General features: G+C 72.8%; 50 protein-coding genes (1 of these 50 cut by a window edge). 32 read left to right on the top strand and 18 right to left on the bottom strand.

The window, feature by feature from the left end; genetic code table 11:
• On the top strand, nt 1-42 hold the final stretch of the coding sequence (locus IE95_RS20335) for a regulatory protein RecX (RefSeq protein ID WP_129429375.1). Its footprint begins 924 nt before the window's first position; the window shows 42 of its 966 coding nt (coding positions 925-966); its start codon lies beyond the left edge, outside the window; it ends in the stop codon at nt 40-42.
• 133 nt (nt 43-175) lie between these two features.
• On the opposite strand, the gene IE95_RS0105060 is transcribed toward IE95_RS20335, so the two are convergent.
• From IE95_RS0105060 to IE95_RS0105045, 4 genes are all read right to left on the bottom strand, one after another.
• A complete protein-coding gene (locus tag IE95_RS0105060) occupies nt 176-1,084 on the bottom strand; it encodes an amino acid ABC transporter permease (RefSeq protein WP_051702754.1) in 909 nt (302 codons plus the stop codon).
• Nucleotides 1,081-1,770 (bottom strand): amino acid ABC transporter permease, encoded by a 690-nt coding sequence (locus tag IE95_RS0105055; RefSeq protein WP_030150550.1) that lies wholly within the window; start codon nt 1,768-1,770, stop codon nt 1,081-1,083. The genes IE95_RS0105060 and IE95_RS0105055 overlap by 4 nt, the downstream gene beginning before the upstream one ends.
• 110 nt (nt 1,771-1,880) lie before the next feature.
• Nucleotides 1,881-2,741, bottom strand: coding sequence for a glutamate ABC transporter substrate-binding protein (locus IE95_RS0105050; RefSeq protein ID WP_030150549.1), 861 nt, complete (start codon nt 2,739-2,741; stop codon nt 1,881-1,883).
• Between the two features lie 240 nt (nt 2,742-2,981).
• On the bottom strand, nt 2,982-3,815 hold the full coding sequence (locus IE95_RS0105045; protein ID WP_030150548.1) for an amino acid ABC transporter ATP-binding protein: 834 nt from the start codon (nt 3,813-3,815) through the stop codon (nt 2,982-2,984).
• A 278-nt stretch (nt 3,816-4,093) separates the two neighbouring features.
• Between IE95_RS0105045 and miaB the strand changes: the two genes are divergently transcribed.
• Nucleotides 4,094-5,662: a tRNA (N6-isopentenyl adenosine(37)-C2)-methylthiotransferase MiaB gene (gene miaB / locus IE95_RS0105040; protein ID WP_240666241.1), complete on the top strand. Its 1,569-nt coding sequence runs from the start codon at nt 4,094-4,096 to the stop codon at nt 5,660-5,662.
• Between the two features lie 36 nt (nt 5,663-5,698).
• Here miaB and IE95_RS0105035 read toward each other — a convergent pair whose 3' ends face one another.
• Nucleotides 5,699-6,202 carry a type III secretion system chaperone family protein gene (locus IE95_RS0105035; RefSeq protein WP_030150546.1) on the bottom strand — a complete coding sequence of 168 codons (504 nt, stop codon included), beginning with the start codon at nt 6,200-6,202 and terminating at the stop codon, nt 5,699-5,701.
• Nucleotides 6,199-6,843 carry a type III secretion system chaperone family protein gene (locus IE95_RS0105030; protein WP_084689838.1) on the bottom strand — a complete coding sequence of 215 codons (645 nt, stop codon included), beginning with the start codon at nt 6,841-6,843 and terminating at the stop codon, nt 6,199-6,201. The genes IE95_RS0105035 and IE95_RS0105030 overlap by 4 nt, the downstream gene beginning before the upstream one ends.
• Before the next feature lie 59 nt (nt 6,844-6,902).
• Here IE95_RS0105030 and IE95_RS0105025 point away from each other — a divergent pair, with 59 nt between their 5' ends.
• Together IE95_RS0105025 and IE95_RS0105020 are read left to right on the top strand one after the other, a co-directional pair.
• Entirely contained in the window at nt 6,903-7,574 is a 672-nt protein-coding gene (locus IE95_RS0105025; RefSeq protein WP_129429374.1) for a hypothetical protein, read from the top strand.
• Nucleotides 7,571-8,281: a DJ-1/PfpI family protein gene (locus IE95_RS0105020; RefSeq protein WP_030150543.1), complete on the top strand. Its 711-nt coding sequence runs from the start codon at nt 7,571-7,573 to the stop codon at nt 8,279-8,281. Before IE95_RS0105025 ends, IE95_RS0105020 begins: the two co-directional genes overlap by 4 nt.
• 88 nt (nt 8,282-8,369) lie before the next feature.
• On the opposite strand, the gene IE95_RS0105015 is transcribed toward IE95_RS0105020, so the two are convergent.
• The 3 genes from IE95_RS0105015 to IE95_RS20330 are packed head-to-tail and all read right to left on the bottom strand — an operon-like array spanning nt 8,370 to nt 12,699.
• On the bottom strand, nt 8,370-10,292 hold the full coding sequence (locus tag IE95_RS0105015) for a hypothetical protein (RefSeq protein ID WP_030150542.1): 1,923 nt from the start codon (nt 10,290-10,292) through the stop codon (nt 8,370-8,372).
• Nucleotides 10,289-12,202, bottom strand: a complete 1,914-nt coding sequence (locus IE95_RS0105010; protein ID WP_030150541.1) for an HSP90 family protein — start codon at nt 12,200-12,202, stop codon at nt 10,289-10,291. The genes IE95_RS0105015 and IE95_RS0105010 overlap by 4 nt, the downstream gene beginning before the upstream one ends.
• Complete coding sequence (locus IE95_RS20330) at nt 12,199-12,699, bottom strand: type III secretion system chaperone family protein (protein ID WP_051702753.1); 501 nt, start codon at nt 12,697-12,699, stop codon at nt 12,199-12,201. Before IE95_RS20330 ends, IE95_RS0105010 begins: the two co-directional genes overlap by 4 nt.
• A gap of 167 nt (nt 12,700-12,866) precedes the next feature.
• On the opposite strand from IE95_RS20330, the gene miaA reads away from it, so the two are divergent.
• Nucleotides 12,867-13,820 (top strand): tRNA (adenosine(37)-N6)-dimethylallyltransferase MiaA, encoded by a 954-nt coding sequence (miaA, locus tag IE95_RS0105000; protein ID WP_030150539.1) that lies wholly within the window; start codon nt 12,867-12,869, stop codon nt 13,818-13,820.
• The gene (locus tag IE95_RS0104995; RefSeq protein WP_030150538.1) at nt 13,817-14,800 is read left to right on the top strand and encodes a diaminopimelate epimerase; all 984 of its coding nucleotides are present in this window, start codon (nt 13,817-13,819) and stop codon (nt 14,798-14,800) included. The genes miaA and IE95_RS0104995 overlap by 4 nt, the downstream gene beginning before the upstream one ends.
• Nucleotides 14,801-14,926: 126 nt before the next feature.
• Here IE95_RS0104995 and IE95_RS0104990 read toward each other — a convergent pair whose 3' ends face one another.
• The gene (locus tag IE95_RS0104990; protein ID WP_030150537.1) at nt 14,927-15,589 is read right to left on the bottom strand and encodes a class I SAM-dependent methyltransferase; all 663 of its coding nucleotides are present in this window, start codon (nt 15,587-15,589) and stop codon (nt 14,927-14,929) included.
• Between the two features lie 240 nt (nt 15,590-15,829).
• Here IE95_RS0104990 and hflX point away from each other — a divergent pair, with 240 nt between their 5' ends.
• The 3 genes from hflX to IE95_RS0104975 all read left to right on the top strand — a co-directional run bounded on the left by hflX (nt 15,830) and on the right by IE95_RS0104975 (nt 20,540).
• A complete protein-coding gene (gene hflX, locus IE95_RS0104985; protein WP_030150536.1) occupies nt 15,830-17,359 on the top strand; it encodes a GTPase HflX in 1,530 nt (509 codons plus the stop codon).
• A 91-nt stretch (nt 17,360-17,450) separates the two neighbouring features.
• Entirely contained in the window at nt 17,451-19,508 is a 2,058-nt protein-coding gene (locus IE95_RS0104980) for an ATP-dependent DNA helicase (protein ID WP_051702752.1), read from the top strand.
• Nucleotides 19,509-19,586: 78 nt separating this feature from the next.
• On the top strand, nt 19,587-20,540 hold the full coding sequence (locus IE95_RS0104975) for an L-lactate dehydrogenase (protein WP_030150534.1): 954 nt from the start codon (nt 19,587-19,589) through the stop codon (nt 20,538-20,540).
• Between the two features lie 109 nt (nt 20,541-20,649).
• Here the strand turns inward: IE95_RS0104975 and lexA are convergent, their stop codons facing one another.
• Complete coding sequence (gene lexA, locus IE95_RS0104970; RefSeq protein ID WP_030150533.1) at nt 20,650-21,399, bottom strand: transcriptional repressor LexA; 750 nt, start codon at nt 21,397-21,399, stop codon at nt 20,650-20,652.
• A 310-nt stretch (nt 21,400-21,709) separates the two neighbouring features.
• Here lexA and IE95_RS19470 point away from each other — a divergent pair, with 310 nt between their 5' ends.
• Nucleotides 21,710-22,111 carry a LysM peptidoglycan-binding domain-containing protein gene (locus IE95_RS19470; RefSeq protein ID WP_164984119.1) on the top strand — a complete coding sequence of 134 codons (402 nt, stop codon included), beginning with the start codon at nt 21,710-21,712 and terminating at the stop codon, nt 22,109-22,111.
• A gap of 339 nt (nt 22,112-22,450) precedes the next feature.
• On the top strand, nt 22,451-22,981 hold the full coding sequence (gene nrdR / locus IE95_RS0104960; protein ID WP_030150531.1) for a transcriptional regulator NrdR: 531 nt from the start codon (nt 22,451-22,453) through the stop codon (nt 22,979-22,981).
• A gap of 47 nt (nt 22,982-23,028) precedes the next feature.
• Here the strand turns inward: nrdR and IE95_RS0104955 are convergent, their stop codons facing one another.
• Nucleotides 23,029-24,105, bottom strand: a complete 1,077-nt coding sequence (locus tag IE95_RS0104955; protein ID WP_030150530.1) for an aldo/keto reductase — start codon at nt 24,103-24,105, stop codon at nt 23,029-23,031.
• A 112-nt stretch (nt 24,106-24,217) separates the two neighbouring features.
• Between IE95_RS0104955 and IE95_RS0104950 the strand changes: the two genes are divergently transcribed.
• Entirely contained in the window at nt 24,218-24,409 is a 192-nt protein-coding gene (locus IE95_RS0104950) for a DUF5302 domain-containing protein (RefSeq protein WP_030150529.1), read from the top strand.
• 101 nt (nt 24,410-24,510) lie between these two features.
• Here the strand turns inward: IE95_RS0104950 and serA are convergent, their stop codons facing one another.
• Both serA and IE95_RS0104940 read right to left on the bottom strand, forming a co-directional pair.
• Nucleotides 24,511-25,710 (bottom strand): phosphoglycerate dehydrogenase, encoded by a 1,200-nt coding sequence (gene serA / locus IE95_RS0104945; RefSeq protein WP_030150528.1) that lies wholly within the window; start codon nt 25,708-25,710, stop codon nt 24,511-24,513.
• Between the two features lie 72 nt (nt 25,711-25,782).
• Entirely contained in the window at nt 25,783-28,017 is a 2,235-nt protein-coding gene (locus tag IE95_RS0104940) for a HelD family protein (protein WP_030150527.1), read from the bottom strand.
• A 316-nt stretch (nt 28,018-28,333) separates the two neighbouring features.
• On the opposite strand from IE95_RS0104940, the gene IE95_RS0104935 reads away from it, so the two are divergent.
• The 5 genes from IE95_RS0104935 to IE95_RS0104915 all read left to right on the top strand — a co-directional run bounded on the left by IE95_RS0104935 (nt 28,334) and on the right by IE95_RS0104915 (nt 33,631).
• Nucleotides 28,334-29,650 (top strand): PP2C family protein-serine/threonine phosphatase, encoded by a 1,317-nt coding sequence (locus IE95_RS0104935; protein ID WP_338068412.1) that lies wholly within the window; start codon nt 28,334-28,336, stop codon nt 29,648-29,650.
• Nucleotides 29,638-31,314, top strand: coding sequence for a sensor histidine kinase (locus IE95_RS0104930; protein ID WP_240666229.1), 1,677 nt, complete (start codon nt 29,638-29,640; stop codon nt 31,312-31,314). The genes IE95_RS0104935 and IE95_RS0104930 overlap by 13 nt, the downstream gene beginning before the upstream one ends.
• 182 nt (nt 31,315-31,496) lie before the next feature.
• A complete protein-coding gene (locus IE95_RS0104925; protein ID WP_030150524.1) occupies nt 31,497-31,937 on the top strand; it encodes a response regulator in 441 nt (146 codons plus the stop codon).
• 229 nt (nt 31,938-32,166) lie between these two features.
• Entirely contained in the window at nt 32,167-33,114 is a 948-nt protein-coding gene (locus tag IE95_RS0104920; protein ID WP_030150523.1) for a proteasome assembly chaperone family protein, read from the top strand.
• Between the two features lie 313 nt (nt 33,115-33,427).
• Nucleotides 33,428-33,631 (top strand): cold-shock protein, encoded by a 204-nt coding sequence (locus IE95_RS0104915; protein WP_030150522.1) that lies wholly within the window; start codon nt 33,428-33,430, stop codon nt 33,629-33,631.
• A gap of 79 nt (nt 33,632-33,710) precedes the next feature.
• Here the strand turns inward: IE95_RS0104915 and IE95_RS0104910 are convergent, their stop codons facing one another.
• Entirely contained in the window at nt 33,711-34,814 is a 1,104-nt protein-coding gene (locus IE95_RS0104910; RefSeq protein WP_084689835.1) for a spermidine synthase, read from the bottom strand.
• A 124-nt stretch (nt 34,815-34,938) separates the two neighbouring features.
• Here IE95_RS0104910 and IE95_RS0104905 point away from each other — a divergent pair, with 124 nt between their 5' ends.
• Genes IE95_RS0104905 through IE95_RS0104895 form a run of 3 tightly spaced genes read left to right on the top strand, consistent with a single transcriptional unit; the run spans nt 34,939 to nt 37,116 of the window.
• On the top strand, nt 34,939-35,385 hold the full coding sequence (locus IE95_RS0104905; protein ID WP_030150520.1) for an SAV_6107 family HEPN domain-containing protein: 447 nt from the start codon (nt 34,939-34,941) through the stop codon (nt 35,383-35,385).
• A gap of 19 nt (nt 35,386-35,404) precedes the next feature.
• Nucleotides 35,405-36,664, top strand: coding sequence for a DNA polymerase IV (dinB, locus tag IE95_RS0104900; RefSeq protein ID WP_036571134.1), 1,260 nt, complete (start codon nt 35,405-35,407; stop codon nt 36,662-36,664).
• Nucleotides 36,665-36,702: 38 nt separating this feature from the next.
• Entirely contained in the window at nt 36,703-37,116 is a 414-nt protein-coding gene (locus IE95_RS0104895) for a DUF3040 domain-containing protein (RefSeq protein WP_030150518.1), read from the top strand.
• On the opposite strand, the gene IE95_RS0104890 is transcribed toward IE95_RS0104895, so the two are convergent.
• The 3 genes from IE95_RS0104890 to IE95_RS0104880 are packed head-to-tail and all read right to left on the bottom strand — an operon-like array spanning nt 37,064 to nt 41,737.
• Complete coding sequence (locus IE95_RS0104890; protein WP_030150517.1) at nt 37,064-39,406, bottom strand: transglutaminase TgpA family protein; 2,343 nt, start codon at nt 39,404-39,406, stop codon at nt 37,064-37,066. The two genes, IE95_RS0104895 and IE95_RS0104890, sit on opposite strands and share 53 nt — an antisense overlap.
• On the bottom strand, nt 39,403-40,698 hold the full coding sequence (locus IE95_RS0104885; RefSeq protein WP_129429373.1) for a DUF58 domain-containing protein: 1,296 nt from the start codon (nt 40,696-40,698) through the stop codon (nt 39,403-39,405). Before IE95_RS0104885 ends, IE95_RS0104890 begins: the two co-directional genes overlap by 4 nt.
• A gap of 34 nt (nt 40,699-40,732) precedes the next feature.
• Nucleotides 40,733-41,737 (bottom strand): AAA family ATPase, encoded by a 1,005-nt coding sequence (locus IE95_RS0104880; protein ID WP_051702749.1) that lies wholly within the window; start codon nt 41,735-41,737, stop codon nt 40,733-40,735.
• A 335-nt stretch (nt 41,738-42,072) separates the two neighbouring features.
• On the opposite strand from IE95_RS0104880, the gene mraZ reads away from it, so the two are divergent.
• The 12 genes from mraZ (at nt 42,073) to IE95_RS0104820 (ending at nt 57,541) form a co-directional block, all read left to right on the top strand.
• Nucleotides 42,073-42,507 carry a division/cell wall cluster transcriptional repressor MraZ gene (gene mraZ / locus IE95_RS0104875; protein ID WP_206053299.1) on the top strand — a complete coding sequence of 145 codons (435 nt, stop codon included), beginning with the start codon at nt 42,073-42,075 and terminating at the stop codon, nt 42,505-42,507.
• Between the two features lie 285 nt (nt 42,508-42,792).
• Nucleotides 42,793-43,815, top strand: coding sequence for a 16S rRNA (cytosine(1402)-N(4))-methyltransferase RsmH (gene rsmH, locus IE95_RS0104870; protein WP_030150513.1), 1,023 nt, complete (start codon nt 42,793-42,795; stop codon nt 43,813-43,815).
• 122 nt (nt 43,816-43,937) lie between these two features.
• Complete coding sequence (ftsL, locus tag IE95_RS0104865; protein WP_240666230.1) at nt 43,938-44,255, top strand: cell division protein FtsL; 318 nt, start codon at nt 43,938-43,940, stop codon at nt 44,253-44,255.
• Nucleotides 44,252-46,324, top strand: coding sequence for a peptidoglycan D,D-transpeptidase FtsI family protein (locus tag IE95_RS0104860; RefSeq protein ID WP_051702748.1), 2,073 nt, complete (start codon nt 44,252-44,254; stop codon nt 46,322-46,324). The genes ftsL and IE95_RS0104860 overlap by 4 nt, the downstream gene beginning before the upstream one ends.
• A 207-nt stretch (nt 46,325-46,531) precedes the next feature.
• A complete protein-coding gene (locus tag IE95_RS0104855) occupies nt 46,532-48,241 on the top strand; it encodes a UDP-N-acetylmuramoyl-L-alanyl-D-glutamate--2,6-diaminopimelate ligase (protein ID WP_030150510.1) in 1,710 nt (569 codons plus the stop codon).
• The gene (locus IE95_RS0104850) at nt 48,238-49,638 is read left to right on the top strand and encodes a UDP-N-acetylmuramoyl-tripeptide--D-alanyl-D-alanine ligase (RefSeq protein WP_030150509.1); all 1,401 of its coding nucleotides are present in this window, start codon (nt 48,238-48,240) and stop codon (nt 49,636-49,638) included. Before IE95_RS0104855 ends, IE95_RS0104850 begins: the two co-directional genes overlap by 4 nt.
• Nucleotides 49,635-50,735: a phospho-N-acetylmuramoyl-pentapeptide-transferase gene (mraY, locus tag IE95_RS0104845; RefSeq protein ID WP_030150508.1), complete on the top strand. Its 1,101-nt coding sequence runs from the start codon at nt 49,635-49,637 to the stop codon at nt 50,733-50,735. Before IE95_RS0104850 ends, mraY begins: the two co-directional genes overlap by 4 nt.
• Nucleotides 50,735-52,195, top strand: coding sequence for a UDP-N-acetylmuramoyl-L-alanine--D-glutamate ligase (murD, locus tag IE95_RS0104840; protein ID WP_051702747.1), 1,461 nt, complete (start codon nt 50,735-50,737; stop codon nt 52,193-52,195). Before mraY ends, murD begins: the two co-directional genes overlap by 1 nt.
• A 319-nt stretch (nt 52,196-52,514) precedes the next feature.
• The gene (locus IE95_RS0104835) at nt 52,515-53,726 is read left to right on the top strand and encodes an FtsW/RodA/SpoVE family cell cycle protein (protein WP_240666231.1); all 1,212 of its coding nucleotides are present in this window, start codon (nt 52,515-52,517) and stop codon (nt 53,724-53,726) included.
• Nucleotides 53,727-53,853: 127 nt separating this feature from the next.
• Entirely contained in the window at nt 53,854-54,978 is a 1,125-nt protein-coding gene (gene murG, locus IE95_RS0104830) for an undecaprenyldiphospho-muramoylpentapeptide beta-N-acetylglucosaminyltransferase (RefSeq protein ID WP_030150505.1), read from the top strand.
• Nucleotides 54,975-56,492 carry a UDP-N-acetylmuramate--L-alanine ligase gene (murC, locus tag IE95_RS0104825; protein ID WP_051702746.1) on the top strand — a complete coding sequence of 506 codons (1,518 nt, stop codon included), beginning with the start codon at nt 54,975-54,977 and terminating at the stop codon, nt 56,490-56,492. Before murG ends, murC begins: the two co-directional genes overlap by 4 nt.
• Before the next feature lie 257 nt (nt 56,493-56,749).
• On the top strand, nt 56,750-57,541 hold the full coding sequence (locus tag IE95_RS0104820) for a cell division protein FtsQ/DivIB (protein ID WP_240666232.1): 792 nt from the start codon (nt 56,750-56,752) through the stop codon (nt 57,539-57,541).
• Nucleotides 57,542-57,671 lie beyond the last annotated feature (130 nt).

The raw sequence follows: 57,671 nt of genomic DNA, 5'->3' as shown, positions 1-57,671 counted from the left end.
CCGGACGACGACGAGCCCTTCGGCGGGTTCGACGACCTCTGAGGGCGAGCGACGCCGTCGGGCCGCTCAGCGCAGGCGGGACCCTCGGTGCCGGCGAGACCCTCGGTGCACCCGGCGGTCCCGGTCCATGGCGGACCGGGACCACCGGGTGCCGTGCCCGCACCGTGGCGGGCGCCTACTTCGGCGCCGGCGGGACGACGGGAACCGTGCCCGCCGGGGCAGCACCGCGTGCCCCGACCGCGAGACCGGGCGTGGCCGCACGCACGGGCCCCGCCGTCCGGCCCTTGAGGCGACGCGCGAGGATCTCCGCGACCCTCGACAGGACGTAGTTGATCGCGATGAACAGGATCGCCGCGACCAGCAGCGACTGCAGGATGTTGCCGTACGCCGACCCCAGGCGGCGCGACTCCTGGAGCAGCTCGGTGTACGTGATGATGTAGCCCAGCGCGGTGTCCTTGAGGACCACCACGAGCTGGGAGACGAGCGCCGGGAGCATCGCGATGAGCGCCTGCGGCACCTCGACCGACCGGAGCGACTGGCCCCGCGTCAGACCGACCGCCAGAGCCGCCTCGCGCTGCCCCGTGGGCAGCCCGTACACACCCGAGCGGACCAGCTCCGCGACGACCGACCCGTTGTAGAGGATCAGAGCGATCACGACCGCCATGAACGGGGCGTCCGGCACCTTGAGCTGGGCCAGGAACAACCAGAAGAAGATCATCATGAGCAGCACCGGGACAGCCCGGAAGAACTCGACGACCAGCCCCGAGAGCCAACGGACCGGTCGGACCGAGGAGAGGCGCCCCACGCCGAACAGCAGGCCGAACACGATCGCTCCCACGATCGCCACGCCCGCGGCGCGCAGGGTGTCGACGAGACCCGGCAGGTAGAAGTTGTCCCACGCGTCGGCCGTGAAGATCGGCTGCCACTTCTCGGCGGACAGCTGACCCTCGCGACCCAGCAGCACCAGCGCGTAGGCGGCGATGCCCGCCACCACGACCACACCCACGACGTTGCCGACCACGATGGTCCGACGTCCCCGGGGACCCGGTGCGTCGAACAGGACCGTCTGCTGCGGCGCGCTCATCGCTTCACCGCCAGGCGGCGGGACAGCGCCGTCGTCGCGAGGCCCACCGGGATCACGAGGATCACGTAGCCGATCGCGAACGTCAGGAAGATCGCGATGATGACGTCGGAGTCGAACTCGATCATGGTCTTCATGAGGCTGGAGGTCTCCGTCGCGACACCGGCCGCGGCGGCCACGGTCGAGTTCTTGATGAGGGCGATGAGCACGTTGCCGAGCGGGGCGACCGACCCGCGGAACGCCTGCGGCAGGATGACGATCCGCGCGGCGGGCAGGAACGACAGACCGATCGCGCGAGCAGCCTCGGCCTGACCGATCGGCACGGTGTTGACCCCGGAACGGATCGCCTCGCACACGAACGCCGCGTGGTACACCGCGAGCCCGAGGACCGCGAACCGGAAGAAGTTCGACGGGAAGTCGTCGGCGAGCTGGATCTTGAGCTGACCCCAGACCCCCAGGGTCAGGAAGACCATGATGATCGTCAGCGGCGTGTTGCGGAACAGCGTCACGTAGGTGGCGCCGGCCCACTGCAGGCTCGGGATCGGGGAGATCCGCATGAGCGCGAGCACCGTGCCGATGACCAGCGCGAGGATCGCCGCCCAGAACGTGAGCTGGATGTTGACCCAGAACGCACCCAGGACGTCGTAGGACTCGAAGAGACGCAGGAACTGAGAGAGGTAGTCACCCACGACGGGTCACCCTTCGCGAGGTGCGGCGCGGACGCCGCACGAGACCGGACAGGGACGGGTGCCGGGCCGGGCCCACGCTGAGACGTGACCCCGGCCCGGCAGCGGACCTGTCAGGCGCAGGCGTCCGGCGTCGGCGGGTTCTCCGAGGCGTTCGGGGTGTACCCGGTGCCCTCGGTGTTGGCCGTGATGGCCTCCTCCCACGAGCCGTCGTCGATCATCTCGGTGATCGCGGCGTTGATGTCCTCGCACCTGTCGCTGCTCTGCGGGATCCCGACGCCGTAGCGCTCGGTCGAGAACGGCGCCCCGACGACCTTGACCTTGCCCTTGTTGGCGGGCTGCGCCGCGAGACCGGCCAGGATGATGTCGTCCGTGGTGACCGCGTCGACCTGACCCGAGAGCAGTGCGGTCACGCACTCGGCGTAGCCCGGCTGCTCGAGAAGGTTGACGCCCGCGGCGTACTCGTCCTTGATGCGCTGGGCCGACGTCGAGCCCGTGACCGAGCAGAGGTTCTTGCCCTCGAGGTCCCCGGGCCCCGTGATGTCGGTGTTGTCCTCCGCGACGAGCAGGTCCTGCCCGGCGACGAAGTACGGGCCGGCGAACGCGACGGTCTCCTTGCGCTTGTCGGTGATCGAGTACGTCGCGAAGATCATGTCGACCTGGTCGGTGCTCAGGAGCGTCTCACGCTGGGCGGACGGCGCCTCCTTCCACTCGATCTGGTCCTCGGAGTAGCCGAGCTTCTCGGCGACGTACCGGGCGACGTCGGTGTCGAACCCGGTGTACGTGTCGCCCTCCTTGAAGCCGAGACCGGGCTGGTCGAACTTGATGCCGATCGTGATCTTCTCTCCGCCGGACGTCGCGGTCGAGTCGTCGGCCGAGCCGCCGCCGTCGTCGCTGCCCCCGCACGCGCTCAGGGCGAGTGCGGCGGTCGCGGCGAGTGCGACGAGTCCTCCGGTACGGGTGCGTGTGCGCATGGTGTCTTCCCCTTCGTCGGTGCCGAGCCGTCACGGGAGTCCTGGTGGTCACCCGCTGCGCCCGGCGGTCGTTGCCGGTCGAGCTGTTCGGTTGCTACAGGTGGGCCGGGCTCGTCGGTGAGCCCGGGGACCGTGGGGCGTGCCTTGTGCTGGGGAGTGCTGGTCTGCTGGGGGAGTGCTGGTCGCGAGACCGGGTCGTAGGAGTGGTCGGGGCGGACGCGCCGGTGCGTCCGAGAGGGGTCAGTGGGTGAGGATCTTGGACAGGAAGTCCTGGGCGCGGTGGCTCTGGGGGTTCGTGAAGAACTCCTCGGGTGGGGCCTCCTCGACGATCTGGCCGTCGGCCATGAAGACCACGCGGTGGGCCGCCTTGCGGGCGAAGCCCATCTCGTGGGTCACGACGATCATGGTCATGCCTTCCTTGGCGAGGGCGACCATGACGTCCAGGACCTCGTTGATCATCTCGGGGTCCAGTGCAGAGGTCGGCTCGTCGAAGAGCATGACCTTGGGGTGCATGGCCAGGGCTCGGGCGATGGCCACGCGCTGCTGCTGGCCGCCCGAGAGCTGGGCCGGCATCTTGTCGGCCTGGTTCCCGATCCCGACACGGTCGAGCAGTGCCAGGGCCTCCTTCTTGGCCTCGGCGGACCTGGTCCGACGGACCTTGACGGGACCGAGCGTCACGTTGTCGAGGATCGTCTTGTGGGCGAAGAGGTTGAACGACTGGAACACCATGCCGACGTCGGCACGGAGCCTGGCGAGCTCCTTTCCCTCCTCCGGCAGGGGCTCGCCGTCGATCACGATCGTGCCCGTGTCGATGGTCTCGAGCCGGTTGATGGCGCGGCACAACGTGGACTTCCCCGAGCCCGAGGGGCCGATCACGACGAGCACCTCGCCGCGCCGGACCGTGAGGTCGATGTCCTGCAGGACGTGGAGGTCCCCGAAGTGCTTGTTGACCCCGTGGAGCTCGACGAGCGGAGGTCCGAGCTCGTCGTCACGCGACGGCGCGTCGGGTGACGACGAGGGGGTGGTGGGCGACGCGTCGGGAGCGTCGCTCGGGGTGGTCGGTTGCGCGTCCATTTTCTGAACCTAGGGGGGTTTTGTTGCGCACGCCACTGTTTCCGGCAACAGTTCGGCAACGGACGGGCAACAGATGCCCGGCTGGTCCTGTCAGGGCGTTTCGGTCCGGCGCCCGGCGCGCCGTACCCTTGACGGTGATGTTCTCCACCGCCCTGCGCCCCGAAGACAGCCCCGCCGCGGGTTCCGCCGACGTATCTGCGGCCGACCCGCCGGGGGCCCCCCAGCCCGTTTCCGCCGGTCACGCCGGAGCGGTGCCGGCAGCGGCGCAGCGCACCTACATGGTCCGCACGCTCGGGTGCCAGATGAACGTCCACGACTCCGAGCACATGGCGGGCATGCTCGAGCAGGCGGGGTACACCCGCGCGGAGGCGGCCGACGAGGCCGCGCACCGTGCCGACGTCGTCGTCATCAACACGTGCGCGGTCCGGGAGAACGCTGCCACCCGCCTGTACGGCAACCTCGGCCAGCTCGCGTCGATCAAGGCCAGGCGGCCGGGCATGCAGATCGCGGTCGGCGGATGCCTCGCGCAGAAGGACCGGTCGGGCATCGTCGACAAGGCCCCGTGGGTCGACGTCGTGTTCGGCACGCACAACCTCGACGCGCTGCCCGTGCTCCTGGAGCGTGCCCGGCACAACGAGGCCGCACAGGTCGAGATCGCCGAGTCGCTCCAGGTCTTCCCCTCGACCCTGCCGACCAAGCGCGAGTCCGTGTACGCGGGCTGGGTCTCGATCAGCGTCGGCTGCAACAACACGTGCACGTTCTGCATCGTGCCGCACCTGCGCGGCAAGGAGCGCGACCGGCGACCGGGCCAGGTCCTGGCCGAGGTCCAGGCGCTCGTCGACCAGGGTGCGATCGAGGTGACCCTGCTCGGGCAGAACGTCAACAGCTACGGCGTCGAGTTCGGCGACCGCGGAGCGTTCGCCAAGCTCCTGCGTGCGTGCGGCGAGATCGAGGGGCTCGAGCGCGTGCGCTTCACGTCCCCGCACCCGGCCGCCTTCACGGACGACGTGATCGCCGCCATGGCCGAGACGCCCAACGTCATGCCCCAGCTCCACATGCCGCTCCAGGCCGGGTCGGACCGCGTGCTGCGGGCCATGCGCCGCTCCTACCGGTCCGAGAAGTTCCTGGGGATCCTCGACCGGGTGCGGGCTGCCATGCCCGACGCGTCGATCACCACCGACCTCATCGTGGGCTTCCCCGGGGAGACCGAGGAGGACTTCGCCGAGACGTTGCGCGTCGTCGAGGCCTCACGCTTCTCCTCGGCGTTCACGTTCCAGTACTCGCAGCGCCCGGGGACCCCCGCGGCCACGCTCCCGGACCAGCTGCCCAAGGAGGTCGTGCAGGAGCGCTACGAACGCCTCCAGGCGCTCCAGGACCGGATCAGCGCCGAGGAGTCGGCCCGCCAGGTCGGTCGCACGGTCGAGGTCCTCGTGACCGAGGGGTCAGGGCGCAAGGACGGGGCGACGCACCGCCTGACGGGCCGGGCCGCGGACAACCGTCTGGTCCACCTCGCGGTGCCGGACGAGGTCGTCGCGCTGATGGCCGGACGCTCCGACGCGGACGTCACGGCCGACGACCCGCGCCTCGCCGACGCACCGGACCCGCGGCTGCCCCGCCCCGGCGACATGGTCACGGTCGAGGTCACGCGTTCCGCGCCGTACCACCTCGTCGCGGACTCGGTGCTCGACGGCGGCACCTACGCGGTGCGCCGCACGCGTTCGGGCGATGCCTGGGTCGCGCGCGAGAAGACGCGACTGGGTGGCGGTGACGACCACGGTCACTCGCACGGTGCACCGTCGGCGGGCGGTCCCGTGAGCCTCGGTCTGCCGAGCCTGCGCCGCCCCTGAGATCGTGGCGGGTGCACCAGGTGGCGCACCCAGGACTCAGGTGGGAGGGAGCTGGCCGCCGATCGTGCTGAAGAGCTGGACCGCGGTGCCCAGCCCGCACGAGACGATCTGGCCGAGCTGGTCGTCGGTCACCCCCTGCTCGAGGTCGACCGACACCTCGGCGTACACCGCGAGGCCCTGGCTCTCCTCGCGGACGTAGACCTTGGGCCAGATGCGCTCGCGGTTCCAGTCGTTGACGGTCTGCAGGAGCACGAGCCGGGCCGCCACGGGCACGGTCGTCGACCAGCGGCCGCGGACCTGGAGGATCTCCTCGTGGTCGCCCAGGAGCAGGAACCAGAACCGGTTCCCGTCCCACGTGCCCGTGACGTCGCCGTCGTCGTCGAGGCGGAAGTGGTAGCCGCGCCGCGTGAGGTGGTCGCCGATGCGGCGGGTCGACAGCGGCGAGGGCACCTCGACGTCGACGTGCACGTCCTCGACGGGCTTGGGCCGGTGGTTGCCGAACAGGCGCGCGAGCCAGCTCGTCCGGGGGGCGGGGCTCATGGTGCGGACCTCGCAGGGTCCGGGTAGAGCTCGTCGAGGGCGTCGAAGAACATCGAGCCCGTGGACAGGCCGCACTGCAGGAGCTGGTCGAGCTGGTCGTCGTTCACACCGTGCTCGAGGTCGACCGTGACCTCGGTGAACACGTGGACCATGCCGTTGTCCCGCACGCGCGTGTAGGCCTTGGGCCAGATGCGGTCCGCGTTCCACTCGTTGCAGAACTCGAGGATCTCCTCGAGGCGCTCGATCGTGATGTCCCGGTTCCACTGGCCGCGGACCTGCAGGATCTCGTGGTGGGAGCCGAACAGCAGGAAGTAGAACAGCCGCCCGTGCCACAACCCGCCCACGTCGCCCTCGGCGTCGAGGAAGTAGCTGTAGCCGGCGTCGGCGATCCACTCGAGGACCCGGGCGCGGTGCAGGGGGGTCGGGATCTTGTCGTGCTCGATGTCGGCGATCATGGTGCCACCGAGCTCGCGGAGCAGCAGGCTCTCGACCGAGGCGTGCAGCGCGGCGTCGTCGAGGTGCGTGCCGGGGGCCCCGCCGACCTCGTCCGTGGCGTGCTCGTCGGGAGCGTCCTTCCTGCCCTGGTCGCCCGAGTCGTCTCGTCCTGCCTGGTGTCCCCGTCTGCCGCCGAAGAACCTCATGCGCCCACCCTACCTGCGCCCGCTGGGGATCGTCCTGCTCGCGGGGTAGCGTGGCGCGCGTGATCGTTCGCGCCGTCGCCATGCCCGGTACCCCGTTGCTCGTCCCGGGCGTCGCAGGCAGGGCCGAGGTCCTCGCGGGGACTCGCGCCCAGGTCCTCGACGCGCTGGGAGAGCTGTCGCGGGACGCGCGGCGCGTCGTCGTCCTGGACTGCGGGGCTCGCCGGGCGGGGGAGCGGCGGGGCGCGATGCGTCCGGCCCTCGAGGCTGCCGGGGTGGATCGGCGCTGGTGGGGCTGGGCCCCGCGAGCGTCGGCCGACGGGCTGCCCGCCGCGGGCGTCGCCGCGTCGGTCGCTCTCCTCGCCCTGGACGCGGCAGGCTGGCAGGGCCCGGTCGAGGTCGTCGAGCTCGGGAGCGCGACCGTCCCGGCCGCCGCGGTCGGGCTCGTGCGGGAGGTCCTGGCGGAGCCCGGCACGGGACTGGTCGTCGTCACCGGTGCGCGCCCCCCGCTTCCCGACGGCGCCGCTCACCCCGCGAGCGCGGGTGCGGCGGGCGGCACGGCCGTGAGCCCGGAGGTGGGCCGCAGCCCGGCCGAGGACACGGTGCTCCGCGCGCTCGGCGAGGCGTGGGACAGCGCTGCCCTGCACGCGACCGGCGAGTACGAGGAACGTCTCTACGAGGTCGTGAGATACGGGGTCCCCGCGGACGAGCGCGCTGCTACCGTGCCCCGGTGACCGCACCGTTGCGCATCGTCGCCCTGCTCTTTCCCGGTTGCACCCAGCTCGACCTGACCGGTCCCGCCCAGGTCTTCGCGCGCTTTCCCGGCGCGCAGGTGGACCTGGCGTGGCGTGACACCGCGCCGGTCGCCACGGACTGCGGGTGGTCGATCGTCCCGACCACGACGCTCGCCGACGCGCCGCCGGCCGACGTGCTCTTCGTCCCGGGCGGGGACGGGACGTTCGAGCTGCTCGAGGACGAGGACGTGCTCGCGTTCCTGCGACGGCAGGCGGCCGGTGCCCGGTGGGTGACCTCGGTGTGCACCGGGTCGTTCCTGCTGGCTGCCGCGGGCCTGCTCGACGGTTACCGGGCCACGACCCACTGGGCGTCCTTGCCCCTGCTCGCCGAGCTCGGGGTCGAACCCGTCGCCGAGCGGGTCGTCGTCGACCGCAACCGGGTCACGGGCGCCGGGGTGACCTCCGGGATCGACTTCGCCTTCGTGCTCGCGGCCCGTGACCTCGGGGACGACGTCGCCCGTCGGCTGCAGCTCTTGCTCGAGTACGACCCCCGACCGCCGTTCGACGCGGGCTCGCCCGCGACGGCCGACGCTGCCGAGGTGGCGACGATCCGGTCCGCGGTGCGGGACGCACGGCTGGGACGTGTGCAGGCTGCCGCGGCTGCCGGAGCTCGTCGCGTCGCTGCGTCGCGCGCCGACGTGACGTGACTGCGGGGCGCGGGCCGGGAACGCACGGGACGCGCCGGTGCGCGACCGGCCCGGGAGGTCCGGGCCGGTCCCACACCGGCGCCGGTGATCAGCGGCGGCTGACCGACTCCGCGACCTGACCGGCGTCGTCGTCGCGGCCCAGGCGGCGCAGGACGGTGACGAGCTCGTTGCCCACGAGCGCCCGCGAGGCCTGGTCGTGCGCGAGCCGGAAACCGTCGAGAGCCGCCTCGAGCGCGAGGACCGCGCCCTCGTGGTCCCCCGCATCGGCGCGCGTGGTCCCGGCCAGCCAGAACGCGTGCGCGGCGCCGTCCAGGTCGCCTGCACGAGCGAACTCCTCGGCGGCGGCCTCGGCGGACGAGGACGCCCGCTCGTGCTCGCCGAGCGTCGCCAGGAGCCGGGCGCGCGTGTCGAGGAGCTCACGGCGCTCGCGCGCCGCCCGCTCGTCCTCGGCGCCGACGCTTCCCTCCGCCGGGGCGGACCCGGTCTCCGTCAGAGCCTTGTCGACCGCCGCGAGCCCCGCCGCCGCGGTTCCCGCTCGCGCGGTCAGCCGGGCGTAGGCGCGCACGACCGGGCCCCGGAACGCGGGGTCCACGCCGCCGGCCCGCAGGAGCGCCACAGCACGGGGGAAAGCCGCGAGGGCCCCCTCGACGTCCTGCTCGCCCGCCGCGAGCTGCGCGGCCTCGGCCAGGGCGAAGCCCGCCTGGTCCAGAGCACCTTCGGCCTCGAACAGCGCGGCCGCCCGCTGGTACGCGCCGGCGGCGCCTGCGGGATCGTCGGTGCTGAGCGTCTCGGCGTGGGCCACGAGTGCCGCGACACCGCCGACCTGAGCTCCGTCGGTCGCGGGCTCGGCCACGGGGTCCGGGACCACGACCGCGGTGTCCCGGACGAGGGCCGAGACGTCGGCGTCCGTCGCTCCGAGCACCCCCAGGCTCACGGGCAGGAGCGTCGGCGTGCCCGCCCACACCTTCTCGGTGCGTCGCGTCGTCGCGTCGGTGCCGTTGCGCGCGTCGAAGGCTGCGGCGATCTCGCGGGCCTGGGCGCGCACCCAGGTGTCGAGCTCGGCGACCGTGGACGCCGGGACCTCGCGCAGCGCGATCGGGCGCTCACCGTGCTCGGCCGCGAGCAGCGACGTCGCCGTCCCGACGCTGAGGAGGAACGCCCAGCGGTCGCGGGGGGAGTCTGCGGTCACGAGGTGGTCCTGGTGCTCGACGATCCGGGTCAGAGCACGCTCGACGTTGCCGGTCCGTGCGAGGAACTCGATGTGCCGGCCCTGCGGCCCCTCCATCGCGACCCCGTTGTCGAGGTGCCGCAGGCCCCGGCGGTGGGTGGCGGCCGCCTTGTCCGCGTCCCCGGTCTCGAGGTAGGCGAGCTGGAGCCGGGAGAGCATGTCGCCGGGCTCGGTCGCGCACTCGGGGGAGCCCGCGAGGACCTGCTCCAGGAGACGGATGCCCTCCTCCAGGCGCCCGGTGTCGAACAGGTAGGCGGCACGGTCGCCTGGTTCGCACGCCTCGCACTGCGAGAAGTCGTCCCGAGGTGTCGCGACCCAGGCCTCGTACGCCGCCGCAGTGTCCTGCGTCCCCCGGGCGCGGGCCCACTGGAAGCGGGACATCGTCACGGCGTTCATCCCGTTGCCCGCGACGGCGTACCGGCGCTCCATGTCGTCGAGCGTCCGCTCGATCTGCGCGGCCGGGACCGCAGGGAAGTCCATGAGGTTGCCGACCATCCACTTGAACGACCAGAACAGCGAGTGCGTGTCCTGCTCGTCGAAGTGCTCGGGGTGCTCGTCCCACCACCGCAGGAGCTGCGTGAACGGCAGGTAGGCCTTGGTGACCTCGTTGCCCCACACGTAGGACTCGACCAGCACGAACAGCGCGTACGCCCTGGCCTCGACGGGGCCGTCGGCCGTGATGCGTGCGAGCTCGGCCTCGGCCGCGGTGCTCCGGGCGACGCCGTAAGGCATCTCGCGGACGCGGAACAGCGCTTCGTTGGCCTCGTGGACCGTGCGGGTCATCGGTTCTCCTCCAGGGGGGTCGTGCCGGGGCGCAGCGCGCGGTCGAGCAGGACGCCGAGCGAGCCGTTCATGAGCGTGGCCTCCGAGGCCCGCAGGGGCCGGCCGGACAGCAGCAGGGCGGTGACGTACAGGGACTGGGCACCCGCCTCCAGCACCTGAGGGTCCGTCGTCGCGAGCAGCGACCGGACGGTCTCGTTCGTGTCGTTGAGGACGAGCCGTCGGGAACGGGCGGGACCGGAGAGCTCGGCGAGCACCTGGCCCCAGACGTCGTCCGCCGCGTCGGCCGTGGCCCGGGCCTCGCGCTGGTGGTCGCCGTCCCGGTCGTGCAGGAGCATCGCGGGCAGCGCCGCGGGCTCGAAGGCACGCACGACCGCCTCGCAGTCGTGCGGTGCGAGCGCGTCGTCGACGGCCTGGACGGCGTCCGCGACCTCGAGCTCGCGCAGCGGGTCGACCTCCAGGAGCGCCTGGGAGACGTCGTCCGACGTCACCGGTGCCAGCCGCCACTGCGGGAAGCGGCGGGAGATGCGTTCGAGCAGGTCCGCGTCGTAGACGTACCCGCCGTTGACGAGGCCGAGACCCTGGGCCGCCGCGACGGGCGCGACGCGCCGGAACTCCTCGACGCTCGGGGTCCACAGCATCCGGGACCCTTCCGGCAGGGTCGCGGCGAGGTCCGTGAGCGTGCCGGTCCCCTCGGTGGTCTCGAACGGCAGGACCCGGGCCGCGAGGTCGAGCATGTCGTCGTCCTGCAGGGCCAGGGCTCGCACGGCGAGGTGGTGCACGCGCAGGAACGCGCGGCTCGTGGGCGAGCTCTCGGCGAGGGTGGCGAGCGCCCACTCCCGGACCCGAGCCCCGAGGGCCTCGCGCGTCGCGAGCAGGACCTCGTCCTCGTAGAGGCCCTCGCGCGACGCGGTGGGGCGCAGCGCCGAGGCGTCCAGGACGCAGCGGACGAAGAACGCCCACGGCGGCAGGAGGTCGTCGACCCGGGTGCCCAGGAGCATGCGCTTGAGGTACACGCGGTGGCTCGACGGGGTCGTGGGCGAGACCGCCGCGGGCAGCACGTACGCGACGCCCGTCAGGCCTGCGAGCGGGAGGTCGAGGTCGATGCGGGCCAGCGGCGTGAAGCCGAGCGTCTGCTCGGCGTACCGCGTCAGGGCCGCGTCGCGGTCGGCAGGTGTCGCGTGCCGCTCCTTCCACGGGAGGTCCGTGCCGCTGAGCCGGCGCCAGACCGTGGGTGAGGCGCCGTCCGTTCCCGTGGCGACGTCGCCGTCGGTCAGGTCGAGCCGGACCTCGACCTGGAGGTCGACGGGGAGCAGCGACCCGAAGTCCTGCGCGAGCGCCGTGACGGTCTCCGGGGCGAGCCAGTGCTCCATGTCGCTACGCGGACGCAGGCGGACGACGCTGCCGGGCTCGGCCGGGACCGTCGGGTCCTCGTGCGGCACCTCGGTCAGCTCGTAGCTGCCGTCCGCGAACCCGCGCCAGCGCACCGGGGCGGGAGCCGCGCCGTCGGGCAGGGAGCGCGCCGAGCGGGACGTGAGCTCGATCTCGTCGGCGACCATGAACGCGGACAGCAGACCGATGCCGAACTGACCCAGGAACTCCTCGCGGCCCGTGCCGAGCTCGACGTCGCGCTTGGAGCTGCGACCGATCGTGGCGAGCAGCTCGGCCGCCTCCGCGAGCGTCAGGCCCACGCCCGTGTCGGCGACCTCGAGCGACCCGTCGGGCAAGGGGCGCAGCCGGATGGCCGCGGGCGCGACGTCGCCCGGCTGCGCGGCGGGCAGGTCCCGGCGCGCGGTGATGGCGTCCACGCCGTTCTGCAGGAGCTCGCGCAGGTACACGCGCGGGCTCGAGTACAGGTGGCGCGCGAGCAGGTCGACGACGCCGTGAAGGTCGACCTGGAACGTGCTCGTCAAAGCGGCCGGTCCTCGACGAAGGTGTTCGCGTCGGAGGAGTCCGCGTCGGAGGCGGGGAACTGCTCGTCGAGCTGCTCGAAGAACTGGAGCCCTGAGTACAGGCCGCACTCGACGAGCTGGCCGAGCTGGTCGTCCGCGACGCCGAACTCCAGGTCGGTCGCGACCTCGGTGTAGATCGCGACGCGCTCGCCCTCGACCCGGCAGAAGACCTTGGGCCACACCTTGCGCTGGTTGAAGTCGTTGGCGAGCATGACCAGGCCCACGTGCTCCTCGGCGGGCAGCGTGCGGTGCCAGCGCCCGCGGACCTGCAGGATCTCCTGCTTGGAGCCCTGGACGAAGAAGTAGAAGATGTTCCCGTCCCAGCCGCCGCCGAGGTCGCCGTCGTCGTCGATCCCGTAGTTCCAGCCCTTGCCCGCCAGGAAGGCCTCGACCCGGTCGCGCGACAGCGGTGCGTTGGGGGTCCGGTCCGTGTCGCCGGGCTTGGTGAAGTAGCTCATGTCTCGTTCCTCGTCGTCGGTTGCCGCTGCCGTGCGGCGAAGGCCGTGCGGGCGGGCGCCTGCCCCTGTCCACCCACCCTGAGGAGCCTACGCACGACCACCCACACCGGGACAGGGTGGATTTGTCCGACCAGGTCCTCGGCGCTGGGGCCGGGTACGGTTCTCGGATGCTCATCGTCGCCGTCGTCGGCCCCACCGCGACCGGGAAGTCCGACCTCGCCCTCGACCTCGCCCAGGCCCTGGCCCCCGCAGAGATCGTCAACGCCGACGCCTACCAGCTCTACCGGGGCATGGACGTGGGGACCGCGAAGGTGCCCGTCGACGAGCGGCGGGGGATCGCCCACCACCAGCTCGACGTGCTCGACCCCGCCGCCGACGCCTCGGTCGCCGACTACCAGGCCGCGGCGCGCGCCGACCTCGACGCGATCGCCGCGCGCGGCGCCCGCCCCGTCGTCGTCGGCGGCTCGGGGCTCTACGTGCGCGCGCTGCTCGACGAGATGAACTTCCCCGGCACGGACCCCGCGGTCCGTTCCCGCCTCGAGGAGCGCGCCGAGCGCGAGGGCACGCGGGCCCTGCACACCGAGCTGTCCCGGCTCGACCCCGCGGCGGCGATCTCGATCGGCCCCGCCAACACCCGACGGATCGTCCGGGCCCTGGAGGTCATCGAGATCACGGGCGAGCCCTTCACGGCGAACCTCCCGCGCCAGGAGTACGTCCGCCCCGCCGTGCAGATCGGGCTCGACTGCGACCGCGAGACGCTCGACGCGCGCGTCGCCGGCCGCGTCGAGCGGATGTGGGACCACGGGCTCCTCGACGAGGTCCGGGCGCTCGCCCCGAGCCTCGGACGCACCGCGGAACGAGCCGTCGGCTACGCCGAGGTCCTCGCGCACCTGCGCGGTGAGATCACGACCGACCAGGCACGCGAGCAGATCACCGCGAACACGCGCCGGCTCGCCCGCAAGCAGATGGGCTGGTTCGGCCGCGACCCCCGTGTGCACTGGCTCGACGCGCAGTCGCCCACGCTCCTCGCCGACGTGCTCGAGGTCGTCCGGGCGGCCGACGACGGCACCCTGGACGCACGCACGGACGACCGCCCGACGCGCCGTAGTCTGGGCTCATGAGCCCCACGCCGCCCCGTTCGACGACCCGCTTCGCCAAGGGCCACGGGACCCGCAACGACTTCGTCCTGATCGCCGACCTCGAGGGCAGCCGCGACCTCGACGCCGCCCAGGTCCGGGCGCTCGCGGACCGCCGCTCCGGGATCGGCGGCGACGGCGTGATCCGGCTCGTGCCCACCGCGTACATGCCCGAGTCGGCGCAGGTCCTCGCGGAGGACCCCGACGCGATCTGGTTCATGGACTACCGCAACGCCGACGGCTCGATCGCCGAGATGTGCGGCAACGGGGTGCGCGTCTTCGCGGCCTTCGCCGAGCGGCTCGGGCTCGTCGACCTCGGCACCACCGAGGACCGGTCCGGCGCCGACGACGCGCACGAGGCGCCCGCGGCTCCCCGGGGCCTGGCGGTCGGCACCCGCGCAGGCGTCAAGCACGTGCGCAAGGAGGCGAACGGCTGGTACGCCGTGGACATGGGCCCGTGGTTCCTGCCCGGCGGACGCGAGGCGCTCGACGAGGGCTTCGACGCGGCGGTCGCGATCTCGGGCTGGGAGGTCCCACGTCCCGCGCTGAGCGTCGACCTGGGCAACCCGCACACGGTCCTCGCGCTGCCGCAGGAGGACGAGCTCGAGGCCGCCGACCTCACGCAGGCCCCGACCGTCTCGCCCGAGCCCCCGCACGGCACCAACGTCGAGCTCGTCGTCCCGCTCGGCGAGGAGGTCTCGGTCGACGGGACCGTCGTCGGACGGCTGCGCATGCGCGTGCACGAGCGCGGCGTGGGCGAGACCGAGTCCTGCGGGACGGGGGCGTGCGCCGCGGCGCTCGCGGTCCGGGCGTGGGGTGGCCCGTCGTCGCCCGACGTGTGGCTCGTCGACGTGCCCGGCGGCACGGTGCGCGTGACCGCCCTGGAGGGCGGCCGCGTCGAGCTCGCCGGACCGGCCGAGATCGTCTTCGGGGCGGAGATCGACCTGGCGGCGTTCACCCGCTGACCACGGCACCGCGGGCGCACCCAGGTGCCCGACGGCGGCGCGCACCGGCGCGCTCGGCGCGCGACGACCCGTGGTCGCCTCGGGCGAGGCGGCGGGTCGGTGCGGCCGGGTGGGGGCGGCGGGCGCTCAGCCCGCGCGCGCGACCTCGAGCACCCGGAACCCCTTGGCGCTCGCACGCCTGCTGACCGACAGCTCGTCGTCCAGGTGCTCGTTCAGCCAGGCCATGAGCGAGTCCGCGCCCAGGTTGCGCTGCACCACGAGGTACGCCTCGGTGCCGGGCTCCAGGCGCGGCAACCAGTGCAGCAGCATGTCGTGCAGCACGTCCTTGCCGACCCGGATGGGCGGGTTCGACCAGATCGCCGCGAACCGGACGTCGGCCGGGACGTCCTCGGGGCGCACCGCGCGCACGTTCTCGAGCCCCAGCCGTGCCGCGTTGCGGCGCGCGAGGTCGAGCGCACGCTCGTTGACGTCGACCGCCCACACGGTCGCGGCGGGCGACTCGAGCGCCATGGTCAGCGCGACCGGGCCCCAGCCGCAGCCGAGGTCCAGAAGGTTCGCTGCGCCGTCGGGCCCGGGCGCCACGGGCGGCAGGTCCGGGACCGAGCGCAGGAGGACCTGCGTGCCCAGGTCCAGGCGCCCGGGGGAGAAGATGCCCGACGCGACCTCGACCGTGACCTCGCGGCCCGCGAGCCGGACCGTGAGCTCCCGGCGCTCCTCGGCGGAGGCGGGCTGCGCCGTGAAGTAGTGGTCGGGGGAGGGCTCGGGCGCCGCGTCGGGAGGTGTGGTCACGAGGACCGATCCTATCGGCCGGCGCACGACCCGCCGCGGTGGCCCTGGGCGCGCCGGACGGGCCGGTCCCCGCTGCGCCCTGGGATGAACCGCGGCCCCGCAGGGCGAATTGGTTCGCGCCGGGACGATCCGGCGTGCCACGCTTGTTGTACGACATGCCGACCGGAGCGTCTCCGGACGGAAACGACCGGCCCAGGTCACCTCGATCCGGCGCCCGGACCCTCAGCTGAAAGGCGGCCCATGACCCAGACCCCCGCGAACCCCACCCCTGAGACCGAACCGGAGACCGTGCGCCCCGAGCGCGACATCGCCGGTGACGTCGTGGCACGGGTGCTCGCACGGGCGGGGACCGCGCGCGCCGAGGGAGGCACCCAGCACTCCGTCCACGACGGCGAACAGCTCGAGCTCGCCGAGCGCACCGCGCTGCGACGGGTCGCGAACCTCTCGACCGAGCTCGAGGACGTCACCGAGGTCGAGTACCGGCAGCTGCGACTGGAGAAGGTCGTGCTCGTCGGCCTGTACAGCGGCAGCGGCGAGGCCGCGGCGACCGAGGCCGAGGTCTCGTTGCGCGAGCTCGCGGCCCTCGCCGAGACGGCGGGCTCCCAGGTGCTCGACGGCGTGCTCCAGCGCCGCCAGAAGCCGGACCCCGGGACCTACCTCGGGTCGGGCAAGGCCGAGGAGCTCGCGTCCGTCGTGGCCGTGAGCGGCGCGGACACCGTCGTGATCGACGGCGAGCTCGCGCCCTCGCAGCGCCGCGCGCTCGAGGACATCGTCAAGGTCAAGGTCGTCGACCGGACCGCGCTCATCCTCGACATCTTCGCCCAGCACGCCAAGTCCCGGGAGGGCAAGGCGCAGGTCGAGCTCGCGCAGCTCGAGTACCTGCTCCCGCGCCTGCGAGGCTGGGGCGAGTCGATGTCCCGGCAGGCCGGTGGTCAGGTGGGCGGCGCCGGCGCGGGCATGGGCTCGCGCGGACCCGGTGAGACCAAGATCGAGCTCGACCGGCGCCGCATCCGCGACCGCATGACCAAGCTGCGCCGTGAGATCGCCGCGATGGCGCCGGGCCGCGAGACCAAGCGGTCCTCGCGCAAGCGCCACGCGATCCCGTCGGTCGCGATCGCGGGGTACACGAACGCGGGCAAGTCGAGCCTGCTCAACGCCCTCACGGGCGCGGGCGTGCTCGTCGAGAACGCCCTGTTCGCGACCCTGGACCCCACCGTCCGGCGCGCGCAGACCGAGGACGGGCGCGTGTACACGCTCGCCGACACGGTCGGGTTCGTGCGGTCCCTGCCGCACCAGCTCGTCGAGGCGTTCCGCTCGACGCTCGAGGAGGTCGGCCAGGCCGACCTGCTGCTCCACGTCGTCGACGCGTCGCACCCCGACCCCGAGGGGCAGATCGCGGCGGTCCGCCACGTGCTCGCCGACATCCCGGGCATCGACCAGGTGCTCGAGGTCGTCGTGCTCAACAAGGTCGACGTCGCCGACCCCGACGTCGTCGCACGCATCCGCGGGCGCGAGCGCCGCACGATCCTCGTCTCGGCGCACACCGGGCAGGGGATCGACGACCTGCTCCAGCTCATCTCCGACGAGCTGCCGCGTCCCGACGTCTCGATCGACGTCGTGGTGCCCTACCACCGCGGCGACCTGGTCAACCGTGTGCACCTCACGGGCGAGATCGACCTCGAGGAGCACGTCGAGACCGGGACGCGGCTGCTGGGTCGCGTCGACGAGGGGCTCGCGCTCGAGCTCCACGCGGTCGCGGTCCGGGCCTGAGGTCGCTTCCGCCGGACCGGGTACGCGCCCGGTCCGGCGGAACCCCGGGGGAGCGCCCAGCCGTGTCGGTGGCCCCCCGTAGACTTCCGGGGTGCCCGAGGAGACCACCACCACCCTGACCACGGGCCCCGCGACCCCTGACGTCGAGGAGCTGCTCGACCTCGCCGTCGGCGCCCTCGGAGGCGGACGCCGCGCCGGGCAGCACCAGATGGCCGTGAACGTCGCGCGGACGATCGACGGCTCGGGCGGCCCCGACCACCTGCTGGTCCAGGCCGGGACGGGCACCGGAAAGTCCCTCGGATACCTCGTGCCGGCGGTGCGGCACGCGGTGTGCGAGGACGAGCGAGTCATCGTCTCGACCGCGACCCTCGCCCTCCAGCGCCAGATCATCACGCGCGACCTGCCGCTCGTCGCCGAGGCCGTCGCCGACCGCCTGCCGCGCCCTCCGCGGATCGCGCTCCTCAAGGGCTGGCACAACTACCTGTGCCAGCACAAGATCGAGGGCGGCTACCCGGCCGACGAGCCCACGCTGTTCGACCTGCCCACGGGCGGCGAGCGTGCGGGCGTCGCCGAGCACCCTGCGCCCGGCGCGGCCTCGGGGGCCGCGGCCCTGGGGGAGCAGGTCGTGCGGCTGCGCGAGTGGGCCCAGGAGACCACGACAGGGGACCGGGACGACCTCGTGCCGGGCGTCTCCGACAAGGCCTGGCGGCAGGTCTCGGTCACGGCGCTCGAGTGCCTGGGCGCCAAGTGCCCCCTCATCGACGACTGCTTCCCCGACCAGGCGCGCACGAGCGCCCGGGAGGCCGACGTCGTCGTGACCAACCACGCGATGCTGGGCATCGCGGCGTCGGGCTCGCCCGGTGTGCTGCCCGAGCACGGCGTCGTGGTCGTCGACGAGGCGCACGAGCTCAGCGACCGCGTCACGGCCGCCGCGACCGCGGACCTCTCCGTGCCGATCATCGAGCACGCGGCGCGCCTCGCACGCCGCCACGGTGGAGTCCAGACGACGGACCTCGACCTCGCGACCGGCGCGTTCGGGACCGTCGTCGCGTCCCTGCCCGCGGAGCGATTCCCCGACGGCCTGCCCGACGACGCACGCTCAGCCGTGGCCGCCGTCCGCGACGCCGCGCGCACCGTGCTGAGCGCGCTCAAGCCCGACACCTCGGGCGGCCCGCAGGCACAGCCGGACACCGGCATGAAGATGGCCCAGGCGACCATGCTCCAGGTCTTCGAGATCGCCGAGCGCATGGCCCAGGACCCCACCGGTCATGACGTCCTGTGGTGCTCACGCGCGGGCGACGACGGCCGGTGGAGCGGGGACGGCGTGAGCAAGCTGCACGCCGCGCCGCTCGCGGTCGCGGGCCTCATCCGCACGCACCTCCTGACCGAGCGCACAGGCGTCTTCACCTCGGCGACGCTCGCCCTCGGTGGCACGTTCGACCCCGTGGCCCGGTCGCTGGGCCTCGACGACGACGGTGCCACCTGGACGGGCGTGGACGTCGGCAGCCCGTTCGACTACCCCCAGCAGGGCATCCTCTACATCGCCAAGCACCTGCCCCAGCCCGGCCGCGAGGCCGCGACGGACGGCCAGCTCGACGAGATCGCCGACCTCATCGCCGCGGCCGGGGGCCGGACCCTCGGGCTCTTCTCCTCACGGCGGGCGGCGCTCGCGGTCGCCGAGGCCATGCGTGAGCGCCTCGACGTCCCGATCCTGTGCCAGGGGGAGGACCAGCTGCCGACGCTCGTCAAGGAGTTCGCCGCGGACCCCGCGACGTGCCTGTTCGGCACGCTCTCGCTGTGGCAGGGCGTGGACGTCCCTGGTCCCAGCTGTCAGCTCGTCCTGATCGACCGGATCCCCTTCCCGCGTCCCGACGACCCCGTGAAGTCCGCCCGCGCCCGTGCGGTCGAGGCCGCGGGCGGCAACGGGTTCATGCAGGTCTCCGCGAACCATGCCGCGCTCCTGCTCGCGCAGGGCGCAGGACGCCTCATCCGCTCGACCGCCGACCGCGGGGTCGTCGCGGTCCTCGACCCGCGCCTCGCGACCGCCCGCTACGGCTCCTACCTCACGAAGTCGATGCCGGACTTCTGGACCACGACCGACCGCCGGGTCGTCCTCTCTGCGCTCGAGCGCCTGTCCGCCCTAGGCTGAGACCTGGCAGTCCACGCGACGGACGTCGTGACGCTCGTGCAGCGACCGACGACCGGCGCTCAACGTCCAGGAGGCACAGTGCCCGCCCGTACCACCAAGCTCGCGATCGTCGGCGCAGGTTCCGTCGGATCGACCCTCGCCTACGCGGCGCTCATGCGTGGGGCCGCTCACACCGTGAGCCTGCTCGACGTCAACAGGACCAAGGTCGAGGCCGAGGTCCTCGACCTGCAGCACGGCATCCAGTTCATGCCCATGGCCAAGGTCGAGGGCTCCGACGACGTCGCGGTGTGCGCCGACGCCGACGTCGTGGTCTTCACCGCAGGTGCCAAGCAGAAGCCCGGACAGACGCGCCTGGACCTCGCCGAGGCGACGATCTCGCTGGTGCGCACGATCCTGCCCGGGCTCGTCGAGGTCGCGCCCAACGCCGTCTACATCATGGTGACCAACCCGGTCGACGTGGTCACGTACGCGGCCCTCAAGTACTCGGGCCTGCCACCGAACCAGCTCTTCGGGAGCGGCACGGTCCTGGACTCGTCCCGGCTCCGCTTCCTCGTCGCGCAGCACTGCGGCGTCGCGGTGCAGAACGTGCACGCGTACATCGCGGGGGAGCACGGCGACAGCGAGATCCCGCTCTGGAGCTCGGCGACGATCAGCGGGGTCCCGCTGCTCGAGTGGCAGGGGCTCAAGGGCCGGGGCCCGCTCACGGCCGAGGTGCGCGAGGACATCGCGCACGAGGTCGTGCAGTCGGCCTACCGCATCATCGAGGGCAAGGGGGCGACGAACTATGCGGTCGCGCTCGCCGCGACGCGCATCATCGAGGCCGTCCTCGACGACGAGCACCGGGTCCTGCCGGTCTCCTCGCTGCTCGAGGACTTCCACGGGATCAGCGACGTGTGCCTCTCCGTCCCGTCGTTGCTCGATCGGCGAGGGTGCGGCGAGCGGATCGAGGTCCCCTTGTCCGACCACGAGCTCGCAGGGCTCCGGGCGTCCGCGGACTCGGTCCGGGCCGTGGCCAAGAGGTTCGGGCTGTAGCCCTCCCGCTGCCCACGAGGGCTGCGGGTGCGACGAAGGGGACGACCCACCGGGCCGTCCCCTTCGTCGTACCCGCGGTCGCCGCAGGACGGTCACCGTGCGGGTGGGCTCACAGGCTCCGCAGGACCGAGACGACGCGGCCCAGGATCTGGGCGTCGTCCCCCGAGATGGGCCGGTACGCCTCGTTGTGCGGCATGAGCCACACGTGCTTGTCGATGCGCTTGAACGTCTTGACGGTCGCCTCGCCGTCGATCATCGCCGCGACGATCTCCCCGTTCTCGGCGACCGGCTGCCGGCGCACCACGACCCAGTCCCCGTCGCAGATCGCGGCGTCGATCATCGAGTCGCCCGCCACGCGGAGCAGGAAGAGCTCGCCGTCACCCACGAGCTGCCGGGGGAGCGGGAACACGTCCTCGACCACCTGCTCGGCCAGGATGGGGCCACCGGCAGCGATGCGTCCCACGACGGGGACGTACGACGGCGTGGGACGCTCGGGGGAGTCCTCCGACGTGTCGATGCCCTCCACGCGCGGGAAAGCGCTCCCGGGGAGCGCGGTGATGGCGCGAGCGTCGTCGTGCTGGACGACCTCGATGGCGCGCGGACGGTTGGGGTCGCGACGCAGGTAGCCCTTGCGCTCGAGCGTCGTGAGCTGGTGCTTGACGCTCGAGGGGCTCGTCAGCCCCACGGCTTCGCCGATCTCGCGCATGCTCGGCGGATAGCCGCGCTGGTCGACCGACGCGCGGATCGTCTCGAGCACGAGGCGCTGACGTGGCGTGAGGCCGTCGCCGCCCGTCGTGCCGTCGGGCAGCTCGTGCACCTTCGCGAGCCTGCCCGTGGTGTCGGCCACCCGTCCCGCCATCGTCGTCTCCGCCCTGCTCGGCCGTCTCGGTCCCTGTCCTGCGAGCGGCGCCGTGAGCGGCACCGGCTCCTGAGCGTGGCCGACCGGGCTCTCGTCAGCCCGCGCGGGGAGGACCCGCGACGAGCGTCCGACATATCGGACGACCAGTACTCCCACAGCGTAGGTCACACGACGACACGAATCAAACACATGTTCGAGCATGTCTCGACATCCGCGCCCGACGGTGATAGAAATCGTACAGATGTTCGACGTACAGGTGTTCGAACCGACCGGGGAAGGCGGTTCGGGCGCCACGGGCGAAGGAGCGGGTATGAGTGCGATCACTGCGACGGGTGCTTCCGACGGATGGCGCATCGAGCGGTATGACGGACGGCGTGACGAGCGGCGCGGCGGCGCCCGGGTCGAGGCGCCGTTGAGGCTGACGACGCGGGGTCGCGTCGTCCTCGTGCTGCTCGTCGCGACGGTCGTCGCGCTCGGGGCCCTGTGGGGCGTGCGTGCGGTCGCGTCCGGACCGGGTGAGCCGGTCGAGGTGCGGATCCACGTCGTCGAGGCAGGGGAGACGCTGTGGCAGCATGCGTCCGCGGTGGCCTCCGGGGGGCGGGACGTCCGTGACGTCATGGCGGACCTCGCCGAGCTCAACAACCTGTCCTCGACGGGTCTGCAGGTCGGCCAGAAGCTCCTGCTCCCCGTCGACCCGGACTTCGGACGCTGACCCGTCAGGGCTTGCGCGAGAGCATTAGGTTCCCCTAAGTTAGTACTGCCTCACCAACCCGGCTGGGGGGTCGGTCGGTGAGGGGGAGACGCGCCACGCGCATCTCCGCAGTTGCGTCGACGTCAGCGAGGCGAGTCGCGGACGTGAGATGGGGACGGGGGCGTCCCGACGGAGGTGGCCGGTATCGGCCACCTCCGTTCTCATGTGCGAGGACCCATCGTGACCGTCCCGCCTGGCGGGGCGCCTTGCGCCCTGTCGAGGTCGAGACATAGGTTCAGGACGCAGCGTCCGCGGCGCCCGCCCTGGACCCTTCGCGCAGACCTACAGGAGTACCGCCTCATGCACTGTCCGTTCTGCCGGCACGCGGACTCACGGGTCGTCGACTCACGGACCTCCGACGATGGCGCGTCCATCCGTCGTCGTAGGCAGTGCCCGGCGTGCAACCGCCGCTTCACCACGATCGAGACGGCGAGCCTGTCGGTCGTCAAGCGCTCGGGCGTGACCGAGCCCTTCAGCAGGGAGAAGATCGTCACCGGTGTGCGCAAGGCGTGCCAAGGGCGCCCCGTGAACGAGGACGACCTCGCGGTGCTCGCTCAGAAGGTCGAGGAGTCGCTCCGGGCCGGGGGGAGCGCGGAGCTGGACGCCTACGAGATCGGGCTGGCGATCCTCGGTCCTCTCCGCGAGCTCGACGAGGTCGCCTACCTGCGTTTCGCGAGCGTCTACCAGGCCTTCGACTCGCTCGAGGACTTCGAGACGGCGATCAACTCGCTCCGCGCCGAGCGCGAGGAGCGTGCGGCGAGCTTCGGCGAGGCCGACGCTCGCACGGCGGACGACGAGCCGTCCGGCGACGTGGTGCCCGACCAGGTCTGAGCCGTCGGGCGCGACCGGTCGACGGCTCGGCGAGGTCGGCCGCTCGACTAGAGGTCGCTCGAACGTGCGGCCCAGATGTTGATACCCGTGTCGAGGGGCCGGCGGCTCCCGTCGGGCGCGGTCTCGGTCGTCACGGCGTCGATCGCCGCGAGCTCGTCGGTCGTGAACGGCGGCGCGTCGAGGGCTGCGAGGTTCTCGTCCACCTGAGCCGTTGTGCGTGCCCCCACGAGGACCGACGTGACGCGCGGGTCGCGCAGCGTCCAGGCGATCGCCGTCCGGGCGAGAGGCTCCCCCCGACCGCTCGCGACCTCCCGCAGCGCTCGGATCCTCGCGAGGTTCTCGGGGGCGAGGTGCTCAGGACGCAGCGAGATCGAGCGGGCAGCGCGCGAGTCCGGTGGCACCCCGTCGAGGTACCGGTCGGAGAGCATGCCCTGGGCAAGGGGCGAGAAGACGATCAGGCCGGTCCCCGAGTCGCCTGCGACGTCGAGCAGGCTGCGGGCCCCCGGGCCCGGCGCCTCGATCCACCGGTTCAGCATCGAGTACGACGGCTGGTGCAGGACGAGCGGCAGGCCGAGGTCGTCGGCGACCGCGAGGGCCTCGGTCGTGCGCTCGGCCGAGTACGACGAGATGGCCGCGTAGGTGGCCCTGCCCGAGGAGACGGCCGTCGCGAGCGCGCCGATCGTCTCGCGGAGCGGGGTCGTCGGGTCGAAGCGGTGGGAGTAGAAGACGTCCACGTGGTCGGTGCCGAGGCGGCGCAGCGACGCGTCGAGCGACGACAGCAGGTACTTGCGCGACCCGCCCTCACCGTACGGCCCGGGGCCCATGCGGTAGCCCGCCTTGGTCGAGACCAGGAGCTCGTCACGATGCCCTCGGAGGTCCGTCGCCAGGAGTCGCCCGAACGTGGCCTCCGCCGAACCCGCAGGCGGGCCGTAGTTGTTCGCGAGGTCGAAGTGCACGATCCCGCGCTCGTACGCGTGCAGGACCAGGTCGCGCTGCGCCGTGAACGGGCTCGACTCGCCGAAGTTCTGCCAGAGTCCGAGAGACAGCCGGGGGAGGACCAGGCCGGAACGTCCGGCGCGGGCGAACGGCATCCCGGAGCCCGGCTCCGGCGCTTTGTGCGACATGTCTCGACCGTACCCCGTCGTATTCGCTGGCGTTACCCCGCCGCGTGCGACAGGCTGGGGCACGGGAGCGCCCGACGGCGTACCTGTTCCACCGAGAGAAGGAGGCCCGCCGATGACGACGTCGAAGGACGAGACACCCGGGACCACGCCCAGCGAGGACGCCAAGGCGAAGTTCCGCGAGGCGTTGGACCGCAAGAACGCAGCGAGCCACCGCACCGCGGACGGAGGGTCGAACACCGGCTCGGTCCACGGGTCGGAGACCGTCGGACCCGTGCAGCGCACGTTCCGCCGCAAGTCCGGCTGAGTGTCGGCCGGGAACCAGGAGGTTCCCCCGCACCTGCACGACACGAGGAAGGGGACCAGCCCGACGGGCCGGTCCCCTTCCTCGTGCTCAGGCGGTCGAGATCAGGACAGCACGCGCAGCTTGACCGTCGCGTCCATGGCCTGCAGCTCTGCGACGGCAGCAGGCAGGAGCTCCGCACCGACGTCGGTCACCACGTAGCCGAGCTCGCCGCGCGTCGCGAGCATCTGGCCCTCGATGTTGGTCCCGTGCTCGGCCAGGACCGCGTTGACGGCCGCGAGCACGCCCGGCGTGTTGCGGTGCAGGTGGGCGATCCGGCTCACGCCGGTGCTCTGCTCGAGCGCGAGGTTCGGCATGTTGACGCTCAGGGTCGTCGACCCGGTCGCCAGGTAGTCGCGGAGCTTGCCGGCGACGAACTGGCCGATCGACTCCTGCGCCTCCTCGGTCGAGCCGCCGATGTGCGGGGTGAGGATGACGTTGGGCAGGCCACGCAGCTCCGACTCGAAGTGGTCGCCGCGCTTCTTGGGCTCCTCGGGGAACACGTCGATGGCAGCCCCCGCCAGGTGCCCGGAGAGGATCGCCTCGCGCAGGGCCACCGTGTCCACGACGAAGCCGCGCGAGAGGTTCAGCAGGATCGAGCCCTGGCGCATGCGCGAGAGCTGCTTCTCGCCGAACAGGCCCGCGTTGCCGCCGCGCCCGTCGACGTGGAGCGTGACGACGTCGGCCGTCTCGAGGAGCTCGTCGAGGCTGTCCATGCGGCGAGCGTTGCCCAGGGCGAGCTTCTCGGCCGTGTCGTAGAAGACGACCGACATCCCCAGGGCCTCGGCGACGACCGAGAGCTGCGTGCCGATGTTGCCGTAGCCGATGATGCCCAGCGTGCGACCGCGGACCTCGTGGGCGCCCTCGGCGGACTTGTCCCAGACACCGTCGTGCAGCGCACGGTCGCGCTCCGTCAGGCGTCGGGTCAGCGCGATGATCTCGGCGAGCGCGATCTCGACGACCGAGCGCGTGTTGGAGAACGGTGCGTTGAAGGTCGCGACGCCGTGGGAGGCCGCCGCCTTGAGGTCGATCTGGTTGGTCCCGATGCAGAACGCACCGATCGCGATCAGGTCCGGGGCGGACTCGATCACGCGGGCGGTGACGTTGGTCTTGGACCGGATCCCGAGGAGGTGCACACCCTCGAGGGCGTCGATCAGCTCGGACTCGTCCATGGCCCCGGTGCGCACGGTCACGTCGATACCGGCGGACTCGAGGATCGAGGTGGCGAGAGGGTGCAGGTTTTCAAGGAGGAGGGCACGTAGCACCCGTCTATGGTGCGCCGAGTTGCTGGAAGCGCCAAACGAGTCTTGTCCCTCGGACGACGTGATCCCCGCCGGTCAGTCGGCGAGACCTCGGGGGAGGGGCCGGGAGTGCACGACCACGAGCCGCTGCGTCGGGCGGGTCATCGCGACGTAGAGCTCGGACGCCCCGGAGGTCGCCGCGAGGACGTCGGCCGGCTCCAGGAGGACGACCGCGTCGAACTCGAGCCCCTTGGCCTGGGTCGGGCTCAGGACCGTGAGCGCCGCGCCCAGGGCACCCTCGACCTGGGCCCCGGGGCCGGTCAGGAGCGGGTCGACGGCGTGCGCACGGGTCAGGTGCTCGCGCACGCCGGCCACGCGCTCGGCCGGTGCGACGACCGCGACCCTGCCCGCGCCGTCGGGCCCGACGAACTCCGCGAGGGCCGACCGGACCCGGACCGTCACCTCGGCCAGCAGGTCCTCGCCGTCCGGGACCGGGGCCAGGACGAGCGCTCCCGGCACGTCGCGCGCCGAGGTGAGCGACGACGTCGGGAGGCGGTGGGCTGCGGCGAACCGCTGCGCGGTGTCCGCGATCTGCGTGGGCGTGCGGTAGTTGACCGTGAGCGTCGCCAGACGCCACGAGCTGCGCAGCAACGGGTCGAGCATGCTCGACCACGAGCGCGCCCCCGCGAGCGACGACGTCTGGGCGACGTCGCCGACGATCGTCATGGACCGCGTCGGGCAGCGGCGGACCAGGGCCCGCCACGCCATCGCGGACAGCTCCTGGGCCTCGTCGACCACGACGTGCGCGTAGGTCCACGTGCGGTCCTGCGCGGCACGCTCGGCCGTCGTCAGGCGAGAACCGCCACCGGCGAACCGGTCGGCGAGGACCTCGGCGCCCACGATCCCGCCGCCGGCACCGGACGACTCGAGGACCTGACGCGCGTAGTCCAGGCTGGCCGCCCGTTCCGCGGCCTCGGCCTTGGCCTGGGCGCGCGCGGCCTGGTCGTCCTCGCCCAGGAGCTCGGCGGCCTCGTCCAGTAGCGGGACGTCCGCAGGGGTCCACGGCGAGCCCTTGGGGCGCACGAGCGCGGCACGGTCCGCGCTCGACATGTCGGGGGCGGCCTCCGCGAGCCGGTGCGGCTTGACGAACAGGTCCTCGATCAGCCTCTCGGGAGTCAGCGGCATCCACGCGAGGTTGAGCGCGATCCGGATCTCGCGCTGGTGCCGCAGGTCGTCGATCACCTCTGCCCGCTCCTCGGGGGCGACCGGGCCGCCGAGCTGCGCCACGTACTGGTCGGCGAGGCGGCCCAGCATCTCCCGGACGAAGGGGACCCGGGCGAGGTTGTGCGGCTTGTGCGTGCGGTGGGCCTTGGCGATCGCCTCGCGCACGTCCGAGCGCCGGATCACGAGGTCGTGCCCGTCGATGCGCAGGTGCTGGTCCTCGGCAGGCACCCGCTGGCGCGCACGCACCGCCCGCTGGACGGTCCGGGTCCAGGACGAGCGACCCTTGATGCGCGCCACCTCGGGCGCCTCCTCGCCGTCCGCGACGAGGCCGGGCAGCAGCTCGGCGACCGTCGTGCTCACGACGCCCGTCTCCCCGAGCGAGGGCAGGACCTGGTCGATGTAGTGCAGGAAGGACAGGCTCGGACCGACGAGCAGCACGCCCGAACGCTCGAGCAGGCGCCGGTGCGCGTACAGCAGGTAGGCGGCACGGTGCAGCGCGACGGCGGTCTTGCCCGTGCCCGGCCCGCCCTGCACCACGAGCGCCCCGGTGAGCTCGGAGCGGATGATCGCGTCCTGCTCGGCCTGGATCGTCGCGACGATGTCGCCCATGCGGCTCGTGCGGCCTGCCGCCATCGCCGCGAGCAGGGCCCCTTCGCCCGACAGCGACGACTCGGCGACGGCCCCCGAGGTGAGGTCGAGGACCTCGTCCTCGACACCCGTGACCGAACGACCCTGGGTCACCAGGTGACGGCGGCGCCGCACCCCGTCCGGGTGCGCCGCGGTCGCGCGGTAGAACGACTGCGCCGCCGGAGCACGCCAGTCGGTGAGGATCGACGTGTGCTCCTCGTCCGACAGCCCGATGCGCCCGACGTAGCGGGTCGCGCCGTCCTCCAGGTCGAGGCGGCCGAACGCGAGCCGGTCCTCGACCGCCTCGAGCTGGGCCAGCCGGTCCTCGTAGAGGGTCGCGAAGGCGTCGCGCTCGCTGCGGTTCTGGGGAGACCCGGAGGGGCCGGACCGGCGCACCCCCGCGAGTCGCGACCGGGTCGAGGCCCGCAGCTCGTCGAGACGCGCGTAGAGCGTGTCGACGACCTCCTGCTCGACGCCGATCTCGTGCTGGCGGTTCGACGTCGGGACGTCCCCCGGCCGGACCTTCTCGCCCGTGGTCGACGTCCCGCTCGTCCGGTCGCTCGTCTCGCGCACGCTGTTCCGTCCTGTCGTCTGGTCCCTCGCGGTCCGCTCGCGCACCCCGCGACGCAGCCGTCCATTATTGCCGATCCTGCACATGCCGGGCGCCACCTGCCGCGGGCGTGGACGCGCGCTGCGGGCGGTGCGGGGACCGCCCTGTGCGGGCCAGGTCCCCCAGCACGAGACGCCCTCTTCCTCTACGATCGGGAACCATGGCGACTGACCGGAGGCGCGCGTCGTGGTGACTGAGCCCTTGTCGCCCTCGTCGCCCCGCCCGGAGAACGAGACTCCCGGCGTCCTGTCCCCGGAGGACCTCCTGCGCGTCCTGCTGGTCGAGGACGACGACGGAGACGCGGTCCTCGTGGAGGAGCTCCTCGACGACGCACGGGTCAAGGTCGAGCTGCACCGGGCGAGGAGCCTCGACGTCGCCCTCGAGATGCTGCGGCTGCACGACGTGCACTGCGTGCTGCTCGACCTCGGCCTCCCGGACGCCGTGGGACTGAGCGCGGTCGAGAGACTCCAGTCCCGGCAGGACCCGCCCGCGCTGGTCGTGCTCACCGGGCACACCGGCATCGACCTCGGGGTCCAGGCGGTGGCCGCGGGCGCCGACGACTACCTCGTCAAGGGCGAGGTCGACGGAGACCTCCTGGGACGCTCGGTCCGCTACTCCGTGCAGCGTCGCCGCTCCAAGGAGCAGCAGCGCGCCCTGTACCGCAGCGAGGTGCGCGCGGCCGAGACCGCCCGGCTCGAGCACGCACTGCTGCCCAAGCCGCTCGTGACGGACGAGACGATCGCCGTGATGGTGGGCTACATCCCCGGCGGCAACGGTCTGCTGGGCGGGGACTTCTACGACGCCGTCGAGCGACCCGACGGCAGCGTCCTGTGCCTGATCGGCGACGTGGCCGGGCACGGCCCGGACGAGGCGGCGCTCGGCGCGACCCTGCGCACCGCGTGGCGCACCCTCGTCCTGTCGGACGTCGAGCCGGCCGAGATCCTGCCCCTCGTCGAACGGGTCCTGGTCCCCGAGCGTGCCCGGCCCGAGGTCTTCGTGACCCTCTGCCAGGTCGTCATCGCCCCGGACCGGGCGAACGTCGATCTCTACCTCGCGGGCCACATGCCCCCGCTGCTCCTGAGGGGCTCGTGCACCGAGCTCCCGACGACCTCACGTGGTCGGGCGCTGGGCATCCCGGTCACGGGCGGCTGGCGGCCCGAGCGCGTGCCGCTCGACCCGCCTTGGGCGCTCATGCTCTACACCGACGGGCTGATCGAGGCGACGCTCGCCGAGACCCCCCCGACCGACGCGCCGCCCCTCGGCGGGACGCCCGGCCGGCGCGAACGCCTCGGCGTCCAGGGGCTGGTCGCGGCAGTCGACACCGAGCTGGCCCACGGTGGGGAGGGACTCGTCGAGAGGCTCTTCCGTCGCGTGCGCACCCTGCACGGCGGCCCCCTCGCGGACGACGCCGCGGTGCTCGTGATCGGGTGGGGCGGCCCGGACCAGGACACCCGGGGAGAACGGACCGCGACGCTCGCCGACTCGGACGGGTGGTCGCAGTGACGGGGCCGTCCCCGGACGGTGCGCCGCCCTCCGGTCAGGACGACGAGCCGCAGGACGTCGAGGCTCCCGAGGCTCCTGACGCACCACCGCCCGGACCGTCGCTGCGGCGACGGCTCGGCGGCCTGCTGGTCCTCGCCGCCACGATCCTCCTCGTGGTGGTCTGCGTCTCCGTGGTCGCTCTCGTCAACGTGGTGCGCTACCAGGACGAGGTCACCAACCCCTACTTCACGGCCGTCACGCAGGCCGACAGCGCGTACGTGACCCTGGTCGACGCCGAGTCGTCGGTGCGCGGCTACCTGGCCACCGGGAGCCCCCTGAACCTCGAGGCGTTCGACCGGTCGTTCGCGAACGAACAGGGCAGCGCGATCCACGACGACGCCACCGCCGAGCTCATCACCACGTCGTCACCGGTCGCCACGGCGCTCGACGACGCGACGCGCGCCGTCCACGCGTGGTCGGTCCTCTATGCGCAGCCCGCGGTCGAGAAGGTACGGCAGGGCGGCCCGGACGCCGTGACGACGGACGACCGGCTCGAGGGTGCCCGGCTCTTCGCCGAGGCCCGGACGGCGACGGGCGAGTACATCGCCGTGCTCCGTGACGTCCGGGCGGAGAAGGTCCGCTCGCTCGAGCTGTGGACACAGGTGCTGTTCGGCTCGGTCGTCGTCCTCGTGGTCGCGGCAGTCCTCGTCGGCGGCTTCCTCTGGAACGTGCTCAAGCGCTGGATCACGGATCCGGTGACCACGCTCGCCCACCAGGTGCGGGTCGTCAGCGACGGGAACCTCCGCCAGCCGGTCGCGGTCAGCGCCCCGGGGGAGATCGGGGCGCTCGCGGTCGACGTCGAGCACATGCGCCGAGAGCTCGTGAGCCAGGTCGCGGAGATCCGGACGTCGCACGAGGAGGTCGAGCACTCGCACGAGCTCCTCGCGGCGCAGGCGCAGGAGCTCGCACGCTCGAACCGGGACCTGGAGCAGTTCGCCTACGTGGCGTCCCACGACCTGCAGGAGCCGCTGCGGAAGGTCGCGTCGTTCACCCAGCTCTTGCAGAAGCGCTACGGCGGACAGCTCGACGACCGTGCCGACCAGTACATCGATTTCGCCGTGGACGGCGCGAAGCGGATGCAGCGCCTCATCCAGGACCTGCTGGGATTCTCGCGCGTGGGGCGTACCGGCAACGAGAGGGGGCCGGTGGACCTCGAGAAGGCCTTCGGGGTGGCGCTCAGCGACCTCGAGGAGAAGATCTCGACGACGGGCACGACCGTGACGCACGACCCCCTGCCCACGGTGCGCGGGGAGAGGGGGCTGCTCGAGCAGCTCTTCGTCAACCTCGTCGGGAACGCCGTCAAGTTCCGGGACCCTGACCGCCCGCCCGTGGTGCACGTCGGGGTCCGCTCGCTCGACGGCGGCTGGGAGTTCGCCGTCTCCGACAACGGGATCGGGATCGACGCCCAGTACGCGGAGCGGGTCTTCGTGATCTTCCAGCGGTTGCACCCCAAGGACGTCTACGAGGGGACCGGGATCGGGCTCGCGCTGTGCAAGCGGATCGTCGAGTACCACGGGGGCAGGATCTGGATCGAACCGACCGCCGGTGGCGGTACGACCGTACGGTTCACGATCGCGCACCAGTACGACCCGGTCGGGAGCGCGCCGACGCCGTCGGCCCGGTGAGGCGCGCCGGCTCTCGCGGCGCTGCGCACCGGGAACCACCCGGGCCGACGTCCGGGTGTCCCGGAGCCTTGATCGGCTCTCACGGCGCGCGCAGCCGCGCCCGGCCTGTCCACGTCGACTAGGCTCGCGGCGTGGCTCCGGAGGACCGGGGCCCGACGACGAGGAACGGCGTGGTGGACGAGATGAGCAACGGGCACAAGGTGATCGACGTCCTGCTGGTCGAGGACGACCCCGGTGACGTGCTCATGACGCGTGAGGCCTTCGAGGACCACAAGGTCACCAACCGCCTCTCGGTGGTCAGCGACGGCGTCAGCGCGATGGCCTTCCTGCGCAAGGAGGGCGAGTACGCCGACGCCCCGACGCCCGACCTGATCCTGCTCGACCTGAACCTGCCCCGCATGGACGGTCGGGAGGTGCTGGGCGAGCTCAAGTCCGACCCGGCGCTGCGCCAGATCCCCGTGGTCGTGCTGACGACCTCGGAGGCCGAGGAGGACGTCGTGCGGTCGTACTCGCTGCACGCGAACGCCTACGTGACCAAGCCGGTCGACTTCGACCGGTTCATCGACGTGGTGCGTCAGATCGACGACTTCTTCGTCACGGTCGTCAGGCTGCCCGCCCGCTGAGACACCCGCGGGCCTGCGGGCCCGCCGCGGCCCGGCCCGTGAGCGTGGCCGGGACTGCGCGCGCGGCCCGGCCCTGCGCGCTCGTCGGGCGGGGACGACCCGGCCCGCCCTCCGGGCGGGAAGCATCGGGCGCTCCTCGGTGTTGTCGTGATCGAACCGCCCGAGAACCGTGCCGGCACCGCCCGGCCGCCGACCTGGGCGGACGAGGACGACGACGGAGGAGCATCTGGTGCTGGACCCACGAGAGATCTACGAGGTGGACGAGGCCGCTGTGGCGCGCGTCCTGCCGGCGGCGACGGGGACGCAGGGAGAGGCTGCCGTCCGTGCGACGGGCCCGGTCATGCTGCACTCGGTGCGCGGGTTCGTGGACGCGGGGACGGCGGGCGAGCTCGCGGTCGAGCACCTGCTCGAGGAGTTCGAGGTCACGCGGCTGGTCACGTTCGACGTGGACCAGCTCCTGGACTACCGCTCGAAGCGTGTGACGATGGTGTTCGACGCGGACCGGTGGGCGTCGTACGACGAGCCGTTCCTCGCGATCGACCACGTGCGCGACGCCGAGGGCACGGGCTTCCTGCTCCTGCACGGCATGGAGCCGGACCTGCAGTGGGAGCGGGTGATCGCCGCGCTGCGCGAGCTCGTGAGCCGTTTCGACGTGTCCCTCGTCGTGGGCTTCCACGGCATCCCCATGGGCATCCCGCACACGCGCCCGCTGTCGGTGACGGCGCACGCGACACGGCGCGCGCTGATCGAGGACCACACGTCGTGGTTCGGCACGGTCAAGGTCCCGGGCTCGCTGGCGTCGTTGCTCGAGCTGCGCCTGGGGGAGTCGGGGTACGACGCGATGGGCTTCACGGTGCACGTGCCGCACTACCTGGCACAGTCCCCGTTCCCGCCCGCCGCCGTGGTGGCGCTCGAGAACGTCCAGCGTTCGACGGGGCTGGACCTGCGGGTCGCGGCGCTCGCGGCGGGGGCCCAGGAGGCCGTGGCCGAGGTCGAGCGTCAGATGGCGGAGTCGGAGGAGGTCGCTGCGGTCGTGCGTGCGCTCGAGGAGCAGTACGACGCGTTCGCCCGCTCGGTGGGTCGCACGAGCCTGCTCGCGGAGTCGGCGCCCATTCCGACTGCTGACGAGCTCGGGGCCGAGTTCGAACGCTTCCTTGCCCAGCAGACGGGGGAGTGACGACCGCTCGCGGAGGTTCTGCGGAGGTTGTGCGGACGAATCACGGTATTTCCTCGGCGCCTGACGTGGCGAACTTCACCTTCACCGTGCAAAACTAAGTCTCGTTGCAGTGACGTGCTCGAGACATGCCTTCGCGTGAACCGGTATCGGCGCAGCAGGATCCCGGTCCGCCGAGGTCGTGCCAGTCCAACCGGCGGTCGCCACGACCGGACCTCGCGGAGCGCGTCGCGGGTCCGCGTGGCTGCGGCTCGATGAACGGGCGAAGGGTCCGTTCGCGGATGTCCCCGCATGGACAGAAGGTACGAGGAACAGCATGGCGCAGGGTTCTGTGAAGTGGTTCAACGCTGAGAAGGGCTACGGGTTCATCGCCCAGGACGGCGGCGGCGCCGACGTCTTCGTCCACTACTCCGCGATCGAGGCCCAGGGCTACCGGTCGCTCGAAGAGGCTCAGCGGGTCGAGTTCGAGATCACCCAGGGTCCCAAGGGCCCGCAGGCGGAGAACGTCCGCCCGCTCTGATCTCCCTGATCGTGTGCCGACTCTCGCGGGTCGGTGACGGAGGCCGCACCCCGGCACGGGGTGCGGCCTCCGTGCTGCGTCAGCCCTTCCCCTGCCCGACGGCGTCGCGCCCCTGCGTCGCCGGCGCACCCGGGCGCGTGGCGTCGTCGGGCGGCGCGGACGGGACGGGACCGGCCGGCGGGACGGGCGCCGGAGGGTCCTCGAGCGGCGCCGCGGCGCCGGCGAACCGGCGTACCTCCTCGCCCGTGAGCAGCGTGGCCGGGACCGGCAGGCTCCTCAGCGCGCGTGCGAGCGCCGCGTCGCGCAGGTCGAGCCCGGTCGGTGCCGGGTCGTCGGACGGGCCGGTCGAGACCGTGCTCGACGGGCGGACCGCGACCAGGACCAGGTTCCCGTAGCGGCGTCCCTTGAGCTGTCCTGGCTCGGCGATCAGCCCCACGTCGTCCCAGACGCCCCGGTCGGTGGCGCCGTTCGCGACGAGGGCCGAGACCGCCGTCGCTACCTCGGCCCGCACGAGCGCGAGCGGTGGGCGGTCGGCGCAGTTCGCGAGGTAGACGCCACCGGGGCGCAGCACGCGCAGGACCTCGTGCACGAAGCCGACCGTCGTGACGTGCTCCGGGGTGGTGTCGCCCGCGAAGACGTCGCGCACGACGACGTCGGCGCTCGCATCGGGCAGGGTCGCGAGCTCCGCGCGAGCGTCGCCCGCCCGCAGCCGCAGGCGCGGCGCGCGCGGGAGGGCGAACCACTCGCGCACGCGCGCGACGAGGTCGGCGTCGAGGTCGACCGCGACCTGCCGGGAGTCGGGGCGCTCGTGCTCGACGTACCGGGCGAACGCGCACCCGGCGGCGCCCAGGTGCACGACCCGCAGCGGCCCGGAGGGCAGCGCGGCCACGACCGCGGCCATCTGCTGCATGTACTCGAACGTGAGCAGTCCCGGGTCGGCGAGGTCCAGGTGCGAGCTCGGCACCCCGTTGACGAGGAGGGTGACGCCCGTGCTGCCGTCGGGGTCCGGCACCAGCCGGGCGGTGCCGGTCGAGGTGCGTACCTCCTCGGTGGGCAGGTCGCGGGTCGTCCCGGGGGGCCGGGCACCCGCTCGGCCGCGCCGTGACGGCGGGACGGACTCTGTGGGTGGTGAGGTGGATGCTGAGGAACGGCGGGACGAGCGCCCGGTGGTCTTGCGGCCCATGGGGTCAACCGTAGGTGGTCCGTGACCGAGGGGTCGTGCCGTGCCGTCCGTGACGGCGCGGGCGATCGCCCTCGGGATTGACAGGATCGAACAGGTGTTCGATAGTTGGCATGGAGGTGTTCCGATGACCACGCAGCACAGTGCGCTCCCTGGGGCGGGGTTCGTGGCCCCCGAGGTCGTGCGTCTCCTGGCCCGTGCCGACGCCGAGCTCGTCGCCGCCGGGCTCACCGCCGACCCGGCCGAACGGTTCGTGCACTCGCACCTGGGCGCGCTGCGTTCCGCGGCCGCCGTCGTCGCTCTCCGAGGCAGGCCGTCCCCGCGATCGCGCGCCCGGTCCGTCTGGGACATGCTCGCGCTCGTCGAGCCGGGGCTGTCCGCCTGGTCGGTCTACTTCGCCGGCGGTGCGCGGATCCGGGCGGCCGTCGACGCCGGGCGCTTCGACGCGGTCGAGGCGCGGCAGGCCGACGAGATCATGGCCTGTGCCGAGGACTTCCGCGACGAGGTCGCCATGCTGATCGACCCCGGGGTCGGTTTCGTGCGCCACCCCTCGCTGCGGGTCGCGGCCTCATGAGCTCCTGGTGGGGTGCGCGGTGAGCCGGGGCCCGCGGGCCGTTCTCGCCCGCCGCGACTGGGGGCACGACGAGTCGGGCTGCTCGATCATGCACGTGGACATGGATGCGTTCTTCGCCTCGGTCGAGCTGACGCGGAGACCGGAGCTCGTGGGGCGTCCCGTCATCGTCGGCGGAGCCGAGCGCAGCGTCGTCCTCGCCGCGACGTACGAGGCCCGCTCGTTCGGCGTGCACTCGGCCATGCCCATGGCGCTCGCCCGCAGGCTGTGCCCCCAGGCCGTCGTCGTGCCACCCGACCACCGTGCCTACCAGGACGCCTCGCGGGCGGTCATGGAGATCGTCCGCGAGATCACGGCGCTGGTCGAGCAGATCAGCATCGACGAGGCGTTCCTGGACGTGAGCGGTGCCCGGCGCCGGCTCGGAGCGCCCACGCTCATCGCCCGGGACCTGCGAGCGCGGGTCCGGGAAGAGGTCGGCATCACCTGCTCGGTGGGGATCGCATCGACCAAGTTCGTGGCCAAGCTCGCGTCGACGCACGCCAAGCCGGACGGCGTCCTCCTGGTCCCGGCCGCCTCGACCGTGCCGTTCCTGCGCACGTTGCCCGCCGGTGCCCTGTGGGGAGTCGGGGAGCGGACGGAGAAGACCCTCGCCGGGTGGGGGATCACGACCGTCGCGGAGCTTGCGGACACGGACGTCGCGACGCTGCAGGCTGCGGTCGGCAAGGCGGCCGGTGCGCACCTGCACGACCTCGCCTGGGGTCGGGACCCCCGGCCCGTCGAACCGGGTCGCACCGAGCAGAGCATCGGCGCCGAGACGACCTTCGCGCAGGACCTCTACGACTTCGCGATCATCGGATCGGCTCTGCTGGGGCTCGCGGACCGGTGCGCCACGCGTCTGCGCAGCCAGGGGTTCGTGGCACGAACCGTCTCGGTCAAGGTCAGGACGTCGGACTTCCGGACCCTGACGCGTTCGCGGACGCTCTCTTCGCCCACCGATGTCGCTCAGGAGATCCACGCGGTGGCGCTCGAGCTCTCCCGCGGGGTCGACCGACGAGGCCTGCCCGTCCGTCTCGTGGGGGTGCGCGCGGAGAACCTGGAGCGTCGGGGGGCCTCCGTCGAGCAGCCGACCCTCGAGGAATCGGTCCAGGAGGAGTCCGGTGCTCGACGTGAGGCAGAGAGGGCCCTCGATCGGATCCGCGACCGTTTTGGGGTGAATTCGATCGGGCCGGCGTCCACCCGTCGGCGCTCGACTACCACGCGGGCAGATGTCGAACTATCCTGAGGGAGACACATATCAACCGCTGAGAACCGGGGGTGCCCATGCCTCTGTCAGAGTACGAGCAGCGCGTACTGGAACAGATGGAAAGAGCGCTGACCTCGGATGATCCGCGGTTGGCGACGACGCTTCAGTCGAGCCCCCGCAAGTCGGGCCTGCGCTACGTCGCAGCAGGCATCGGCGTGGTCGGGGGACTGCTGCTCCTGGTCTTCGGAGCGGCGTCCGCCTCGCCTGTGCTGGGCGTGGTCGGGTTCGTGGTGATGTTCGCAGGAGTCGCGTTCGCCTTCTCCGCACCGCGCAGGTCGACGACCGGACCGGTCGGGGTCGTGGACGAGCACGGCAAGGTCACGCCGCCGAAGGCCTCCGCGAAGAGCGGGAAGAGTGGGGCGCCCCGTCAGGGCTTCCTCACCCGACTGGAAGAGCGTTGGGACCGTCGACGTGAGCAGGGCGGTCGTTGAGCTCGTCCCGGACCCCCGCGACCACGATGTCCCGCAGTGCGGCGAGGTCGCCGGGCTGCGGAGGAGTCCAGGTGCGCGCGTAGCGTTCCAGCTCCACCTCGGTGGCCAAGGCGACGAGGGCGTCGGTCGTCGCGTCCGGTAGGTGTCGGCCGGTCCTCTCCGCGACGCGAGCCCCCACGACGGCCGGAACCCGGCGGAGCGTCACGGAGTCGTGCCAGGTGATGCCCATCTCGCCGAGCTGCCGGACGAGGTCGGTCCAGGTCGACTCGACATCGGGCTCCGCAGAAGGCCCGCCGCGGCGGCGCGCCATGAGCCATCCCAGCGCCGACAGGACGAGGACGACCACGAGCGCGATCAGGCCCATGCCCCAGCCGCGGCCTGAGGACGCGGCGTCGCCGAGCGAGCCGGAGCCCGACCCCGGAGCCGGGGCCGTGGACTGGGCGGGCCCGGTGGTCGCGTTCGGCCCGACCTGGTTCGTCGCCGTGTCGCCCGGAACTGCCGTCGAGTCGTCGCTCGAGGGCCCGAGCAACGGGTCTGCCCACGCGGGCACCGGCCCGGCCTGCACTGCTGGTGTCGGCTCGAACCTGACCCACCCCTGACCCGGGAAGTAGAGCTCGGGCCACGCGTGCGAGTCCTTGCCGGTCACCTGGAACACGTTGTCGCTCGCCCGCTCGCCGGGCAGGAAGCCCACGGCCAGGCGGGCCGGGATCCCGACGGCGCGCGCCATCATCGTCATGGACGTGGCGAACTGGACGCAGTACCCCTCCCGGTCCTGGAGGAAGTTCCAGACCGTGTCGTCGGTCGAGCCCTCGGGTACCTCTGTGGAGTAGGTGAAGTTGCTCCCGTCGCGGAAGTAGGACTGCAGGGCGACCGCGGCGTCGTAGCGGGACGTCGTGCCCGCCACGATCTCCTCGGCGAGGGCGCGGACGTCGTCCCGGTGCGCGCTCTCGGGCACCTCGAGCACGTTCGGGTCGTCGATGTCGTCGCCGGCGGTCGCCCGCAGGGCATCGGCGGTCAGGTCGCGCGCGAAGACCTCGAACGAGTAGGTCATCCCTGGGGTCGTGGCGGAGGTCCCCGTCACCTCGTCACGCGAGTCGTCGTAGAACCACTCGCCGTCGACGTCGACGGACCGGGGCTCGGTCGGAAGGACCAGCCTCTCGTCGCGCAGGGTCCTGAGCGTGACGGCGACGGTTCTCGGCCCGGCGGACCCGGCCCCGGAGGCGTCGGGCCACAGGACCTGTCCGGCGTCGACCGGAGGGCCCTGGCGCGAGTCGCCACGTCGCCAGCTCTTCCCGTCGAAGCCGGTGAGCGTGAACATGCGCAGGGGACCGATGCCCGTGCTCGTGCCCCCCTGGTCGATCTCCTGCGGGAACTCGTACGTCAGCGCGACCTCCTCGGAGCGCGCGCCGAGGTTCTCCTCCATGTCGAGGTCGCTCGCCAGGCGCACGGTCGGACCGGCGCTGGTGAAGAAGGACGACCACGGCGAGCTGAGGATCTGGGGGATCGCACCGGCCGCGGTGCCTGCGACGAGTGCCAGCACGGCGATCGCAGCGGTGGCACCCAGGAGTCCGCCCGCGCGCAGGGACCGCGCGGCGGGCCCGACGGGAGCGGGCGTGGCGCCTCGACGACGGACCACGCGGTGCGGGTTGTCGACCGCGACCAGCAGGAGCAGGGCGACGACCGTCACGACGAACACCGGGGGCGGGATCGAGCCCTCGATGACGAGCGGAGGGATCCACAGCGCCAGGAGCGGCAGCGCGGCCGCCGCCGGGAACCGGAGTCCTGCCACGACCAGGTCGGTGGCGAGGAGGACCAGGATCGTCCCGGCCACCGCGATCAGGGCGAGCGGGAACGAGGGGTCGATCGGGGCGACCTCCTCGGCGATCAGGCGTTGTCCTGCGCCGAGGCGTGCGAGCAGGCGGTCGATGCTCGCGCCGCTGATCGCCAGGTCGATGCCGCGCGAGGTGGGTCCGCCGAACACGGCCAGGAGCCCCCAGGCTCCGACGACGAGTCCCACGAGGGTGGGGACGACGCCGCGGAACCCGACGTCGTGGCGTCCGGGTCCCACGTCGTGACCGCGTTCCAGCAGGAGGCGTGTGCCCCCGGTCACGAGAGCGAGCACGAGCACGAACAGCGTGCCCGTGAGAGTCCACTGCCCTGGTCCGATGAGCACGGTCAACGCGCGGAACGAGGCGAGCGTCGCGACGGCGACCAGCACAGAGGTGGCGACGATCCTCAGGACGACCTCGTGGGAGACCCCTCGAGGCGCTCGGGTGGGTGTGGCGCTCACCGGTGCTCCTCCAGGAGTCGGTTCCATGCTGCGCTGACGGTGTGCTCCCGCGGGTCGACGGCGACCGCGAGCCAGCCGATGGCCCGCAGCATGGACAGCGTCTCCGTGACCGCGCCGCCCAGGCTGTCCCCGTCCGGCGCGACGACGAACGCCCAGTGGTTGCCGTCGCCTGCCAGCGGCGCGACGGACGGTCCGGACACCGCCCCGAGGGGACCCAGGACGGCGACCGTGAGCTCGCCGGGGCGACGGGAGGCGCGCAGGGCGTCGGCGGTCGCGGCGAGAGCACGCTCGGCGTCGCGGGGGTTCGTGTGGCCACCGAGGTCGATCGTGTCGTCGAGGATCTGGGCAGCACCGTCGCTCGTGCGTCCGGTGGAGTAGGGGTAGGCGTCGAGGGCCGGGGCTGCGGAGGACGCGACGAGGCGGACCGGATGCCCGGCCCCCAGGAGGGTGACGGCGACGGACGCCGCCGCCTCGACCGCCCACTCGCCGTCCCTGGCTGCCGTCGAGGAGCGGTCCGTGCCCGGCGGCGGGAGGATGCCGCGGTCGAGGAGCACGGTGACCGACGCCATGCCCGCGTTCTCGTCGGTACGCACCATGAGCTGTCCGCGCCGGGCTGCCGTGGCCCAGTGGACGCGGCGCGGGTCGTCGCCCGCGACGTACTCGCGCAGGACGCTGTCGTCGCTCGACGAGGTCCGTGCGCCGTTCCGGGACCGGGCGAGGTCGCCGAAGGCTCGCGATCCCCGTACCGCCAGCTCGGTCGTGCGAGGGCGGACCGAGACGTTGCTCGCCTCCCCGAGGGGCTGGCGCGCACGGACGAGTCCGAAGACGTCCACCCTGCTGGTGAGCACGGGGCCGAGCGGCCAGCGGCCCCGGTGCTCGGGACGGAGCCTGTAGCGGACGGCGATCCGGTCGGGGTGCGAGACGACCTGTGCGCGCAGGGCGTCGTGCTCGCAGAGCTCGGCAGCAGCCTGTTCGCTGATGCGCAGCCGGGCGAGCCGCCCGAGCGCGGTCGCGTTCGGCGAGACGGGGGTGACGAGGAGCCGGGTCGTGACCTGGTTGCCGCGGACCGCAGGGTCCGGCTCGATCCGCCGCGAGACGCGCAGCGCGCCACGGCCGCGATCGATCCGGCGCACGATCATCCAGCCCCATGCCGCGGCGACCACGAGCAGCCCCGATGCTCCGAGCCCGACGACGTCGGTCAGGCCGAGCGCCGTACCCGTGCCGACCAGCACGAGGCCCGCCACGAGGACGGCGGACCCTCGGGCGGTGGGACGGACCTGCGCGACGCTCACTCCGCGCGGCAGCCTGCGACGCGAGCCGGACACGTCAGCGACGTTCCGTCGCCGCGTGGGCAGGGATCGGTGTCGTCTCGACGATCCCCCGGACGACCTGCTCGGTCGTGCGTCCCGCGAGCCGGGACTCGGTCGACAGGATCAGGCGGTGCGCGAGCACGGGCTGTGCCAGCAGCTGGACGTCGTCGGGCAGGACGTGGTCGCGCCCCGCCATCGCTGCGACCGACTTCGCGGCGCGCAGCAGCTGGAGCGAGGTGCGTGGCGACGCGCCGAGCTTGAGGCCCGAGTGCTCCCTGGTCTGGGTCACCAGGTCCAGCACGTAGCGCTTGACGGCGAGCGAGGCGTAGATCGACCGTGCGACCTGGGCGAAGCGCAGGATCGTCGCGCCGTCGACCACCGGCTCGACGTGCCGGAGGGGCGTGTCCGACTCCTGACGGTCGAGCATCTCGAGCTCGGCGTCGACGTCCGGGTAGCCGACCGTGAGCCGTGCCATGAAGCGGTCGCGCTGTGCCTCGGGAAGAGGGTACGTGCCCTCCATCTCGACCGGGTTCTGCGTGGCGACGACGAGGAACGGGCGAGGGAGGCGGTGGGTGGTGCCGTCCACGGTCGTCTGCCCCTCCTCCATGCACTCGAGCAGGGCGGACTGGGTCTTGGGCGACGCCCGGTTGATCTCGTCACCGATGACGATGTTGGAGAACACCGGGCCGCGGCGGAACTCGAAGTCGTGGGTCTCCGTGCGGAAGATGTTGACGCCGGTGAGATCGCTCGGGAGGAGGTCCGGGGTGAACTGGATGCGCCCGACCTGGCAGTCGATGGTCCTGGCGAGGGCCTTGGCCAGGGTCGTCTTGCCGACGCCGGGCACGTCCTCGAGGAGAAGGTGACCCTCGGCCAGGAGGACGGCCACGGTGAGGTGGACGAGCTCGGGTCGCCCGGAGATCACCGACTCGATCCGGGTCCGGATCCGCCCCGTGGCCTCGACGAGCTCCCCGAGTGGATCGATCCCGTCGCGCCGCGGCGCGGTGGAGTAGTCGGTGAGCACGAGAACCTCCGTTGGTCACGCCGGCGTCTGGAAGGTCGAGCCTAGTTGACCATTCTCCCCACTTCCCTCCACGTCCGGATCCCGGAACCCCCGGCGTGGGGGTGCGACGGGTGCGCGAGCCGGACGTACTGCGCGAAGCGCCCGCTGCTCCGCGACCGGGCGCGCATCGCGCCCCACGCCGGTCCACGTGCTCTGACCTGCGGAGATTCTGCGAAGAGGGGTGAAATGGTCGCCATATCCCGGGCTGGGTGGAGGCTTGTGGAGTACTGTGGAGGACGAGGGAGCGGGAGGGGAGGTGGAGTCTGGTGAACGAGTCGTTCGGCGGTTCTCCGAGCCTGCTCCTCGGGACCTACACGCCCCGCCTCGACGACAAGGGGCGGCTCATCCTGCCTGCGAAGTTCCGTGGCCAGCTCGCGTCCGGGCTGGTCATGACCAGGGGGCAGGAACGCTGCCTGTTCCTCCTGCCGATGGACGAGTTCCGCCGGATGTACGACCAGATCCGTCAGGCCCCCGTCACCAGCAAGCAGGCGAGGGACTACCTTCGCGTCTTCCTCTCGGGTGCCAGCGACGAGATCCCGGACAAGCAGGGCAGGATCTCGATCCCTGCCGCGCTGCGGACGTACGCAGGGCTCGATCGCGACGTCGCCGTGATCGGCGCCGGCACCCGCGTCGAGATCTGGGACGCCGGGGCCTGGGAGGCGTACCTGGCCGACCAGGAGGCCGAGTACGCGGCGACGGCCGAGGAGGTGCTTCCAGCGTTGCGCTTCTGATCGCACGGTCCCCGGGTCCGCCCGGCACGAGAGACCGAGCACGAGCGGCACGAGCGGTACGGGCAGCAGGTGAAGAGGCTCCGCACGATGAGGCCTCCTCCCGCCCGGTCTGGCGCACTTCCCCGGCGCCAGAACGGACGCGGAGGGAGACCTGATCGGGCGGGGCCGCGACGCAGCAGGACGGCGCTCTGCCGGCAGCACCGCACGACAGACGGACAGACAGGCACCGCACCACATGCTCGACCCCTCATCGACCCGACGAGGACTCACCAGGAAGGAGGCGTCATGACCACACCTCGCAGCACGTCAGGATCAGGAGCGGAGGACCGGCACGTCCCGGTCCTCCTGCAGCGGTGCGTGGACCTCCTCGCCCCTGCCCTCGCCGAGCCGGGCTCCGTGCTCGTCGACTGCACCCTCGGGATGGGCGGGCACACCGAGGCGGTGCTCGAGCAGGTCCCCACCGCGCGCGTGGTGGGGATCGACCGCGACCCGCAGGCGATCGCGCTCGCCTCCGAGCGGCTCGCCCGGTTCGGGGACCGCTTCCAGGCCGTGCACGCCGTGTACGACGAGATCGGGGAGGTCGTCGCGCACCTGGGCCTGACCGCCGTCCAGGGCGTCCTGATGGACCTCGGCGTCTCGTCGCTGCAGATCGACGAGACGGATCGCGGGTTCTCCTACGCCCAGGACGCGCCGCTCGACATGCGCATGGACACGACGTCGGGCCTGACCGCGGCGGACGTCCTCAACACCTACGACGAGCGCGACCTGACGAGGATCCTGCGGGAGTACGGGGAGGAGCGGTTCGCCCAGCGCATCGCGCGGGCCGTCGTCCGGCGCCGTGAGGTCGAGCCGTGGACGCGCAGCGCCGCGCTCGTCGACCTCGTGCGCGCCAACATCCCCGCCGCCACCCGCAAGACCGGGGGAAACCCCGCCAAGCGCACCTTCCAGGCGCTGCGGATCGAGGTCAACGGCGAGCTCGAGGTGCTGGAGCGTGCGGTCCCGGCGGCCGTCGACGTGCTCGCCGTCGGTGGCCGGATCGTGGTCGAGTCCTACCAGTCGCTCGAGGACCGCATCGTCAAGCGGGAGCTCGCTCGCGGTGCGACGTCGAGCGCGCCTGCCGGGCTGCCCGTCGAGCCCGAGACCCACAAGCCCTACCTCAAGCTGCTCGTCCGTGGTGCCGAGGAGGCCCCTGCGGAGGAGCTCGAGCGCAACCCGCGCTCAGCCTCTGTCCGACTGCGCGCCGCCGAGAGGCTGCGTCCCACGCCTGACCACCTACGCCACCGCCCGCGAGGGGAGAACAAGCCATGAGCCCACGACAGGCCGCCGCTCGGCCTCTGACGTCGACCAGCCCGGCCCCTGCCCGCAGGCCGTCGCTCACCGCCCTGCCGGGGGGTGCCGCGGGACGGTCCCACCGTCCTCGGCTCGAAGCCGTGCGCGCCCCGCTGCAGGTGCGGTCCCGGGTCCCCTTCCTGGTCCTGTGCATGTCGATCCTGGGGGCTGCGCTCCTGGGTGCGCTGCTGCTCAACACGACCATGGCCAAGGGGTCCTACCAGATCTCGGACCTGCGGACCAGGGCGGGCGTGCTCGAGCAGGACACGCAGTCGCTGCACTCGCAGCTGCAGGCCGCCGCGACCTCGCTCCATGCCCGCGCCACCGCGCTCGGCATGGTCGAGTCCGACGCGCCGACGATGCTGCGCCTGTCCGACGGCGCGATCGTGGGAGCGCCGGAGGCAGGGAGCACCCCGTGACCCGTGGGGCGGACCGGCAGGGTCGTGGCGGTCAGCCGCGCCGGGTCGGTCCGTCCCGCACGAGCGGTACCGCGCGTTCGTCGGGTGCGGCGACGGGCCGAGGCAGCGCCACGCGACCCTCGTCGTCGGGCGAGGTCCCCGGGCAGGCGGCGCGCAAGGCGTCGCCCGCGCGCGGGGCGGCCGGCGCGCAGGGATCGGCCGTGGGGCGCAGCGGCACGGGACGCGGTACGGGGCTCGGTCGCCCCGCCGTCGCAGCCGTGCCGGCACCGGGCCGTCCGGAGCACCGCCAGCGCTGGATCATGGGTATCGCCCTAGCGGTCCTGCTGGTGTTCACGGTCCGGCTGGTGTACGTCCAGGTCGTGATCGGTCCGAGCCTCGCCCAGGCCGCGGAGAACCAGCGCACGCAGTCGTACGTGACGATGGCGCACCGGGGGGACATCACGGACGCCGACGGCGTCGTGCTCGCCACGTCGATCGACCGGTACACGGTCTCGGCGGACCAGAAGACGATCCCGGACTTCAAGCCCTCGGCGCGGCACACGATCGACGGGAAGAAGGTCGAGGGCGAAGGTGCCGTGGCTCTCGCCAGGCTGCTCGCCCCCATCCTCGACCGGCCCGCCCCGGAGCTCGCGGCCCAGCTCAGCGGGACGAACGGTCGGATCAACCGCAACGTGATCCTCAAGAAGGACGTGGTCCCGGAGGTGCAGCGCCAGATCGTCGCGCTCGGCGTCTCTGCTTACATCAGCACGAAGCTCACCACGGAGCGGACCTACCCGGCGGGCACGACCGCGGGGAACATCGTCGGCTACGTCGGGGCGAAGCCGTCGGAGGACGGTACGAGCGAGCAGGTCGTGGGGCTCGGTGGGGTCGAGGCGACCTACGACGACCTCCTCACGGGCACCCCGGGCACCGAGAGCTTCCAGCGGGCGGGCGGTGCGGGTGGCGTGCGCATCCCGGGCAGCACCCGGGAGCGCGTCGAGGCCGTGCCCGGGCAGTCGGTGGCCCTGACGCTCGTCCGCGACATCGGGTGGAAGGCGCAGGACTCGATCGACAAGGCGGTCGCCGAGACAGGGGCCGACTACGGGATCGCGGTCGTCCAGGACGTCCGGACCCAGGAGATCCTCGCCCTGGCGGACTCGGGGGCGATCGACCCGAACGATCGGTCCAGCTCACGGGTCGCGGACGGCAGCCGTGCCGTCAAGGACGTCTTCGCCCCGGGGTCGACGGGCAAGGTCGTCACGATGGCGGCCGTGATCGAGGAGGGGCTGGCGACCCCTGCCAGCCAGTACGAGGTCGGCTACACCTACACGACGGCGAACGGTGAGACCTTCAGGGACTCCCACCCGCACGGCGTGGAGAAGCTGACGCTCGCGGGGATCCTCGCCCAGTCGTCGAACACGGGCACCGTGATGGTCGGCCAGGACCTGTCGAAGCAGGTCCGCGAGGACTATCTGCGGGGGTTCGGGTTCGGGTCGAAGACCGGTCTCGGTCTCCCGGGCGAGTCCGCGGGCCTGCTCGCACCGGCCGAGTCGTGGGACCCGCGCACCGAGTACGCGGTCCTGTTCGGTCAGGGACTGGCGGTCAACGCGGTCCAGGCCACGAGCGTCTTCTCGACGATCGCGAACGGCGGCACGCGTGTGTCCCCGACCCTCCTCAAGGGCACGACCGGTCCGGACGGGGTCTTCACCCCGGCCCCGGCCCGGGAGTCGACCCAGGTGGTCTCGGAGTCGACCGCGAACCAGGTCCTGCACATGATGGAGGCCGTGGTCCAGGACGGCTCGGGTGCTGCGGCGGCGATCGACGGCTACCGGGTCGCGGGCAAGACGGGCACGGCGGAGGAGGTCGGTGCGAACGGTCGGCTCACGGAGATCATGGCGTCGTTCATCGGCGTCGCCCCCGCGGACGACCCGCAGTACACGGTCGCGGTCTTCCTCAAGAACCCGCGCACGACGATCTACGGTGGGCTGGTCGCGGCCCCGGTGTTCAAGGACGTGATGGGCTTCACGCTCCAGCACATGAACGTCCCGCCGAGCTCGAAGGTCGAGGAGCCCTACGCGACCGAGTGGTGAGCGGTGGTGAGCGGTGGTGAGCCGCTGGCCGCGCACCACTCGTCGTGGTCCGTCGTCGGGTCGCGAGGGACCGCCCTGTGGGGGTTCCCACACGGGAGCCCCCGGCGCGCGCCGAGGATGCCGGGCGCGCGTGAAGGTCCCGTGAAGTACCCGGTCCGGGCGTCCTGGCCGACCGGGCGAGACTCCGACGCACGGTAGGTTCTACTCGTGACATCCCCGATCGACCGCCTTCGTCCCGCCACGTCCGTGCACCGCACGGCCCGGGAGCTCGCGACCACCTTCGGCCTTGCCGCCGCCGCCGGGGGGACGGCGACGGACCAGGGGCTGGACGCCCTCGGCACTGCCGAGATCTGGTCCGTGGCCTCGGACAACCGGGTCGTCGCCGACGGCGACCTGTTCGTCGCCCTGCCCGGTGCGGGCACGCACGGTGCGAGGTTCGCGAGCGACGCGATCTCTCGTGGCGCACGGGTCGTCCTGACGGACCCGCAGGGCGCGCGGATGCTCGCCGACGCAGGGGAGGAGCGCGTGCCCGTCCTCGTGACCGAGGACCCGCGCGCCGTCCTGGGGCGGGTCGCGGCCTGGGTGTACGGGGAGCCCGCGACGCGGCTGACGACGTTCGCCGTGACGGGCACCAACGGCAAGACGACCACGACCTACCTGCTGGACCACGTCCTGCGTACCCTCGGCTGGAAGGGCGGCCTGATCGGCACGGTCGAGATGCGCTCGGGCGACCGCGTCCTTCCGAGCCGCCTGACGACGCCCGAGGCAGCCGACCTGCAGGCCCTGCTCGCCACGATGCGCGAGGACGGGGTCGGGACCCTCGCGATGGAGGTCTCCTCGCACGCTCTGTCGCTGCACCGCGTGGACGGCGTCGTGTTCGACGTGGCGGGGTTCACGAACCTGAGCCAGGACCACCTCGACTTCCACGGTGACCTTCAGGAGTACTTCGAGGCCAAGGCCGCGCTCTTCACCCCGCAGCACGCCCGTCGCGGCGTGGTCGTGGTCGACGACGCGTGGGGCCGGCGCCTGGCCGAGGTCGCGACGATCCCCGTCTCGACGCTCGCGGTCGCCGCCGGGGCAGGCAGTTCCGGGAGCACCGACGGCCCCGACGGTGCGGTGGTCGACGCGGACTGGACGGTGTCCGACGTGCGCACCGTCGACGCGGCCGCAGGCACGGGCAGCACGTTCGTGCTGCGCCACCGCGACGGCCGCGAGCTGCGGACCTCGACCTCGCTGCCCGGCGGGTTCAACGTGGCCAACGCGGCGCTCGCGCTGGCCATGGTCCTCGAGGCGGGCGCGGACCCCCGCGACGTCGCCGCGGCGCTCGAGGCGGCGGGTGGCGTGAGCGCCCAGGTCCCCGGGCGCATGGAGGTCGTGGGCACCGCGCCGCGCGTCGTGGTCGACTTCGCGCACAACACGGACGCTCTCTCGCTCGCCCTGGCCGCCCTGCGCCCGACGACGGCGGGACGTCTCGTCGTGGTCTTCGGTGCGACCGGCGACCGGGACAAGGGCAAGCGCCCCAGCATGGGGGCCGTCGCGGTCGAGGGCGCCGACGTGGTCGTGGTCACGGACGACGACCCGCACGGCGAGGACCCGGCCGCGATCCGCGCCGAGGTGCTCGCCGGGGCGAGGGCGGCGCAGCAGGCCGCGGAGGAGGGCCGGGACGCGGGGGTGCGTGACGCCGTCGGGCACGGGGCTGCGCCTCGCGCGCACACCGTGGTCGAGGTCGCGCCGCGAGCCACCGCGATCCGTGACACGATCCGGGAGGCCGCCCCCCAGGACACGATCCTGGTCGCGGGCCGGGGCCACGAGGTCTGGCAGGAGATCGCCGGGGTGGACCACGCCCTGGACGACAGGGTGGAGGCGCGTGCCGCACTGGCCGCGCGCCACGAGACGACGAAGGAGCACGGAGAATGATCGAGCTGACTGCGGCGGAGGTCGCCGCAGCGACCGGTGGGCGGCTGGCCGCCGACCCGGACGTGAGGGTGACCGGCTCGGTCGTCGTCGACTCCCGCCTGGTACGCAAGGGTGCGCTCTTCGTGGCGCTCGGCGGTGAGCACGTCGACGGGCACGACTTCGTGCCGGTCGCGGTCGACCAGGGGGCGGCGCTGGTCCTGGCCGCCCGGGACGTGGACGCGCCCGCGGTCGTGGTCGAGGACGTGCAGGCTGCGCTCGGTGCCCTGGCGCGCGAGGTCCTGCGGCGCCTGCGTGCCGCGGGCGACCTCCAGGTCGTCGGGATCACCGGGTCGGTGGGCAAGACGACCACGAAGGACCTGCTGGGCCAGCTCCTGACGCCCCACGGTCGCACGGTCGTGCCGAGGGGCTCGTTCAACAACGAGATCGGTCTGCCGCTGACGGTGCTCGAGGCCGACGCCTCGACCCGGTACCTGGTCCTGGAGATGGGTGCGAGCGGTCTGGGTCACCTGACCTACCTGACGCGGATCGCGCCCCCGGACGTGTCCGTGGTCCTGGCGGTGGGCAGCGCCCACCTGGGCGAGTTCGGCGGGATCGAGGCCGTGGCGACGGCCAAGGCCGAGATCGTCACGGGCCTCGCCCCGGGGGGGACGGCGGTGCTCAACGCGGACGACCTGCGCGTCGTCGCGATGGCGGACGTCGCGCCCGGTCCCGTCGTGACGTTCGGGACCATCCCTGCGGCCGACGTGCGTGCCGAGAACATCGGGATGGACCGTGCCGGGTGCGCGTCGTTCGACCTGCGCGTGCGCGGCGCCGAGGAGACGTTCCCGGTCCAGCTCCGGCTCGTGGGCGAGCACCACGTCGCCAACGCGCTCGCGGCCGCCGCGGCGGCGGTCCGGCTCGGTCTCGAGCCGCGCGTCGTGGCCGCGGGCTTGGCCGAGGCGGCCGCGATCAGCCCGCACCGCATGGCCGTGACGCAGCGCGCGGACGGCATCACGGTGATCGACGACTCGTACAACGCGAACCCCGACTCGATGCGCGCTGCCCTCAAGGCCCTGGCGGTCATGGCGGGGCGCGAGCGTCGGTCGGTCGCGGTCCTGGGCGAGATGCGAGAACTCGGGCCCGACTCGCGCGCCGCTCACGACGAGATCGGCCGTCTCGTGGTCCGATTGAACATCAAGCTGCTCGTCGTGGTCGGTGACGGTGCCGGCGGCATCCACGACGGCGCCACCCAAGAGGGGTCCTGGGGCGATGAGACTCGGTTCGTGCCTGACGTCGAGGCGGCGTCCGCGCTGCTGCGCGACGAGCTCCTGCCGGGCGACGTGGTCCTGGTGAAGTCCTCGAACGGCTCGGGACTGTGGCGACTGGGCGACGAGCTCGCGGGTGAGGTGCGCGCATGATCGCGATCCTCGTCTCCGCGTGCGTCTCGCTGCTCGTGGCCCTCCTGGGCACCCCGCTGTTCATCAGGTTCCTGATCCACCGCAACTACGGTCAGTTCGTCCGCCAGGACGGCCCGACGGCGCACTTCACCAAGCGCGGCACGCCCACCATGGGCGGGGTCGTCATCATCGGGGCGGCCCTGATCGGCTGGGCGATGTCCTACGTCGTGTCGTCGATCGTCTCGGACACGCCGAGGACGCCGAGCGTGTCCTCGCTCCTCGTGCTGTTCCTCATGACAGGACTGGGACTGGTCGGCTTCTTCGACGACTTCACGAAGATCCGCAAGCAGCGCAGCCTGGGCCTGTCGCCGCGGGCCAAGATCGTCGGCCAGGGGGTCGTGGGCATCACGTTCGCGGTCCTGGCGCTCCAGTTCCCCAACGAGAACTTCCGGACCCCGGCCTCGACGCACATCTCGTTCCTGCGCGACACGAACCTCGACCTCGCGTTCGCAGGAGCCACGGTCGGCCTGATCCTGTTCGTCCTGTGGGCCAACTTCCTCATCACGGCGTGGTCGAACGCGGTGAACCTGACGGACGGGCTCGACGGCCTGGCCACGGGCGTGTCCGTGATCGTGTTCGGCAGCTACATCCTCGTGAGCATCTGGCAGCTCAACCAGAGCTGTCAGATCCTCGACGCGGCCGGTCCGCGCTGCTACGAGGTCCGCGACCCGCAGGACCTGGCGATCGTCGCGGCCGCGATCATGGGCGCCTGCGTGGGCTTCCTGTGGTGGAACGCGAGCCCCGCGAAGATCTTCATGGGGGACACGGGGTCGCTCGCTCTCGGCGGCGCCCTGGCGGGCCTGACGATCCTGTCCCGCACCGAGGTGCTCGCGGTCATCATCGGTGGCCTGTTCGTCATCATCGTGCTCTCCGACGTCATCCAGATCGGGTACTTCAAGATGACGGGCAAGCGTGTCTTCAAGATGGCGCCCCTGCACCACCACTTCGAGCTGTCCGGCTGGGGAGAGGTGACGATCGTCATCCGGTTCTGGCTGATCGCCGGGCTGTTCGCAGGCCTGGGGCTCGGGATCTTCTACGCCGAGTGGGTGGTCAGCTAGTGTCCGACACCGCCCGTGCGCTGCGGGTCCCGTGGGAGCGGGCTCGCGTCCTGGTCGCCGGGCTCGGCGTCTCGGGACGCGCCGCCGTCGCCGCACTGACGCCCCGTGCGGCCTCGGTCGTCACGGTGGACCGCGCTGCGCCCGACGCCGACGTGCAGGACGCCGCGCAGGTCGACCTGTCGACGATCGACCTGGTGGTCGCGTCGCCCGGGTGGGCGCCGTCGTCGGACCTGCTGGTCGCCGCCCGGGACGCCCGTGTGCCCGTCTGGAGCGAGGTCGAGCTCGCGTGGCGGCTGCGCACCCCGCGCGCCGACGGGTCGTACGCGCCGTGGCTCGCGGTCACGGGGACCAACGGCAAGACGACGACGGTCGAGATGCTCACCTCGATCCTGTCCGCCGCGGGGCTGCGCGCCGCAGCGGTCGGCAACGTCGGGACGCCCGTCGTGACCGCCGCGCTCGACCCCGACCTCGACGTGCTCGCGGTCGAGCTCTCGAGCTTCCAGCTCCACTTCACGCACAGCATGTCGGCCCAGGCCGCGGCCGTGCTCAACGTCGCGCCCGACCACCTCGACTGGCACGGCTCGCTCGATGCCTACGCGGGCGACAAGGGCCGCATCTACGAGCGCGCCCAGGTGGCCTGCGTGTACAACGTGGCGGACCCCCGGACCGAGCACCTCGTCCGGGAGGCCGACGTCGAGGAGGGGGCCCGGGCGATCGGGTTCACCGTCGGGGCACCCGCGCGGGCACAGCTCGGCGTGATCGAGGACGTCCTGGTGGACCGCGCGTTCCATACGGCTCCCGACGACCCGGCGCGGCACCGCAGCGCGCAGGAGCTCGCGACGTTCGCGGACCTGGCGCACCTCGCCGGCGCCGACGGCGTGGTGCCCGTCCACGTCGTCGCCAACGCTCTCGCCGCCGCAGCGCTCGCCCGGGCGCACGGGGTCGACGCGCGTGCCGTCCGGGACGGCCTGCGCGCGTTCAGCCCGGGTGCCCACCGGATCGCGCACGTGGCGACGGTCGACGGCGTCGCGTACGTCGACGACTCGAAGGCGACGAACGCGCACGCCGCGGCCGCGGCGCTCGGTGCGTTCGCCCCCGGGTCCGTGGTCTGGGTCGCGGGCGGCCTGGCCAAGGGGGCGACGTTCGACGAGCTGGTGCGCGCCCGCCTGTCGAGGCTGCGCGCGGTCGTGCTGATCGGGGCCGATCCCGAGCCGCTGGCGGGTGCACTGGCCCGACACGCACCCGATGTCCCCGTGGTCCGCGTCGATCCCGGTGACACTGGGACGGTGATGCAGCGCGCGGTGTCCAGCGCCCGTGGACTCGCCGTCCCCGGGGACGCGGTCCTGCTCGCGCCCGCGTGCGCGTCGATGGACCAGTTCGCGTCCTACGCGGCCCGCGGCGACGCGTTCGTGCGCGCCGTCCACGACCTGACAGGTTCCGAGTCCGAGCTGGAGGGGTAGCCCAGTGGCCCAGACGACGAGTGGGCGCGGGCCTGCGTCCCGCTCGGCCGCGGGCCGCTCCACGCCGAAGGCCTCGGGCGACGCCCGACCGGCGACCGCTCGCCAGACCGGGAAGCCGGCACCTTCGAACCCGGTCCGTGCGACGGGGAGCGAGGCCGCCGGGACCGGGCGGAACCGCACGCAGACAGGCTCCGCCGCTCCCCGGATGCCCCGGGCCGCCAGCACCGGGAAGCCGACGGGCACCACCACGAGGCGGTCGCGGGCGACCCGGAGGTCGACCGTCCAGGAGCGCGCCTGGCTCGGTCAGTGGGACAGCGCGGTGACGAGCTACTACCTGCTGGTCGGGGCGACGACCCTGCTCGCGATCATCGGCCTGGTCATGGTGCTGTCGAGCTCGGCGATCACGGAGATCGCCGCGGGTCGTTCGCCGTACGAGGCGTTCTTCACCCAGGCCCGGTTCGCCCTCATGGGCCTGCCGGTGCTGCTCGTCGCGACGAGGCTGCCCACGAGCTTCTACCGGCACGCCGCGTGGCCGCTCCTCGGGGTGAGCGTGCTCCTCCAGGCGCTGATCTTCAGTCCCCTCGGGTACGAGGTGAACGGCAACCTGAACTGGTTGAACCTCGGGTCGTTCATGGTCCAGCCCTCGGAGCCGGCCAAGCTCGCGCTCGCGGTGTGGCTCGGGGTGGTGCTGGGCCGCAAGCAGCGGCTGCTCGGCTCGTGGAAGCACGCGATCGTCCCGGCGGTGCCCGGCGCGCTCCTGGTCATGGGGCTCGTCCTGGCGGGCCACGACCTGGGCACCATGCTCGTGATCCTGGTGCTCGTCGCGGGCGCGTTCTTCGTCGCCGGCGTCGACTGGAGGCTTCTGGCGACGGCGGGAGGTGTCGCCGCGGTGGTGGTCGGTGTCGGGTTCGTCGCCATGCAGGAGAGCTCCAACCGCATGAGCCGCTTCCTCGCGACCTACGCGGGCGTCTGCGACACGACCGACGCGAACGTGGGCACGGGGTGCTACCAGTCGGTCCACGGGCTGTGGGCTCTCGGGACCGGCGGGTTCGGCGGTGTGGGCCTGGGGGCGAGCCGCGAGAAGTGGAGCTATCTCCCCGAGGCGCACAACGACTTCATCTTCGGCGTGATCGGCGAGGAGCTGGGCCTGCTCGGCACGCTCCTCGTCCTCGCGCTCTTCGCGGTGCTCGGGCTCGCGATGAGCCGTGTGATCCGCCGGCACCCGGACCCGTTCGTGAAGATCACGACCGCGGGCATCGCGTGCTGGATCGTCGGGCAGGCGTTCATCAACATCGGGGTCGTGATCGGCATCGTGCCCGTGATCGGTGTCCCGCTGCCGCTGGTCTCGTCGGGCGGCTCGGCGCTCATCACGACCATGGCCGCGCTCGGCGTCGTCATCTCGTTCGCGCGCGACGAGCCGGGGGCGCGCGAGGCGCTCAGCGCGCGGGGGAGCGTCGTGCGCAGGTCGCTCGCCGTCGTCGGGCACGCCGGGCGTCGCGCCCTTCCGCACCGACGCCCCCAGAAGCGATGACCGCGGCCCGGCGCGGGCGCGGAGCCCGGGCGCCGGGGCCCTGGGCCGACGCGCACGGCTACTCTCAGGACTCCGGGCCTTCCCGGGACGGACATCAGCAGCGACAGCAAGGACAGGTGACAGGTACGTGGTGAGCTCTTCAGTCGGCTCGGTGGTGCTCGCAGGCGGCGGGACGGCGGGGCACGTCAACCCGCTGCTCGCGGTCGCGGACGAGCTGCGCGCACGCAACCCGGAGGCGGTCCTGACCGTGCTCGGCACGGAGAGCGGGCTCGAGGCGGACCTGGTGCCGGCGCGCGGGTATCCGCTGCGCTTCGTGCCCAAGGTGCCGATGCCGCGCCGTCCCAGCGGCGAGTGGGTCGCGCTGCCTGGCCGGCTCAAGGCCGCGGTCGAGGCCGCGGGGGCCGTGATCGACGAGACGCGCGCCGAGGTCGTGGTGGGCTTCGGCGGCTACGTCTCGACCCCGGCGTACATCGCGGCGCACCGCCGCGGCGTGCCGATCGTGATCCACGAGCAGAACGCGCGTCCGGGCCTCGCGAACCGTGCGGGGGCCCGCTGGGCGATGTCGGTCGCGCTCACGTTCGAGGGGACCCCGCTCAAGGGCGGCGTCGTCACGGGGCTCCCGCTGCGCTGGGAGATCGCCGACCTGATCCGTGACCGTGGGGTCGACGCCCCGACGGTCCGGGCGAACGCCGCGGCGGCGCTGGGCCTGGACCCGGCGCGCCCCACCGTGGTCGTCACGGGCGGTTCGCTCGGCGCGCAGAGTCTCAACGAGGCGGTGTCGGGTGCGGCGCGCGAGATCCTCGCGACGGGGGCGCAGGTCCTGCACCTGACGGGTCGGGGCAAGGCGGACGCGGTGCGTGCCGCGGTGGCGGGACTGGGGGGCTACGACGTGCGCGAGTACCTCGCGGAGATGCATCTCGCGTACGCGGTCGCGGACCTCGTGGTCTGCCGCTCGGGGGCGGGGACCGTCAGCGAGCTCGCCGCCCTGGGCATCCCTGCGGTCTACGTGCCGCTGCCCGTCGGGAACGGCGAGCAGCGGCTCAACGCCGGTCCGCTCGTGCGGGCCGGGGGCGGCGTCCTCGTCGAGGACGAGGCGTTCACGGCGCCGTGGGTCGCGGTGAACGTCCCGGCGCTGGTCACCGACGGCGACCGGCTGCGCACGATGGCCTCGCTCGCCTCGCGCGCCGGGGTCCAGGACGCGACGGCACGGGTCGCCGACCTGGTCGTGAAGGCAGCGGGGGGCTCCCGATGACGGGCCCGGACGGCGGCGTGCCCGCGGAGGCGCCCCTGACGCTCGGCGACCTGGGGTCCGTCCACCTCGTCGGTATCGGCGGTGCGGGCATGTCGGTCGTGGCGCGTCTGCTCGTCGCGCGGGGTGTGCGGGTCCAGGGCTCGGACGCGAGGGACAGTGCCGTGGTCGAGGCGCTGCGCGCGGACGGGGTGACCGTCCACGTGGGGCACGAGGCGGGCAACGTCGTCGGGGCCGACACGCTCGTGCTGTCGAGCGCGGTGCGCCCCGACAACCCCGAGCTGGTCGCGGCGCACACTGCGGGTCTGCGGGTGCTGCACCGTTCCCAGGCACTCGCCGCGCTCATGGCGCTGGGGCGCTCCGTGGCGGTCGCGGGTGCGCACGGCAAGACCACGACGTCGGCGATGGTCGCGACGACCTTGCGGTCGGCGGGGCTCGACCCGTCGTTCGCGATCGGGGGCTCGGTCATCACGAGCGACGGCGCTGTGCCCGGCGGGCACCTGGGGTCGGGCGACGTCGTGGTCGCGGAGGCGGACGAGTCGGACGGCTCGTTCCTCAACTACTCCCCGACGATCGCGGTCGTGCTGAACGTCGAGCCCGACCACCTGGACCACTACGGTTCGCGCGAGGCGTTCGAGCAGGCGTTCGTCGACTTCGCGCAGCGCATCGCGCCGGGCGGGTTCCTCGTCGCGTGCGCGGACGACCCGGGTGCGCGCGCCCTGGCCGACGTGCACCGCGGGGCGGGCGGCCGGGTCGTCACGTACGGCACGTCGTCGGGCAGCGACGTGCGGCTCTCGGACGTCCGGCCCGACGGCGCCGCGGGGGTGGCCGCGCGGCTCACCGTCGCCGCTGGCGCAGAGGGCGGGGGCGCCGGGACACTCGCCGGTGCGCCGGCCGAGGACGTGAGCCCGAGCCTCGACCTGCGCCTGCAGGTGCCCGGCGCGCACAACGCGCTCAACGCGGCCGCGGCGGTCGCGACAGCGATCCTGCTGGGCGTGAGCGCCGAGCAGGCTGTGGCGGGTGTCGGCGAGTTCCTGGGGACGGGTCGGCGCTTCGAGGCGCGGGGCGAGGCCGGAGGCGTGCGGGTGGTCGACGACTACGCTCACCACCCGACCGAGGTCGCGGCGCTCCTGGCCGCGGCGCGGCCCGTGGCGGCCGGAGGTCGGGTGCTCGTGCTGTTCCAGCCGCACCTGTTCTCCCGCACTCGCACGTTCGCGCGGGAGTTCGCCGACGCGCTGTCGCTGGCCGACGAGGTCGTGGTCACGGGCGTGTACGCGGCACGGGAGGACCCCGACCCGACCACGGGCTCGTGGACCATCACGGAGCTCATGGCCGGTGGGGTGGCCCGGGGGGTCGAGGACCGGTTCGAGGCGGCGCGTGCGATCGCCGACTCGGCGCGTCCCGGTGACCTGCTGCTCACGGTGGGGGCGGGGGACGTGACCGAGCTCGGTGCGGTGGTCCTCGACGCGCTCTCGGGGCGGGAGCCCGTCGCGCCCGCGGGGGAGGGCGGAGACTGATGCGGCCTCCGTCCCGTCCCCGGCCCGCCGCGCCTCGCCCGGCCTCTCGTCCTGCGCAGCCGCAGCAGGCGCAGCCGGCACGGTCTCCCCGGGGCGGTCCCGGTCCGGACGGACCCGCACGGCCCGCGGAGGCGCCCGAGGCGCAGGGGTGGGGCGACGACGTCGCGACGCAGCCGCTCGTGCTCCGCGGCAGCGAGCTCGCACGGACCGAGCCCGCGGGGCGGGCCGCGGGCAGGGCGCGTCCGGCGTCTGGCCCTGTGCCGTTCGTCAGAGAGGCGACCGGTGGGCACGGGCGACGGGTCGACCGGGTGGTCTCGACGGGGATGGCGGACCGTCTGGCCGAGAAGGCCGCGATGCGTCGGCACCGGCGCAGGAACCGGGTCCTGGGCTGGGCCGGGGCGGTGCTCGCGGTCACGGCAGGGGTGTGGGTCGTGCTCTTCTCGCCCCTGCTCGGCACGGACCCGGCCAAGGTCGAGATCTCGGGGGAGGGGACGGTGATCGACGTCGCCCAGGTCCAGCAGGTCGTGGCGGGGGTGTCGGAGGTCCCGTTGCCCCGGGTGGACACGATCGGCCTGCGGGACGCGATCCTCGACCTCAACGGCGTGCGCGACGTGCGGATCCTGCGGGTGTGGCCCGACGGGCTGAGCGTGACCCTGGAGTCGAGGGAGCCGGTGGCGGCTGTCCCTCACGAGGGCGCCTTCGCACTGCTGGACCGTGACGGGGTCCAGGTCGGTACGGTGGACGCGGTGCCGGAGGGCCTGCCGGAGATCGGGGTGACGCTCGACGAGCAGGGAGCGCGCTCGTTGCGTGCGGCGCGTATCGTGCTCAACGCGCTCCCTCCCGAGCTGAGGGCCGAGGTCGCCGAGGTCACGGCGCCGACGCAGGACGCGGTCACGATGAGGCTGCGCGACGGCGCGGTCGTCGAGTGGGGCAACGAGGAGGACGCGGCGCTCAAGGTCCGCGTGCTCCAGGCGCTGCGGGCGTTGCCGGAGAACCAGGGGGTCACGCTCTTCGACGTGTCGGCCCCCACGATGCCGATCAGCCGGTGAGCGGGTCGGTGCGACCGTGCGGGGTGGTGTGACATGGACCATCGCGCAGGTTTTCGCCGACACGCGCGGGCGGGTCGTTGATACGGCAGGGACGGGCACCTACCGTCGACACAGCACAACCTGACATAAC

This window comes from Oerskovia turbata, assembly GCF_000718325.1.
Lineage (GTDB): Bacteria > Actinomycetota > Actinomycetes > Actinomycetales > Cellulomonadaceae > Oerskovia > Oerskovia turbata.
Note: the sequence above shows the minus strand (reverse complement) of the source record. Positions and strands in the feature narration are given on the sequence as shown.

Coding starts and splice junctions, on each gene's coding strand:
- IE95_RS0105060 (WP_051702754.1), bottom strand. CDS start 1,084: ATGAGCGCGCCGCAGCAGACGGTCCTGTTCGACGCACCGGGTCCCCGG.
- IE95_RS0105050 (WP_030150549.1), bottom strand. CDS start 2,741: ATGCGCACACGCACCCGTACCGGAGGACTCGTCGCACTCGCCGCGACC.
- IE95_RS0105045 (WP_030150548.1), bottom strand. CDS start 3,815: ATGGACGCGCAACCGACCACCCCGAGCGACGCTCCCGACGCGTCGCCC.
- miaB (WP_240666241.1), top strand. CDS start 4,094: ATGGTCCGCACGCTCGGGTGCCAGATGAACGTCCACGACTCCGAGCAC.
- IE95_RS0105035 (WP_030150546.1), bottom strand. CDS start 6,202: ATGAGCCCCGCCCCCCGGACGAGCTGGCTCGCGCGCCTGTTCGGCAAC.
- IE95_RS0105030 (WP_084689838.1), bottom strand. CDS start 6,843: ATGAGGTTCTTCGGCGGCAGACGGGGACACCAGGCAGGACGAGACGAC.
- IE95_RS0105015 (WP_030150542.1), bottom strand. CDS start 10,292: ATGACCCGCACGGTCCACGAGGCCAACGAAGCGCTGTTCCGCGTCCGC.
- IE95_RS20330 (WP_051702753.1), bottom strand. CDS start 12,699: ATGAGCTACTTCACCAAGCCCGGCGACACGGACCGGACCCCCAACGCA.
- miaA (WP_030150539.1), top strand. CDS start 12,867: ATGCTCATCGTCGCCGTCGTCGGCCCCACCGCGACCGGGAAGTCCGAC.
- IE95_RS0104995 (WP_030150538.1), top strand. CDS start 13,817: ATGAGCCCCACGCCGCCCCGTTCGACGACCCGCTTCGCCAAGGGCCAC.
- hflX (WP_030150536.1), top strand. CDS start 15,830: ATGACCCAGACCCCCGCGAACCCCACCCCTGAGACCGAACCGGAGACC.
- lexA (WP_030150533.1), bottom strand. CDS start 21,399: ATGGCGGGACGGGTGGCCGACACCACGGGCAGGCTCGCGAAGGTGCAC.
- IE95_RS19470 (WP_164984119.1), top strand. CDS start 21,710: ATGAGTGCGATCACTGCGACGGGTGCTTCCGACGGATGGCGCATCGAG.
- nrdR (WP_030150531.1), top strand. CDS start 22,451: ATGCACTGTCCGTTCTGCCGGCACGCGGACTCACGGGTCGTCGACTCA.
- IE95_RS0104955 (WP_030150530.1), bottom strand. CDS start 24,105: ATGTCGCACAAAGCGCCGGAGCCGGGCTCCGGGATGCCGTTCGCCCGC.
- IE95_RS0104950 (WP_030150529.1), top strand. CDS start 24,218: ATGACGACGTCGAAGGACGAGACACCCGGGACCACGCCCAGCGAGGAC.
- IE95_RS0104925 (WP_030150524.1), top strand. CDS start 31,497: ATGAGCAACGGGCACAAGGTGATCGACGTCCTGCTGGTCGAGGACGAC.
- IE95_RS0104915 (WP_030150522.1), top strand. CDS start 33,428: ATGGCGCAGGGTTCTGTGAAGTGGTTCAACGCTGAGAAGGGCTACGGG.
- IE95_RS0104910 (WP_084689835.1), bottom strand. CDS start 34,814: ATGGGCCGCAAGACCACCGGGCGCTCGTCCCGCCGTTCCTCAGCATCC.
- IE95_RS0104905 (WP_030150520.1), top strand. CDS start 34,939: ATGACCACGCAGCACAGTGCGCTCCCTGGGGCGGGGTTCGTGGCCCCC.
- IE95_RS0104895 (WP_030150518.1), top strand. CDS start 36,703: ATGCCTCTGTCAGAGTACGAGCAGCGCGTACTGGAACAGATGGAAAGA.
- rsmH (WP_030150513.1), top strand. CDS start 42,793: ATGACCACACCTCGCAGCACGTCAGGATCAGGAGCGGAGGACCGGCAC.
- IE95_RS0104850 (WP_030150509.1), top strand. CDS start 48,238: ATGATCGAGCTGACTGCGGCGGAGGTCGCCGCAGCGACCGGTGGGCGG.
- mraY (WP_030150508.1), top strand. CDS start 49,635: ATGATCGCGATCCTCGTCTCCGCGTGCGTCTCGCTGCTCGTGGCCCTC.
- murC (WP_051702746.1), top strand. CDS start 54,975: ATGACGGGCCCGGACGGCGGCGTGCCCGCGGAGGCGCCCCTGACGCTC.